Below are 57,671 nucleotides of genomic sequence, written 5' to 3' on the forward strand. Positions count from 1 at the left end.
CCGCACCCGCACCAGCCACTTCGCAGCACTTCGCCCCGCCGAGCTGACGCTCAACGGGGCGAAGTGATCAAGGGCCCGAATAAACCAACAGCGTCGTTCCTCGAACCGCCGGGCCCTCCGTGCGGGGCTGCCGTCGCAGCCCCGTGCCTGCCTGCTGTTACAGCGCGCCGAAGCCCACCTTGCGCGGGGCCGGCTCGCCGAGCTCGACGTAGGCGAGACGGTCGGCAGGGACGAGGACCTTGCGGCCGTGCTCGTCCACGAGGCTCAGCAGCGCCGTCTTGCCGGCGAGCGCCTCGGACACCACCCGCTCGACTTCCTCGGCGCTCTGACCGCTCTCCAGAACGATCTCGCGGGGCGCGTGCTGCACGCCGATCTTGACCTCCACGGCTATGTCCCTCCGACGGTCAGTGAAAGTGCGCGGCCTACCGCGCCGTACCCAGCACACATTAGCCCGGTGAGGGGACGTACACGCTCCGCGCAAGAACGCCAGGAGCGAACAGCGCGCGGGAACAAACGCCCGTCAGTGGTGCTGGTCCGTGCCGTGCAGCGGGAAGCCCGCGATGCCCCGCCACGCGAGCGAGGTCAGCAGCTGCACCGCCTGGTCGCGCGGGACGCTGCGGTCGCTGTGCAGCCAGGAGCGGGCCACCACCTGGGCGAGTCCGCCCAGACCGGAGGCGAGCAGCATCGACTCCGCGCGGGAGAGGCCGGTGTCCTCGGCGATGACGTCGCAGATCGCCTCGGCACACTCGTTGGTGACCTTGTCCACGCGCTCGCGCACCGCGGGCTCGTTGGTCAGGTCCGACTCGAACACCAGCCGGAAGGCGCCGCCGTCGTCCTCGACGTACGCGAAGTAGGCGTCCATGGTCGCGCGGACGCGCTGCTTGTTGTCGGTCGTCGAGGCGAGCGCGTTGCGCACGGCCTGGATCAGCGACTCGCAGTGCTGGTCCAGCAGGGCCAGGTAGAGATCGAGCTTGCCCGGGAAGTGCTGGTACAGCACGGGCTTGCTGACCCCCGCGCGCTCGGCGATGTCGTCCATCGCGGCCGCGTGGTAGCCCTGCGCCACGAAGACCTCCTGCGCGGCGCCCAGCAGCTGGTTCCGTCGGGCACGGCGCGGCAGGCGCGTCCCTCGCGGGCGTGCCGCCTCTGTCTGCTCGATGGCTGTCACGCCGCCTCCCAAAGTCGTCCACATGCGGTGTGCGCCGCGCCGCCATCGTACTTTTCGGTAACCCTGGTGTGCGCGGTGCGAGCGCAGAATTTCACGGACCGGACACCGGCGAAAGCCGCGCGGAAGGTTTCAAAGCGGGGCGAGCAGGGCAAAAGTCCGTCTCCCTCCTGCTCAGCGGTGCCCCGAAGCATCGCACATCACCAACAGTCGTCTCACGGACGGTCGTCTCACCGATAGTCGTCCTCGTCGTGAGAGACGATCCGGGCCTGTTCCACCAGGTCGGCGACGTTCGCGTGGGTCTGGTCGGCGTCCTTGAGCGGGTCGTCGCGCTCTGGAGCGATGTCGGCGTGCTGCTCCGCCGCGTCGGCGTCCGGGGCTTCCACGCCGAACTCCGGCGCTTCCTGGCTCTCCTCGTCCTCGAACGTCTCGGGATCGGTGGGGTCTACGGCCATGGTGGGCTCCCTTCCTACGAACGTCCCTGGGAAAACAGGGGCCACACGCGGGTGCCCTCTGTACGAGCCTAGGAGACACCCGATTCCGACGCTATGCGATCCGCGTCCGTGAGGTCACTCCGTGCGCACCTACGCGCGGGATGTGAAGGAGGGTGCGCGAGGGGCGGAAAAAGACGCTACGCGCGGGGTGCGTTCGGGTCCCCTGTTGAATGCTTCTGACAGAGGCCCCTCACAGGGTCTCCTGCCGAGTACCCCTGACCGCGAACATGCAAAGCCTGTGACCGCGAACACATGAACCACTGCGTGATCGTCTCGTAACATTGCCGCATGTCTTCGACCGAGCTGCCGTCCGCCAACCCGGCGGCCAACGTCCTGCCGAAGGTGGCGACCGTGAGGGTCGCCGAAGGTGAGCGACTCAGGTCGGTCGGGCTGCCGGGGATCACCCTGACGGTACGGTCCAGACCGCCGGCCCGCGAGGGCGTGCCGCCCGCGCTCTTCGTGCACGGACTCGGCGGCTCCTCGCAGAACTGGTCCGAGCTGATGCGGCAGTTGGAGGAGCACGTCGACGGAGAGGCCGTCGACCTGCCCGGCTTCGGCGACTCCCCGCCGCCGGACGACGGCGACTACTCCGTCACCGCGCACGCGCGTGCCGTCATCCGCTACCTCGACGCCTCCGGGCGCGGACCCGTGCACCTTTTCGGGAACTCCCTCGGTGGCGCGGTCACCACGCGCGTCGCCGCCGTGCGCCCCGATCTGGTCCGTACGCTCACGCTCGTGTCCCCCGCGCTCCCGGAGATCCGCGTCCAGAGCACCGCCGTACCGACGGCGCTGCTCGCGGTGCCCGGCGTGGCCGCGCTCTTCACCCGGCTCACCAAGGAGTGGACGGTGGAACAGCGCGTCCGCGGGGTCCTGGGGCTGTGCTACGGCGACCCCGCGCGGGTGACGCCGGAGGGGTTCCGACACGCCGTGGAGGAGATGGAACGGCGGCTGCAACTGCCTTACTTCTGGGACGCGATGGCGCGCTCCGCGCGGGGGATCGTGAACGCGTACACCCTCGGCGGCCAGCACGCGCTGTGGCGCCAGGCCGAGCGCGTCCTGGCCCCGACGCTCCTGGTCTACGGCGGGCGGGACCAACTCGTCGGCTACCGCATGGCCCGGCGGGCGGCCCGTGCCTTCCGCGACTCCCGGCTGCTGACCCTGCCCGAGGCGGGGCACGTGGCGATGATGGAGTACCCGGATGTGGTGGCGCGGGCGTTCCGGGAACTGCTCGCCGAGGGGCATGATGGGGCGACCTCGCGTCAGGGCGGGGCTGTCGACGGGGGCGTGACCTTGAAGGGCGGCAATGCCGTGCACGATGAGGGCGCCATGACCGAGACCACGGGGAGCTGAGGCCCGAGTGGGACGCCACAGTCGCCGTGGACCCGCGCCGAAACGCGCGGTGACCGCGGAACCCGCCGGGAGGCGGAGGGGCGCACAGCAGGGCTCCGGCTCCAGGCCGGCTCCGGGAGGGCCCGGGGGGCCGGGAGGGTCCGACGGGGTGTCGGCCCGGGACGCTCCCCGGTACGCGGAGGGGACCTCGGGGTACGGGGGTCCGGCCCATGGGGCTCCGGGATACGGGGCACCGGCCTATGGAGCACCGGCTCATGGGGGACCTCGGTATGCGGACGGGACTCCGGCTCAGGGAGTGCCTCGGTACCAGGACGGGACTCCGGCGCGTGGGGTCCCGCGCTACCCCGACGGGACTCCCGCCCACGGCGTCCCGCGCTACCCGGACGGCACTCCTGCTCATGGAGTGCCGCGCTACGCCGACGGCACCCCCGCGCACGGTTTTCCGCGGCTTCCCGACGGCACCCCGGCTCACGGCACCCCCCGTTTCCCCGACGGAACCCCCGCGCAGGGCTTTCCGCAGGTGCGGGGCGGGCATCCCGAGCAGCGTGAACCCGGTGGCGGCTGGGGGGAGTTGAGGACCGGTACGGCCGGTCCCGCCATACCGCGGCAGCGGCCCCCGGAGGCCCGGGGCGGGCCGAGGCCGGAGTACGTCGACGCCTTCGAGGACGCCGACGTCTTCACTCCCCGCACCTCCGCCGACCCGTACCGCTCCGTCACGGAGTGGTCCTCCGCCGCGGTCGGCGTGCCCAGCGAGACCGACTCCGACCACCTCCCGCCGACTGGCGCACCGGTGTCCGCCAAGGGCTCCAAGGGGCGCGCGTTCACCGGTATCGCGGCCGCCGCCGTCACCACCGTCCTCGCGGTCGTGGTCGCCGGTCAGGTCGCGGACCAGCGCCAGGACGCCGAGGCGCGTCCCCAGGCCGCCACCGACCAGGCGCGCGACTCCCGGGACGCCGCCTCGCGCGGGGACGGGCGCCCGACGCCCTCCCAGCCGGGTCAGGCGCCGCCGTCGTACGAGCAGCAGATGAGCAGGACGTTCCCGCTCAGCGCCGAACTCTCCGGATCGGGGAAGTTCGACGCCGTGAAGGGCGTCGACAAGGCACCCGGCAAGGGGCGGAAGTACACGTACCGCGTCGACATCGAGCAGGGGCTCGGCCTCGACGGCGAGCTGTTCGCGCAGGCCGTGCACAAGACGCTGAACGACGACCGGAGTTGGGCGCACGACGGTGCCCGCACCTTCGAGCGCATCCACACCGGCAAGCCGGATTTCGTGATCACCCTGGCCAGCCCGGGCACGACGGCCAAGTGGTGCGCCAAGTCGGGCCTGGACACGACCGTGGACAACGTGTCCTGCGACTCCGCCGCCACCGAGCGCGTGATGATCAACGCCTATCGGTGGGCGCAGGGTTCGGAGACCTACGGCGACAAGATCCACGCCTACCGCCAGATGCTGATCAACCACGAGATCGGCCACCGGCTCGGCTTCTCCCATGTGACCTGCGACAAGGACGGCGACCTCGCCCCGGTCATGCAGCAGCAGACCAAGTTCCTCAAGTACGACGGGATCAGCTGCCGCCCCAATCCATGGGCGTACCCGGGAGGTTGACGGCCCGCTCGACGGGAGTCGGCCGTGACCGAACGAAACGTAACTGCATGATCTCTTAGCGCGACGGAACGCTACCCGCACGGGAAAGTTACGACCGTTCACCCCTTTTGGTGGCGCGATGGACAACCGTCCGTCGCGCCACCGCCTTGTCCGCATACGTTCGTCCCGCTGCGAGCCGCCGGGTCAACGGCGGCTCCCCTTAAGGGAGATCGGGGGTGCACTCGTGCGCATCGGACTGCTTACGGAGGGTGGCTATCCGTATGTGAGCGGTGACGCCAGGCTCTGGTGCGACCGGCTCGTGCGCGGGCTCGGGCAGCACGAGTTCGACGTCTACGCGCTCAGCCGCAGCGAGCGCCAGGAGGACGAGGGCTGGGTCCCTCTGCCACCGCAGGTGCGCCGGGTGCGCACCGCGCCGCTCTGGAACGCGGAGGAAGACGGGGTGGTGTACGGCAGGCGTGCGCGCCGGCGCTTCGTCGAGCATTACGGCGCGCTGGCGGATGTGGTGTGCGCCGGGGGCGAAGGGGTGCGAGCCGGGGGTGCGCACTCCGGGGGAGTGTCGGCCGCTGAGGCGGACCGTTTCGGCAGTGCGCTGTACGGGCTCGCGGAGCTGGCGCGCGACGAGGGGGGCCTGGCCGGGGCGCTGCGCTCCGAGACCGCCGTACGCGCCCTGGAGCGCGCCTGCCGTGCGCCGGGCGCCCTCCGCACGGCGCGCACGGCGCGCGTCCCCGAACTGCTCACCGTCGCCGCGCATCTGGAACGCGCCCTGCGCCCCCTCTCCCTCGACTGGTACGAGGACGACGGCCTGGGCGCGGTCGACCTCTGCCACGCGGCCTCCGGCGGCCCCGCGGCCCTCCCCGGGCTCCTCGCCCGGCACTTCTTCGGCGTACCCCTGCTCGTGACGGAGTACGGCGTGCGGCTGCGCACGCACTACCTCGCCGCCCAGGACGCGCCGCCCGCGGTGCGCGCGCTGCTCGCCGCCTTCCACGGCCGCCTCGCCGCCGAGATCTACGCGCGCGCGGAGGTCATCACCCCGGGCAACGCGCACGCCCGCCGCTGGCAGGAGCACTGCGGCGCCGACCGCGCCAAGCTGCGCACCGTCTACCCCGGCATGGACGCCTCCCGCTTCTCGGAGGTCGGCGAGGGGCCCGACAGCGCGGACCCGGACACCCTGGTGTGGGTCGGCCGGGTGGAGCCCACCAAGGATCTCGTCTCCCTGCTGCACGCCTTCGCCGAGATCCGCAAGGAGGAGCCGAAGACCCGGCTGCGCATCGTCGGGGCCCCCGCGGGCGCCGAGGGCGAGGCGTACCTCGGCCACTGCAGGGCACTGGCCGCGCAGCTCTTCCCCGACGAGGCGGACGGTCTGCACGCGGTCGGCGACAACCCCGTCTCCTTCGAGGAGATCGGCGGCCCGGAGCTGCCGACGCCCGCCGACGCCTACGCCGCCGGAGCCGTGACCGTGCTGTCCAGCGTCGTCGAGGGCTTCCCGATCAGCCTGGTCGAGTCGATGCTCTGCGGCCGGGCCACGGTCTCCACGGACGTGGGCGCGGTCGTGGAGGTCATCGGCGGGACCGGGCTCGTGGTGCCCCCGCGCAATCCACGGGCGCTCGCGGAGGCGTGCGTGGCGCTGCTGCGCGACCCCGAGCGCCGTGAGCGCCTGGGCGCGGCCGCACGCGCGCGTGCCCTCGAACTGTTCACCGTCGAGCAGAACGTCGCGGCATTTCACGGCATTTACCTGGAGATCGTCGCACGCTGCCCGGTGCGCCGGGTGGTCCTGGACGAGACCGGCGAACCCCTGCCGTTCGCCGTACCCGCCGAGGCCCATGTCCCCGGCGGCTGGACCGGTCCGGCGGTGCGTCTGATGGCACGCGGTCGCCCCGGCTGGGCGGCGGGACCACCGGTCCGGGCGACCTCCCGGGTGGCCGTGGAGGGCGCGCGATGAGCGCCGCGCCCGACCCATCCAAGGGACTCGGCGAACTGGACCGCCCCGGGACGCCCGACAGCCCCGGCGGCTGGGACGAGCAGTCCCGGGAGTGGGCGGCGGGGCAGGGCGACGTACCTGAGCAGCCCGCCTCCGGGCCGGTCACGGACGTACTGGGGCCGGACCGGTCGACCGCGGCGCCCACACGCCCGCGCCGCACCACCGTGGACCCCGTGAAGGCGCTGATGCACCGGCATCGCGAGCTGTGCGAACGGGCCGTGGACCCCCTGGAGATCGCCGCGGGCCTGGAGGCGCACGGCGTCACCGACCGCACGGCGGCCCGCTTCCGGCACCGGGACGTGTTCTCGCTCGCCGAGGAGATGTACGCGCGCGTGCCTCGCGACGAGGACGCGCCGGCGCGCACCACCGCGCCGAGCGCCCCCCGGGCGCGGGCCGACTGGGCGCTGCTCGCCCTGCTCCCCGGGGCGCTCGCCGCGGCCACCGTGGCCGGAGTGCGGCTCACCGAAGGACAGCTCCGGCTGATCGTCGCCGCCGTAGGTGTCCTGGCCGTCGCCCTCGCCGTACGCGCGGCCCTGTCCCGCGGCCCGCTGCGCCCGGCCGACCGCACCGCGCGCCCCACCGGCGGCTGGACGTGGTGGCTGATCGCCTACGCCGCCCTGGGTGACGCCCTGCTCCGCGCGGCTCTGGCCGGCGGCCCGGACGCCCCGCCGACGCCGGCCCCGGCCGGAGTCCTGGCCCTCGCCCTCTCCGTCGCCCCCGCCCTCTGGTGCGCCCACCTCTTCACCGCCCGCGCCCGCCGCAGGCTCGCCGCCAGCCGGGGCCTGGAGGAGTACGCCACCTCCGTACAGCCCCTGCTGCTCGGCACGTTCACCCTGTACCTCGCCGCCCTCACCGGCCTGCTCGCCCTGTGCGGCGGCGCCCTCGACGAGCCCGTCGCATACGCGCAGACGCTCGCCCTCGGCGCCCTGCTGCTGCTCGCCCGCCTGCTCGCCGCGCACGGCTTCACGCACGCCCCCGCGCGTGTCCTCGCCGTCACGGCGGGCGCCGAGGCACTGGCACTCGCCGCGGTCTTCGCCGCCCGGCTGCCCGGCTGCGACGTCCTGGCCGTGCCCGTGGAAACACTCGTCACCGCGTGGGGCACGGGCGCCGTCCCGGCGCTCGCCTGCGGCGCGGGCGCCCTGACCCTGCTCATCCACTCCAGTCGAACCCTGACCCGAGCCTCGGCCCACGCCACGCCGGACGCGCCGTGCTGACGCGTCCCGCGCGCACGAGCGCGTGCCCCCACCGCGCGCCCCGTCCGCCGCAGGCACCCCGCACCATCCCTGCGAAGGAGAACCCCACATGATCACCTCCCGACCCGAACCCTCGGCCCCGGGAGCGGCGCGATGAGAGTCCTGCTGATCGGAGCCAACGGCTACCTCGGCCGCTACGTCGCCGACCGGTTGCTCGCCGACCCGGCCGTCCAGCTCACCGCCCTCGGACGCGGCGACGACGCCGACGTCCGCTTCGACCTCGCGTCCGGCAGCCCCGGCGCCCTCACCCGCTTCCTCGACGCGGTGCATCCGGGCGTCGTCATCAACTGCGCGGGCGCCACCCGCGGCGGCGCCCGCGAACTCACCCGGCACAACACCGTCGCCGTCGCCACCGTCTGCGAGGCACTGCGGCGCAGCGGCTGCGGGGCCCGGCTGGTGCAGATCGGCTGCGGCGCCGAGTACGGGCCCAGCCAGCCCGGCTCCTCCACGGCCGAGGACGCCGTGCCGCGGCCCGGCGGCCCGTACGGCGTGAGCAAGCTCGCCGCCACCGAACTCGTCCTCGGCTCCGGTCTGGACGCGGTGGTGCTGCGGGTCTTCTCCCCGGCCGGTCCGGGCACACCCGCGGGCTCCCCGCTCGGCCGGCTCGCCGAGGCCATGCGGCGCGCGATGCAGTCCGGCGACGGCGAGCTCAAGCTCGGCGGACTCGGCGCCCAGCGTGACTTCGTCGACGTCCGCGATGTCGCCCGCGCGGTGCACGCCGCCTCCCTGTCCGCCGCGCAGGGCGTCATCAACATCGGCTCCGGGCGCGCCGTCCGGCTCCGCGACGCCGCGGCCGTCCTCGCGCGGGTGGCCGGGTACGGCGGCGCCCTCCACGAACTCGACGGCCCGCCCGGCCCGCTGCGGGCGACCATCGGCCACCCGCGCTCCGAGTCCGACCACGCGACGCCCGTCGCGTTCCCGTACCCGGACGGCTGCGGCAGCTGGCAGCAGGCCGATGTGCGCACCGCGCGCGACCGGCTCGGCTGGCGTCCGCGGATCAACCTCGAAGAGTCCCTCGCCGACATCTGGATGGAGGCGGCATGCCGCATCTGACCAGTACAAAACCCAGTTCCTGGGTCACCGACCTGCACATCCGCCTCGGTGTCCCCGGCCTCGCCCACCCCCTCGTCGCGCCCGCCGAATGGGCCGAACTGGCCCGCCCCGGCACCCCCGTCCACTGGGCGGTGCTCGACGTCTCCGACGGACCCGGCAGCCGCCCCGACCCGCACTGCCTCCAGGTCGCCGCCCGGCTGCACACCGCCGGGGTGCGGATCCTCGGCCGCCTGGACACCGCGCACGGCGCTCGCTCCTTCGGAGAGGTGATCTCCGAGGCGCACCGGTACGTCGACTGGTACCGGGTCGACGGCTTCCTTCTGGACCACTGTCCCACGGAGCGGACGGCGCTCCCGGAGACCCGGCGCGCCCTCACCACGCTCCGCGCGCTGCGTGACGACGCCCACATCGTCCTCGGCCACGGCACGCACCCCTACCCCGGCTACGCCGAGTGCGCCGACCAACTGGTCACGTTCTCCGGGCCGTGGAGCGAGTACCGCTGGTCGCAGGTGGCGGAGTGGACGGCGGACTATCCCCCGGACCGCTTCTGCCACTTCGTCCACGGAGTGCCACGCGGCCACCTGGAGGAGGCGCTGCGCGTGGCCCGCTGGCAGGGCGCCGCCACCATCTGGTTCACCGACCGCACGGACCGCGGCGGGCGCGGCGACCCCTGGGAGGCCATGCCCGGCTACTGGGACGAAATCGTCTCGCGGATCGGAACAGGTGTCTCGGAATGAAAAAGGCCATGGCACTGTTACGGAGAGAACAACCGTAGTGATGAACCGACCAACGGAGCCCCCGTGTCGCTGCCACCCCTGGTCGAGCCAGCTCCTGAGCTCACCGTAGACGAGGTCCGCAGGTACTCCCGCCACCTGATCATTCCCGACGTGGGGATGGACGGGCAGAAGCGGCTCAAGAACGCCAAGGTGCTGTGTGTCGGCGCCGGCGGCCTGGGCTCGCCGGCGCTGATGTACCTGGCCGCCGCGGGCGTCGGCACCCTCGGCATCGTGGAGTTCGACGAGGTCGACGAGTCGAACCTGCAGCGCCAGATCATCCACAGCCAGTCGGACATCGGCCGCTCCAAGGCCGAGTCCGCCCGTGACTCCGTCAAGGGCATCAACCCGTACGTGAACGTGATCCTTCACGAGGAGCGGCTCGAAGCCGACAACGTGATGGACATCTTCAGCCAGTACGACCTGATCGTCGACGGCACGGACAACTTCGCCACGCGCTACCTGGTGAACGACGCCTGCGTGCTGCTGAACAAGCCGTACGTGTGGGGCTCGATCTACCGCTTCGACGGCCAGGCGTCGGTCTTCTGGTCCGAGCACGGCCCCTGCTACCGCTGCCTCTACCCGGAGCCCCCGCCGCCGGGCATGGTCCCCTCCTGCGCCGAGGGCGGCGTGCTGGGCGTGCTCTGCGCGTCCATCGGCTCCATCCAGGTCACCGAGGCCATCAAGGTCCTCACCGGCACCGGTGAGCCGCTGGTCGGCCGGCTGATGATCTACGACGCCCTGGAGATGCAGTACCGCCAGGTGAAGGTCCGCAAGGACCCCAACTGCGCGGTCTGCGGCGAGAACCCGACGGTCACCGAGCTCATCGACTACGAGGCGTTCTGCGGCGTCGTCTCCGAGGAGGCCCAGGAGGCCGCCGCCGGTTCGACGATCACTCCCAAGCAGCTCAAGGAGTGGATCGACGACGGCGAGAACATCGAGATCATCGATGTCCGCGAGGTCAACGAGTACGAGATCGTCAACATCCCGGGCGCCAAGCTGATCCCGAAGAACGAGTTCCTCATGGGCACCGCCCTGGAGAGCCTCCCGCAGGACAAGAAGATCGTCCTGCACTGCAAGACCGGCGTCCGCAGCGCCGAGGTCCTCGCGGTCCTGAAGTCCGCGGGCTTCGCCGACGCGGTCCACGTGGGCGGCGGCGTCATCGGCTGGGTCAACCAGATCGAACCGGAGAAGCCGGTCTACTGACCCGGCCTCCCGGCCCGACTGGCGGGGGTCCCAGGCACCTCGGGTGCCCGGGACCCCCGTTGCCGTCAGTCGCAGACCTTGCCGTACTTCGGGACCGTGCCCGAGAGCAGGTAGTCCTCGATCGTGGAGTCGACGCAGGAACTGCCGCTGCCGTAGGCGCCGTGGCCCTCGCCCTTCCAGGTGAGGAGTATGCCCACGCCCTTGCCCAGTTCGTCCGCCATCGCGCGGGCGCCCTCGTAGGGGGTGGCCGGGTCGCCGGTGTTGCCGACGACCAGGACGGGGGACGCGCCGGGTGCGCTCACCTCGGGGGTGTCGTGCTGGCCGGGGACCGGCCAGTCGTGGCACCAGCCGGCCGTGTCCCAGCCCAGGAACGGGCCGAACACCGGTGAGATCCGCTCGAACTCGGGCAGCAGTGCCTTGGTCTCCTCGACGGTCGGGCGCTGCTTGGCGTCCAGGCACGATATGACCCGCTGCGAGTGGCCGCCCGTGCCGTACCGCCCCGACTCGTCACGCTCGTTGTAGTCGTCGGCGAGGCTCAGCAGCTCCGAACCGTCCCCCGCCTCGGCCGCCTTCAGGGCGCTGGTCAGCATCGGCCAGCCGGACTCGCTGTACAGCGGCGTCACGATGCCGGTGATGGCGAGCGTCTGGGTCAGCTTGCGGTCGGAGGACGTGGGCAGTGGGTTCGCGTCGATGCGCTTGAGCAGGTCGGCGATCTCTTGCGTGCCCTTCTGCGGGTCCTGCCCGGTGGACTTCAGGTAGTTGTTGAGCGCCCGCTGGAAGCCCCTGGCCTGGTGCTTGGCGTGGTCCACCGAGTCCGCGGTCGGGTCGACGACCGCGTCCAGGACCAGCCGCCCCACCTTCTTGGGGAACAAGTGGGCGTACACACCGCCCAGTTCGGTGCCGTAGGAGATGCCGAAGTAGTGCATCTTCTCGTCGCCGAGGACCTGGCGCATCAGGTCCATGTCGCGGGCGGTGTCGGTGGTCGACACATGGGACATCAGCTTCCCGGCCGACTTCGCGCAGCCCTTGCCGAAGTCGGCGGCGTCCTCGAAGTAGGCCGTCTCCTCGGCCGGGGTGTCCGGAGTGGTGTCCACGGTCTCGGCGGCCGCGATCTCCTTGTCGCTGCGGCACCGCACGCCCTCGCTGGCGGCGACCCCGCGCGGGTCGAAGCTCACCAGGTCGTAGCGCTTGTGCAGTTCGGAGGCGAGGGAGGCGTAGTACGGCATGAACGACACGCCCGAGCCGCCGGGGCCGCCGAAGTTGAACAGCAGCGAGCCGATGCGGTCGTCACCGGTCGCCTCGGAGCGGATCAGCGCGATGTCGATCGTCTCGCCCGCCGGCTTCGACCAGTCCAGCGGCGCCTTCAGCGTCGCGCAGCGCCAGTCGTCCCCCGGCGCCTCGGAGCCGTCGGTGGCCTCGCACTCCTTCCAGTCCAGCTTCTGGGAGGTCAGGGAGGCGGGCAGTCGGGGGTCGGCGGCGGAGGAGTTGGTAGGGCTCTTGCCCCCACTCTTGTCGCCGCTCTTGCCGTCCTCGTCGCCTCCCGAGCTGCACCCCGTGACCAGCAGTGCGGTGGCGGCGGTCAGGGCCGCCCACCGTGCGAAACGTGCCATCTGTACTCCCCCCGTAGTCGGCCGTCCGCTCAGTGCTGCGGATGGCGGTCAGGCCATAGTAGGCATAGTCCACGCAACCCGTTCCGGCCTGTGGATAACCTCCTGACCTGCTGTTTTTCTCTGGTCTCGGATTCGCTCAGGAGCAGACCGTGCCGGCCGGGGGCACCTTGCCCTCCAGCAGGTAGCCGTTCACCGCGCTCTGCACGCACCGGTTCCCGCTGTCGTAGGCGCCGTGCCCCTGCCCCTTGTACGTAAGCTCGACCCCGACCCCCTCACCCAGCGCCCGCACCATCTTCCGGGCCCCCTCGTACGGGGTGGCCGGGTCGCCGGTGTTGCCCACGACGAGGATCGGCGCCGCCCCGGGCGCGCTCACATCCGGGTGGTCGGCGGCGCCGGGCACGGCCCAGTCGGTGCAGCTGAGCATGCCCCAGGCCAGGTAGTCCCCGAACAGCGGGGAGGCCGCCCGGAACTGCGGGAGCTTCGACTCGACGAACTCGGGGGTGTACCGCGGCTTGTCGTCGGCGCAGTTGATCGCCACGTTGGCGGCGGTGATGTTGCTGTACTCGCCGTTCTCGTTGCGGCCGTTCATGGAGTCGGACAGCAGCATCAGGATCCTGCCGTCGCCGTCGTACGCCTGCTCAAGGCCCTGGGTCAGGTACTCCCAGAAGTCCTGCGAGTAGAGGGCCTGCGCGATGCCGTTGGTCGCCGCGGTCTGGGTCAGGTCGCGCGGGAAGATGCCGGGCAGCGGTTTGCGGTCGAGGTCCGCCAGCAGCTTGGCGATACGGTCCTTCACGTCCTGCGCGGTGTCGCCGATCGGGCAGTCCTCGACCTTGGAGGTGCAGTCCTCGGCGAAGTTGTCGAGCGCCCGCTGGAATCCGCGCGCCTGGCCGAGCGACCCCTGCTCGGGGGTCTGCGTCGGGTCGACCACCGCGTCGAAGACGGCGCGCCCGACCCGCTTGGGGAACAGATGGGCGTACACGCCGCCCAGTTCGGTGCCGTAGGAGATGCCGAAGTAGTACAGCTTGTCGTCGCCGAGGACCTGGCGCATCAGGTCCATGTCGCGGGCCGCGTCGGTGGTGCGCACCTCGGGCAGGATCTTCCCGGAGTTCTTCTCGCAGGCCGCGTTGAACTCCTTGGTGTTGTCCAGCAGTTCGGTGCGCTCCTCGGCGTCGTCGGGGGTCGCGTCCTGCTGGAAGAAGGCGTCGAGCTGCTGGTCGTTCTCGCACTCCACGGGTGCGCTGCGGCCCACCCCGCGCGGGTCGAAGCTGACCAGGTCGTACCGGGTGCGCAGAGCCGCGTAGTCCTCGCCGAACGCGGGCAGCGTGGTGACGCCCGAGCCGCCCGGGCCGCCGAAGTTGAACAGCAGCGAGCCGATCCGCTCGCTCGCCCTTCCGCTGGACTCGGCGCGGATCAGCGCCAGGTCGATCGTGTCGCCCTCGGGGTCGTCCCAGTCGAGCGGCGCCTTCATGGTGGCGCACTGCCACTCGTCCCCGTCGGGCAACGGGGAGGGGGCATCGCCGCCGCCCTCGGCCGGGGAGGGGGCCGGGCAGTCCTCCCAGTTGAGCTTCTGGGCCGTCAGGTCCCCGTCCTCGGAATCGTCGCCGCCGCACCCCGCCAGCAGCGAGGACAGCAGCACGGTGGCGGTCAGGACGGCAGCGCGCAGACGGGCGGGGTTCGGCATGATCCCATCCTGCGGTCGGGCAGGACCGGACGCTCGGGGCACGGGCCGTACGAGGTACGCACCCGAGGTGCCCGCGCTACAGCGCGCCCTTGCGGGTGAGGTGGCTGAACGCCAGGTAGCCCGGCAGGACCGGCAGCCACAGGGTCAGCAGCCGGAACAGCAGGACCGCGGGGGCGGCGACCTCACTGGGCAGGCCGACGGCGATCAGGCCGACCGTCAGGGTCGCCTCGACCGCGCCCACACCGCCCGGGGTCGGGGCGGCGGAGCCGAGCGCGTTGCCCGCGAGGAAGACGACGGCGACGCTGGCGATGCTGATCGAGGTCTGCTCGTCGCCGAACGCGCGGATGGAGGCGTCCAGGCACATCACGAAGCAGGCCGTCAGCAGCAGCATGCCGCCGATGCCGGTGATCAGCTTCTGCGGCCGCTGGAGCACGTCGAGCATCCGCGGGACGACACCCGCGAAAAGCGACCGCACGCGCGTGACGACGAATTTGCGCAGGAACGGCACCGACGTCACCACGAGCACCAGCACCGCGACCGTGAGCAGACCCGCGATGACCGTCCGGGACGGCGACAGCGACGGTGTCTTCTCGGTACCGGTGAGATAGCCGAAGGCCAGCAGCATCAGGATGTGGCAGCCGAGCCCGAACAGCTGCGAGGCGCCCACACTGGCCACCGCCAGGCCCGGGCGCACCCCCGAGCGCTGCAGGAACCGCGTGTTGAGGGCCACGCCGCCGACCGCGGCCGGTGCGACGATCTTCACGAAGGATCCGGCGACCTGCGCCGCCACCGTCCGCAGGAACGGCACCCGCTCCGGCACGAACCCGAGCAGCGACAGCGCCGCCGCGAAATAGCTGGCCGCGGAGAACAGCACGGCCGCGGCGACCCAGCCCCACTCGGCGTTGGACACCAGCGGGCCGAACTCGATGTGGGTGAGCTGGGTGAGCAGGTAGTACGCGCCGAAGGCGCCGGCGATGAAGCTGATCAGCGTGCGCGGCCGGACACGTTCGAGGCGGGCCGGTTCGACCGGCGCCTGTGGCCTGATCCGCAGCACCTCGTGCCGGATCTGGGTGAGCAGGTCCTCCTCGCGGGCTTCCTCTATGGCCTCGTCGATGGCCCGCTTCTCGGCCCGTGCCTGCGCCCGCACGGTCTTCTTGTCGGCCTTCTCCAGCACGGGCACGTCGTCCCCGGAGGCCTCCGCGCGCGCCTGCTTGGCCTGCCGGGACGCCTCCAGGACCGCCTCGCGCTCGCGTTCCGCGCGCTCCCGGGCCAGTCTGCGCAGGGTCGCGCGCGTGCCGCGGGTCAGTGCGATGGGCTGGAGCATCGGCAGGCAGTCGGCCACGGTGTCGGGGCCGAGGACGCGGACCGCGGAGGCGACGGCGCGCTCGGCGCCCACGCGGAGGCCGAGCGTCGTGACGAGCTGGGCGATGTCCATGCGCAGCAGCAGGTCACCGGCCGCGATCTCGCCGCCGCGCAGATCGGTGAGGATCACGTTGCCGGAACGATCCACCAGAATCGCGTCGCCCGCGAGCCTGCGGTGCGCGATACGGCGGGACTGCAGCGCCCGCACCTGGTGCCAGGTGTTGCGCAGCAGTTCGTCGGTGATCTCCTCGTCCGGCAGGGAGTCCAGCGTGCGTCCGCCGGTGTGCTCGTAGACCAGCATCACCGCGTCGGGGCCTAGCTCGGAGGTCGCGATCAGCTTGGGCGCGTTGGCGCCGGCGGCGATGGCCGCGTAGGCGAGCAGCGCCTCCTGCTCCAGGGCCTGGCGCAGCGACTGGAGGCTGCGGCGGGTCGCGAAGCCGCGCAGGGTGAGGTTGCGCCAGACGCGGTAGAAGAAGCCCTGGGCCTGCTGTTCCCGGTCGACGACCGTGACGTCCAGCGGCGGGCCGTCCTCCAGGGTGACGAAGTATCTCCGGCCGCGGTCACCGCTGTCGGCCTGCTCCGGGGTCTCGTCGCGGGCCGCGCTCACCGGGCGGAACCCGACGGTCCGCAGGCCCGCCATCAGCGTCCGGCCGGTCGGGCGGACATTGGGGGAGCCGACCGCGTACAGCGTGCCGTACGCCACGGACCAGCCGATCAGCACTGTGAGGATGATCGAGAACGGAGTGGTGTACCCGGTGACCAGCATCGAGAAGGCGTCGAGCATCAGCACGATCCACAGCACCGCGCGCCAGCGCGGTCTGCGGGACATGCCGACCGCGGTCATGTACGCGATGACCGGGGCCAGATAGCCGTGCACCGGGTCGGTGAGAGCGTTGAGATCACCGGGAGAGGGCTGGGTCAGCGCCTCCTGGATGGAGTCGGGAGCGGCCTCGGCGACCCAGAGGTCGGTGGCGAGTGTCACACCGTGCGCGAGCACGGCGGCGAGTACACCGTCGGCGATGCGCAGTCCGTCGCGTTTGATCAGCCGTTCGATCGCGAAGGCGACCGGGACCAGCAGGATCGCGATGCTGGAGGCCAGTCCCGCGATCTTGATGAGCAGGTCCGGCGCCTGTCCGGTGCCCTTGTTGATGTCCTGTTCGAGGCCGGAGGTGGTGCCGTGCGCGAACGCGGCGACCGCGATGAGGACGGCCACGGCGAGCACGCCCACGAGCAGCCGCATGAGGTCGGAGGGACGGTGCACGCGCGCGGGGAGCAGCGGCTCGTCGCCCTCCACCGCGTCGGCGGGCGGCTCGCCGTAGGTGGGGGGCCGGTCGTCGTCCGTGGCCGCGCCCTTCCTGTCGTCGGGGCCGTCGGGGCGCGACGAAGCCTCAGAGGTGCTCTCCGCGTCCTCGGGGTGCACACCCTGCTGCTTCATCGTCTCTTCTTGATCTCGTATCAACGGTCACCGCCCGCATGATGGTGGCATGCCCCACCGACACGCGGGGGCGTCAGGGTGCAGATACGGGCCGCACAGTCTGCCGGATGCGCTGCTTCGGGGCGAGGGGCACGCACCGTGAGCGGCCCGTCACATTGTCGGTGGGGTGGTGCAGGATGGGACGGATGAGCGAGGAGATCCTTCCGGAGGACGCCCGCCCGGAGTACGCGGACGCGCTGCCCGAGTACGCCGAGCGGGTCCTTGAGGTCGCCGAACTGATCCCGCCCGGGCGCGTCATGACCTACGGGGATGTCGCGGAGTGGCTTCAGGAGGGCGGCCCGAGACAGGTCGGCCGGGTGATGGCCCTGTACGGCGGCGCCGTGCCCTGGTGGCGTGTCGTCCGCTCGGACGGGGTGCTCCTGCCCGGGCACGAGCTGCGGGCGCTCGGCCACTACCGCGCCGAGGGCACGCCCCTGCGGGAGGCCGGCCGGACCGCCGAGGGCCACCTGCCGCGCCTGGACATGAAACGGGCGCGCTGGGACGGCGGCGGACGGACGGAAGGTCACACCTGAAAGCTTCCGCCATTCGACGGGCCGCGGTGTGACCTGTGATCCGTACGGGGGAACAGGGGCACATGCGTGGCATGACGTACGTTCGTGAGTCGAGGGACTCATGTGGCGCGAGCGCGCCGAGGGATGAATCGGAAGCCCTGCTTCCGGTCGGTCCGGCGGCGTAGCGTCGGCTGCACGCGTCCCCCTCATCCCGCCGCCACCGCTCTCATCGCGCGGTGCCCGGCCGACCAGCACACCCACCAGGACCGGCGAACCACGTGAGCTCCTCTTCCTCCACCGGACGCCTGTCGCACCCCCAGGTGCGACAGGGGAGCCGTGGCGCTTACCGACTGGTGCGTACCCCGCCGGCCAGAGTGGACCCCCCTCTTCTGGACGCGGCACAGCGCTCGGTGGTTGAGCACGAGACCGGACCGTTGCTCGTTCTCGCAGGTCCGGGCACCGGCAAGACCACCACACTGGTGGAGTCCGTGGCCCGGCGGATCGCCGAGGGCACCGACCCCGCGCGCATCCTGGTGCTCACTTTCAGCCGCAAGGCGGCCGTCGAACTGCGCGACCGGATGGCGCTGCGCACCGGCGCGGCGCGCGCCCCGCAGGCGACCACCTTCCACTCGTTCTGCTACGCCCTGGTCCGCGCCCACCAGGACAGCGACCTGTTCGTGGAGCCGCTGCGGCTGCTGTCCGGCCCCGAGCAGGACGTGGCCGTCCGAGAACTTCTCGCGGGCCAGCCCGACCTGGAGCGGCTCGGCCTCGCCCATGTGCGCTGGCCCGACGAACTGCGCGCCTGTCTGACCACCCGGGGCTTCGCCGACGAGGTCCGCGCGGTCCTCGCCCGCAGCCGCGAACTGGGTCTCGGCCCCGACGCGCTGGACGCCTTCGCCCGCCGCATCGGCCGCCCCGACTGGCGGGCCGCCGCCGCCTTCCTCGCCGAGTACCTCGACGTCCTCGACCTCCAGGGCGTCCTCGACTACGCCGAACTCGTCCACCGCGCGGTGCTGCTGGCCCGGCGCCCCGAGGTCGGCCACCGCCTCGCCGGGCAGTACGACGCGGTGTTCGTCGACGAGTACCAGGACACCGACCCGGCCCAGGTCCGCCTGCTGCACGCGCTCGCGGGCGGCGGGCGCACCCTGGTCGCCTTCGGCGACCCCGACCAGTCGATCTACGCCTTCCGGGGCGCCGATGTGAACGGCATCCTCGACTTCCCGCGCGCCTTCCCGCGCGTGGACGGCCGCCCGGCGCCGGTCGCGGTGCTGCGCACCTCCCGCCGCTCCGGCGCCGCCCTGCTGGCGGCGACCCGGCTGCTGACCCAGCGGATGCCGCTCACCCGCCTGCCCGCCGACAAGGTCCGCGCCCACCGCGAACTCGCCCCGGTCCGGGACGGCGGCCGCGTAGAGGTGTACACGTACCCGACGCCCGGCACGGAGCTGGACAACATCGCCGACATCCTGCGCAGGGCGCACCTGGAGGACGGCGTCCCCTGGAGCGAGATGGCCGTCCTCGTACGTGCCGGATCCCGCACGATCCCGGCGGTCCGCCGCGCCCTCACCGCGGCGGGCGTCCCCCTGGACATCGACGGCGACGACGTGGCCCTGCGCCACGAACCGGCGGTGGCGCCCCTGCTGGCGGCGCTGCGGGCGGTGGCCGAGGCGGAGGCGGCGCCTGGTCCTGCCGACGAGGGGGAGGCGGCGCCCGCTCCCGTCGAGCAGGACGACACTCCCGACACCTCCCCCTGCTGGCTCGACACCGAGACCGCGCTGACCCTGCTCACCTCCCCCCTCGCCGGCATGGACGCCGCCGACCTGCGACGCCTCGGCCGCGCCCTGCGCGACGAGGAGCGGGCCGCCGGGGTCGCCCTGCCGCCGCCGTCGGACGAGCTCCTCGCGCGGGCGCTCGCCGAGCCCGAGCGCCTGGTCGCGCACGACCCCGTGTACGCGCGGGGCGCGCAGCGGCTCGGCGCGCTGCTGCGCAAGGCACGCGAGACCCTCGCGGGCGGCGGTACGGCCGAGGAGGCGCTGTGGGTCCTGTGGGAGGGCACCCCGTGGCCCGGCCGCCTGGAGCGGGCCGCCCGCCGCGGCGGCGCCGCCGGGCGCAACGCCGACCGCGACCTGGACGCCGTATGCGCCCTGTTCGCGACCGCGGCCCGCTCCGAGGAGCGCACCGGCGGCCGGGGCGCCCTGAACTTCCTGGCCCAGATCGAGGCCGAGGACATCGCCGCCGACACCCTCACCCGGCGCGCCCTGCGCCCCGACGCGGTCCGCCTGATGACCGCGCACCGCTCCAAGGGGCTGGAGTGGCGGCTCGTCGTCGTCGCGGGCGTCCAGGAGGGCCTGTGGCCCGACCTGCGCCGCCGTGGCTCCCTGCTGGAGGCCGACCGGATCGGCCGCGACGGACTCGCCGAACCGCTCACCCCCGGCGCGCTGCTCGCCGAGGAACGCCGCCTGTTCTACGTGGCCGCCACGCGCGCGCGGGAACGCCTCGTCGTCACCGCGGTGAAGGCACCCGCGGACGACGGCGACCAGCCCTCCCGCTTCCTGACCGAACTCGGCACCGAGCCCAAGGACGTCACCGGCCGCCCGCGCCGCCCCCTGTCGGTCGCCGCCCTGGTCGCCGAACTGCGCGCCACGACCGTCGACCCGCGCGTGTCCGACACCCTCAGGGAAGCCGCCGCCCAGCGCCTGGCCCGGCTCGCCGCGCTCACCGACGAGGACGGCCGCCCTCTCGTCCCCTCCGCACACCCCTACCGCTGGTGGGGCATGTTCGAGCCGACCGAGAGCAAGGTGCCGCTGCGCGACCGCGACCAGCCCGTCGTGCTCTCCGGCAGCGCTCTCGACCAGCTCGCCAACACCTGCGCCCTGCAGTGGTTCCTCGGGCGCGAGGTGAAGGCCGACGCGCCCGCGACCGTCGCCCAGGGCTTCGGCAACGTCGTGCACGTCCTCGCCGACGAGGTCGCCTCCGGACACACCCCGGCCGACCTCGCCGTCCTCATGGAGCGCCTGGACTCGGTGTGGAACGCGCTCGCCTTCGACGCGCCGTGGAAGTCGGAGCAGGAGAAGGAGCACGCGCGCGTGGCGCTCGAACGCTTCCTGAAGTGGCACGTCACGGACCGCACCGGCCGTACGCCCGTCGCCAGCGAGCACGACTTCGACGTCACCCTCGAAGCGGGCGACTACGAGGTCCGCATCCGCGGCCAGATGGACCGCGTCGAGGCCGACGGCGAGGGCCGCGCCTACGTCGTCGATTTCAAGACCGGCAAGCAGGCCCCCAGCTCCGCCGAGGTGGCCCGGCACCCGCAGCTCGCCGTCTACCAGCTAGCCGTCCGCGAGGGCGCCGTGGACGACGCCTTCGACGGACACCGCCCCGAGCCGGGCGGCGCCGAACTCGTCCACCTGCGCCAGGGCGCGGCCAAGCGGGACGGCGGCGAGACCCTGCCCAAGGTGCAGGCCCAGGAGCCGCTGGAGGGGGAGTGGATCGGCGACCTGCTGGCCACCGCCGCCGGGAAGGTCCTCGACGAGCGGTTCTCGCCGAAGACCGGCCAGCACTGCGGCCACTGCGCGTTCCGGGCGTCCTGCAGCGCCCGCCCCGAGGGGCGTCACGTCATCGAGTGACGGACCGCACGACCCGCGCTGACCTGGGATTTCTTCCGGTCGGCGGGTGATTGGTCAGGCAGTGTCAGTGGCCGCCGCTAGCCTCTCTCAGGTGCCGCCACGTATCACCGATCCCGATCAGCTCAAGGAGCTCCTCGGCATCCCGTTCACCCCGGAGCAGACGGAGTGCATCACCGCGCCGCCCGCCCCGCAGGTGATCGTGGCCGGAGCCGGGTCGGGCAAGACCACGGTGATGGCCGCGCGCGTGGTCTGGCTCGTCGGCACCGGCCAGGTCGCCCCCGAACAGGTCCTCGGGCTGACCTTCACCAACAAGGCCGCCGGCGAACTCGCCGAACGCGTCCGCAAGGCACTGATCAAGGCGGGCGTCACCGACCCCGACGTCATCGACCCGGACAACCCGCCCGGCGAGCCCGTCATCTCCACGTACCACGCCTTCGCCGGCCGCCTGCTGACCGACCACGGCCTGCGCATCGGCCTTGAGCCGTCCTCCCGGCTGCTCGCCGACGCCACCCGCTACCAGCTCGCCGCGCGCGTGCTGCGCGAGGCGCCGGGCCCCTATCCCGCGCTCACCCGCTCCTTCGCCGACCTGGTCAGCGACCTCCTCGCGCTCGACGCCGAGCTCTCCGAGCACCTCGTCCGCCCCGAGTCCCTGCGCGCCCACGACGCCGAACTCCTGCTCACCCTGGGCGGCGTCAAGCTCACCAACGCCGACCTGCGCAAGGTCCCCGAGACGCTCGCCGCCCGCCGCGAGCTGGCCGACCTGGTGGTCCGCTACCGGGCCGCCAAACGCGAGCGCGACCTGCTCGACTTCGGTGACCAGATCGCCCTGTCGGCGCAGCTCGCGCGGATCCCCGAGGTGGGCCGCGCCCTGCGCGAGGAGTTCCGCGTGGTCCTCCTCGACGAGTACCAGGACACCTCCGTCGCCCAGCGCGTCATGCTCGCCGGCCTGTTCGGCGACGGCACCGGACACCCCGTCACCGCCGTCGGCGACCCCTGCCAGGCGATCTACGGCTGGCGCGGCGCCTCCGTCGCCAACCTCGACGACTTCCCCGAGCACTTCGCGCGCGCCGACGGCCGCCCCGCCACCCGCCAGGCCCTCAGCGAGAACCGCCGCAGCGGCGGCCGCCTCCTGGACCTCGCCAACGGCCTCGCCGAGCCCCTGCGCGCCATGCACGCGGGCGTACAGGCGCTGCGCCCGGCCCCGGGCGCCGAACGCGACGGCACGGTCCGCTGCGCGCTGCTGCGCACCCACGCCGAGGAGATCGACTGGATCGCCGACTCCATTACCCACCTCGTCGCCACCGGCAAGGCACCCGGCGAGATCGCCGTCCTGTGCCGTACGGCCACCGACTTCGCCGAGATCCAGAGCGCGCTGGTGGCCCGCGACGTGCCCGTCGAGGTGGTCGGCCTGTCCGGGCTGCTGCACCTGCCGGAGATCGCCGACCTGGTCGCCGTCTGTGAAGTCCTCCAGGACCCCGGCGCCAACGCCTCCCTGGTCCGCCTGCTCACCGGCCCGCGCTGGCGCATCGGCCCCCGCGACCTCGCCCTCCTCGGACGCCGCGCCCGCCGACTCGTCGCCCACGCGCGCGTGGACGGCGACGACGACCCGGACCGGCGTCTCGCCGAAGCCGTCGAGGGGGTCGACCCCGCCGAGGTGATATCGCTCGCGGACGCCCTCGACACCTTCCTCGAAACCCCCCTCGACGGGGAGGACGACGGGCTGCCCTTCTCGCCGGACGCGCGCGTGCGCTTCGCCCGCCTCGCCGCCGAACTGCGCGACCTGCGCCGCTCGCTGGCCGACCCGCTGATGGACGTCCTGCACCGCGTCCTCGCCGTCACCGGCCTGGAGGTCGAACTGTCGGCGTCCCCGCACGCCCTGGCCGCCCGCCGCCGCGAGACCCTGTCGAACTTCCTGGACATCGCCGCCTCCTTCGCCGCCGGGGACGGCGAGGCGAGCCTGCTCGCCTTCCTGGGCTTCCTGCGCACCGCCGCCCAGTACGAGAAGGGCCTCGACAACGCCCTCCCGGGCGGCGAGAACACCGTCAAGGTGCTCACCGCGCACAAGTCCAAGGGCCTCGAATGGGATGTCGTCGCCGTCCCCGGCCTGGTCACCGGAACCTTCCCGAGCAGCCAGGGCCGCGAGAAGTGGACCTCCCAGGCACGGGTGCTGCCGCACGCCCTGCGCGGCGACGCCGACACCCTGCCCGACGTCCTGTCCTGGGACTCACGCGGGCTGAAGGACTTCCACGAGGCCATGAAGGAGCACCAGCACACCGAGGAACTCCGCCTCGGCTACGTCACCTTCACCCGCCCCCGCCGCCTGCTGCTCGGCTCCGGCCACTGGTGGGGCCCCAGCCAGAAGAAGCCGCGCGGCCCCTCCGACTTCCTCCAGGCCCTGTACGGCCACTGCGTCGCCGGACACGGCGAGATCGAGGTCTGGGCCGACGAGCCCGCCGAGGACGAGGAGAACCCCGCCCTCCACACCGCCGACGCCGACCAGGTGTGGCCGCTGCCCCTGGACGGGGCGGCACTGGCCCGGCGCAGGGCCGCCGCCGAGACGGTCCTGCGATACCTGGACGGCCTCGACACGCCCGCGGACCCCGAGCCCGCGACGGCGTACGACCCGACGACCCCGTACGCCCCGGCGACGACGCACGCCCCGGCGACCGCATACGACCCGGACTGGCCGCCGCCCCCGGAGGACGACGAGGACCACTTCGGGCCGCCGGAAGGGGAGTTCCCCGAGGAAGGGCCTCCCGAAGAGGACCCGTTCCCTGACGACGGGTCTCCCGAAGAGGATCCCTTCCCCGACGACTGGGACACCTGGACCCCCGACCGCCCCACCGTCCCGCACCAGGCACCGCCCCCGGACCACCCTTCCCTCACCCCCGAGGAGGCCCGCACCATCGCCTCCTGGGACCGCGACCTCGACGCCCTCACCGGAGAGCTGCTCCGCGCGCGGGAGAGCGTCACGGAGGTGCCCCTCCCCACGTCCCTGACCGCCTCCCAGGTACTGCGCCTGGCCGCCGACCCCGACGGCCTCGCCCAGGAGCTGGCCCGCCCCATGCCCCGCCCGCCGCAGCCCGCGGCGCGCCGCGGCACCCGCTTCCACGCCTGGGTCGAGGCCCGCTTCGAAGAACTGACCCTGCCCATGCTGGAGCCCCAGGAACTGCCCGGCGGCGACGCCGAGATCGCTGACGAAAGGGATCTGGAAGCGCTCAAGGAGGCGTTCGAGCGCACCGAGTACGCCCACCGCACGCCGTACCGCGTCGAGGCCCCCTTCCAGCTCCACCTCGCGGGCCGCGTCGTCCGGGGCCGCATCGACGCCGTCTACAAGGACGGCGAGGGTGAGGGGACGACGTACGAGATCGTCGACTGGAAGACCAACCGCGGCCGCACCGCCGACCCGCTCCAGCTGGCCGTATACCGGCTCGCCTGGGCGGAGCAGCAGGGGGTGCCGCTGGAGTCGGTGAGCGCCGTCTTCCTCTACGTACGAACCGGCGAGGTGGTCCGTCCGGAGGACCTTCCGGACCGGGCCGCGCTGGAGCGGCTGCTGGCCGGGGAGCCGTCGTGTGACGAACCGCCCACAAAGGATGTCGGTGCGGGCCGATAGGCTCGTGACCATGAGCCAGACCCCGGACAGCGCCGTCCGTACGTACATCGAGCAGCACCGTGCCGCCTTCCTCGACGATCTCACCGCATGGCTGCGCATCCCCTCCGTGTCGGCCCAGCCCGACCACGCCCCCGACGTACGACGCAGCGCCGACTGGCTCGCCGCCAAACTGACCGGGACCGGGTTCCCGACCGTCGAGGTCTGGCCGACCGAGGGCGCGCCCGCGGTCTTCGCCGAGTGGCCCTCCCGCGACCCGGAGGCCCCCACCGTCCTGGTCTACGGCCATCACGACGTGCAGCCCGCCGCCCGCGAGGACGGCTGGGACAGCGACCCCTTCGAGCCCGTCGTCCGCGGAAACCGCCTCTACGCGCGGGGCGCCGCCGACGACAAGGGCCAGGTGTTCTTCCACACACTCGGCGTGCGGGCCCACCTCGCCGCGACCGGACGCACCAGCCCGGCCGTCAACCTGAAGCTGCTGATCGAGGGTGAGGAGGAGTCCGGCTCGCCGCACTTCCGCGCCCTCGTCGAGGAGCGCGCGGACCGGCTCGCCGCCGACGCCGTGATCGTCTCCGACACCGGTATGTGGTCCGAGGACACCCCCACCCTGTGCACCGGCATGCGCGGCCTCACCGAGTGCGAGATCCGGCTGTACGGCCCCGACCAGGACATCCACTCCGGCTCCTTCGGTGGCGCCGTGCCCAACCCGGCCACCGTGGCGGGCCGCCTGGTCGCCGCCCTGCACGACGAGCACGGGCGCGTGGCGATCCCCGGCTTCTACGACGGCATCGTCGAGCTCACCGACCGCGAGCGGGAGCTGTTCGCCCGGCTGCCCTTCGACGAGGCGAGCTGGCTCACCACCGCCAAGTCGCACGCTACCCACGGCGAGGCCGGGTACACCACCCTGGAGCGGATCTGGGCGCGCCCCACCGCCGAGGTCAACGGCATCGGCGGCGGCTACCAGGGCCCGGGCAACAAGACGATCGTCCCCTCCGGCGCCATGGTGAAGCTCTCCTTCCGGATGGTCGCGGGCCAGGAGCCCGGCCACATCGAGAAGGCCGTGCGCGCCTGGGCGGCCGAGCAGGTGCCCGCCGGAATCCGCTGCGAGGTCGTCTTCGGCTCGGCCACGCGCCCGTGCCTGACCCCGCTGGACCACCCCGCCCTGCAGTCGGTGGCCCGCGCCATGGGCCGCGCCTTCGAGAAGCCGGTCGGCTACACCCGCGAGGGCGGTTCCGGCCCGGCCGCCGACCTCCAGGAGGTCCTCGGCGCCCCCGTGCTGTTCCTCGGCATCTCGGTCCCCTCCGACGGCTGGCACGCCCCGAACGAGAAGGTCGAGCTGGACCTGCTGATGAAGGGTGTCGAGACCACCGCGTACCTGTGGGGCGACCTCGCGGAGAACTGGCGCCATGCGCCCTGAGCACGCCGTTCGGTCCGAAGCGGCATCCCGCGCGGGGCACACTGGTAGGACCGCCCCGCACCGGACCACCGCGCCGGACCCGGTCCCCTCCCGTCCTACGTCCCGCTGAACCGCCCGCCGATATCAACCGTTCCACCGGGGGAGTTGGAAGCACCCGTGACCACCTGGACCGACCACACCGCCGACCGCCCCATCTCGCTCACCGCCCCGAGCGGCATCGACCGCGCCGCCCACCACCGCCTGGACGAGGCCTGGCTGGCGGCGGCGTGGAGCCACCCCACGACCCGCTGCTTCGTGGTCTCCGGCGGCCAGGTCCTGATCGACGAGACGGCGGACGGCAGTACCGAACTCGTCATGACCCCCTCCTTCGAGGCCCCCCTCACCGAGGCGCACCGCTACTTCCTCGGCATCGACGAGGACGGCGTCAGCTACTTCGCGCTCCAGAAGGACTCGCTGCCGGGACGGATCGACCAGTCCGCCCGCCCGGCCGGACTGCGCGAGGCGGGCCTGCTGCTGTCCCCGCGCGACTGCGGGCTGATGGTGCACGCGGTCGGCCTGGAGAACTGGCAGCGCACCCACCGCTTCTGCTCGCGCTGCGGGGAGCGCACCGTCATCGCAGCGGCTGGTCACATCCGCCGCTGCCCGGCCTGCGGCGGCGAGCACTACCCGCGCACCGACCCGGCCGTGATCATGGCTGTCACCGACGAGTCCGACCGCATCCTGCTGGGCCGCCAGGTCCACTGGCCCGAGGGCCGCTTCTCCACGCTGGCAGGCTTCGTCGAGCCCGGCGAGTCCATCGAGCAGACGGTGCGCCGCGAGGTGCACGAGGAGGTCGGCATCACGGTCGACCGGGTCGAGTACGTCGCCAGCCAGCCCTGGCCCTTCCCGTCCAGCCTGATGCTGGGGTTCATGGCCCGCGCCACCTCGACGGAGGTCGACGTCGACGGCGACGAGATCCACGAGGCCCGCTGGTTCTCCCGCGACGAACTGCGCGCCGCATTCGAGTCCGGCGAGGTGCTCCCGCCCTACGGCATCTCGATCGCGGCCCGCCTGATCGAGCTCTGGTACGGCAAGCCGCTGCCGACCCGGACCAGCTTCGTCTAGACGGCACGACAGAAGACGGCACGACAGACAACGGCACGACGGCACGACGGAAGGCGATACGGCGGAAGGCGGTCCCCCACGCAAGGGGAACCGCCTTCCGAAGCGCCGCGCAGACCGGGAATCAGACCCCGATCTTCTGCTTGACCTGAGCCAGCGAGGGGTTGGTCAGCGTCGAACCGTCCGCGAAGAGCACGGTCGGCACCGTCTGGTTTCCGCCATTGGCCTTCTCGACGAACGCCGCGGAAGCCGGGTCCTGCTCGATGTTGATCTCGGTGTACGCGATGCCCTCGCGGTCCAGCTGCTTCTTCAGCCGCTGGCAGTAGCCGCACCAGGTGGTGCTGTACATCGTCACAGTTCCCTGCATGTCTCGCGCGCTCCTTCGATGGCTCGGGGACCAGGTCGTCCAGAGGGGGAACGTACGCCACCCGGGCCACCATTCCCACCGGGGGTATGTCCGCCGACGTGACGTCCGCCGCATCGCCGGCAGGCGCCCCTCGTGACGCCTGTCGCATTAGTACGACTGCGAGGCCAACCCTGTGGACAACCGGCTCACCCGTCCCCGGCGACCTGGCAGCATGGCGGTGTGACAGCAGCAACGCACTCCCCGCTCTTCCCGCAGGCACCGGACTCGGCCGACGCGGTGCTCGACGGGCTCGACCCCGAGCAGCGCGAGGTCGCCACCGCGCTGCACGGCCCGGTGTGCGTGCTGGCCGGAGCCGGTACGGGCAAGACGCGGGCGATCACCCACCGCATCGCCTACGGCGTGCGCGCCGGGATCCTCCAGCCCTCCAGCGTGCTCGCCGTCACCTTCACCAACCGCGCCGCAGGAGAGATGCGCGGCCGACTGCGCCAGCTCGGCGCCGCCGGAGTTCAGGCCCGGACGTTCCACTCGGCGGCCCTGCGTCAGCTGCAGTACTTCTGGCCGAAAGCGATCGGTGGCGCCATGCCCCGGCTCGTCGACCGCAAGGTCCAGCTCGTCGCCGACGCGGCCGCCGCCTGCCGGATCCGCCTGGACCGCGGAGAGCTGCGGGACACCACCGGCGAGATCGAGTGGGCCAAGGTCACCCAGACCGTCCCCGCCGACTACGCCCCGGCCGCCGCCAAGGCCGGACGTGAGGCCCCCCGCGACCCCGCCGAGATCGCCCAGCTCTACGCCGCCTACGAGGACCTCAAGCGCGAGCGCGGCGTCATCGACTTCGAGGACGTACTGCTGCTCACCGTGGCGATCCTCCAGGACCGGCACGACATCGCCGAACAGGTCCGCTCCCAGTACCAGCACTTCGTGGTCGACGAGTACCAGGACGTCAGCCCCCTCCAGCAGCGCCTGCTGGAGCTGTGGCTCGGCGACCGCGACAACCTGTGCGTGGTGGGCGACGCCAGCCAGACCATCTACTCCTTCACCGGCGCCACCCCGGACCACCTGCTCGACTTCCGCATCCGCCACCCCGGAGCCACCGTCGTCAAGCTGGTCCGCGACTACCGCTCCACGCCCCAGGTCGTCCACCTCGCCAACGGCCTGCTCGCCCAGGCCAGGGGCCGCGCCGCCGACCACCGCCTGGAGCTGATCTCCCAGCGCGAGCCCGGCCCGGAGCCTGTCTACACCGAGTACACCGACGAGCCCGCCGAGGCCGAGGGCGCCGCCCGGCGCGTGCGCGAACTGCTCGACTCCGGCATCCCGGCGGCCGAGATCGCCGTCCTGTTCCGCACCAACTCCCAGTCCGAGACCTACGAGCAGGCCCTCGCGGACGCCGGAATCCCCTACCAGCTGCGCGGGGCGGAGCGCTTCTTCGACCGCCCCGAGGTGCGCAAGGCGGGGATCGCGCTGCGCGGAGCGGCCCGCTTCGGCGGCAACGACTCCCTCCTCGACGGCGCCGTCGACCTGCCCTCCCAGGTGCGTGCCGTGCTCTCCGGCGAGGGCTGGACCCCCGAGCCCCCGGCCGGCTCCGGCGCGGTCAGGGAGCGCTGGGAGTCCCTGGCCGCCCTGGTCAACCTCGCCCACGACTTCGCCGCCGCCAAGCCCGGCGCCACCCTCGGCGACCTCGTCGCCGAGCTCGACGAGCGGGCCAACGCCCAGCACGCCCCCACCGTGCAGGGCGTCACCCTCGCCTCCCTGCACTCGGCCAAGGGCCTGGAATGGGACGTGGTCTTCCTCGTCGGGGTGGCCGAGGGCATGATCCCGATCACCTACGCGAAGACCGACGAGCAGATCGAGGAGGAGCGCCGCCTCCTCTATGTCGGCGTCACCCGCGCCCGGGAGCACCTCCACGTCTCCTGGTCCCTGGCCCGCTCGCCCGGCGGTCGCCCCAACCGCCGCCCCAGCCGCTTCCTCGACGGACTGCGCCCCGGCTCCTCCATGGCCGCGGGCCGGACCGCCGCCGGGGGCGCGGGCGGTGTCGAGCGCGGCTTCACCAGCAGACCGGGCGTCGCCGCCCCACGCCGCACCCAGCGCACCGTCGCCCGCTGCCGGGTCTGCGGACGCACCCTCACCGACGCGGGCGAGATGAAGCTGATGCGCTGCGACGACTGCCCCTCCGACATGGACGAGGGCCTCTACGAGCGGCTGCGGGAGTGGCGCGCGGAGCAGGCGCGGCGCAGCGGGCAGCCGGCGTTCTGCGTCTTCACCGACCGGACCCTGATGGCGATCGCCGAGTCGAGCCCGGACGACGAGAGAGACCTGGCACGGATCCCGGGTGTCGGGATGCGCAAGCTCACGCGCTACGGCGCCGATGTTCTGGCCATCTGCGCAGGTCGGGAGCCCGGGGGAGAAGAAGACGAGGACTGATACGAACTCGTCGAAAAAATAGTTTGCGCATGCCCCGGCAATCCCCATAGGTTCTTAAGCACGGAAACGGAGCCTTCCTGAGGCCCCGATTCCGTGTTGTACTTGCATACCCGTCGGACTGGTTCGTCCAGTCCCCCGAGACGCCGAGAGGAGGCGAGTCCAGTGATCAGCATCAACACCAGCTCCAACGTCAGCAGCGTGAAAATGACCGATCGCTCGGTCGTCGCCTCCCTGTGCATGCTCGGCGCCTCGAACAAGGGCACCGGTCTGTCCGGCATTCGTGCCGAGCGTCCGGCTGCCTCCCTGTCCCTCGCGGGTCTTCCCATCCGCGAGCGGGCCGAGCGACCGACCAAGGCACTGGAAGCGGCAGTAGTGGCACAGGCGGATGCCTATGCCTTTACGGCGACCGGTGCCGGATTCCGGAAGCAGACGACGCAGCACCACCAGATGTGGGCCTTCCGTGGGCCAGAACCCTGGAGTGATCCAGCCTGATTCGATCAGGCCGGCGCCTTCAGGGCCGCGGAACCCCATCCGGGATCCGCGGCCCTTCTGTTTGTCCCGAACGGGGCGACGGAGCGAAGGAGCCTCGGGACAAGAAAAGAACCCGGTACCAGCCGCCACCCGGTCCCACCGGACCGGAACGACCAGACGAGGAAGACGAACCGTGCAACTCGAAGCGCACGCCCCGTCCGTACCGCCTTCCGAAACGATCCCCCCGCCCGGCCTCACGGAGGACTCCACCTTGACTCCGCTCACCGCGCTCACCGCGCTCGACGACGCCATCGAGAACCTCGGCGTACCCGTCCCGTGCCGCTCCTACGACCCGGAGGTCTTCTTCGCCGAGTCGCCCGCGGACGTCGAGTACGCCAAGTCCCTCTGCCGCACCTGCCCGCTGATCGAGGCCTGCCTCGCCGGCGCCAAGGAGCGGCGTGAGCCCTGGGGCGTCTGGGGTGGCGAGCTGTTCGTCCAGGGTGTTGTCGTCGCCCGGAAGCGGCCGCGTGGCCGCCCGCGCAAGAACCCGGTCACGGCATGAACACCGCAGGAACGATCGACCGCCCCCTCACGCACGACCCCAAGAAGCAGGCCCCGATGAAGCCGTCCACCACCGAGCCCGCAGGCGCGACGCCTGAAGACTTCACCACCACCGGCGTGATCGACTCGCGCCAGAACAGGACCCGTGAAATGCAACTCATCCCAGAAGCCCTGGCCCGTGCGCATATGCACGAGCGCCTGCACGACGCCGAGCGGGAACGCCGGGCTCTGCGCCTGGTGACCGCGCGGCGCATGCAGCGCCGCGCCGAGCGTGCCTCGCTGCGCGCCCGCCGCGCGATCGCCATGGCGGTCATGCAGTAATCGACCCGGCAGGCTGCACCGGCCTCCCATCAGGGAGGACATCAGCTCCCCGCGGGGGCCGGTCCGTGCGAACGGACCGGCCCCCGCGGTGCGTTGTGCGTGGGTGCGCCGAGGGCGGAGTTATCGTCACGGGGTGACGAGTCTTCCCGGAGGCGGTGACGGCGCCGGTTCCGTCCCCGAGCAGCCCCTGGCGTGCGCCGGCTGCGGCGCCAAGGCGGAGGGTCCGGAGCCCACCTGGACCTGCTCCGTGGAGAACGGCGAGCGCCGCTACTTCTGCGACACCTGCTCCCGGAAGAACCTCAGAGCCATTGAGGGGCGCCTGGACTCGTCCTGGTGGTGAACCGCGCGAAGGCGGCGGCCCGGACCGGGCCTCACGCCTCCGCGGCCGACTCCTCCTCGGTCTCCTCCTCCGGCACGAACCCCGGCAGCCACTCCTCCAGCTCCTCGCGCAGCCGGACCGTGGCCCCCAGCTGACACAGCACACCGATGGTGCTCAGCGTCACCCGGTGTATCAGCAGATAGGCGGGCGGCAGATTGAGCTGCTTGCCGAGCTGGTAGGCGGGGGAGCGGGGGTCGGCGACCCGGGCCGCCTGGCTGCGCATCCAGCCGCGGGTGAAGGTGAAGGCGTCCACCTGGGCCGGTTCGATGATCGGCAGCAGATAGTCCAGGACGGCGTCCGGGTCCAGCGCTATGGACTCCTTGACGAACCCTTCCCGGCACAGCAGTTCGTAGACGGACTCGGCGTCACCGTCGAGGGTCATGCGCAGCGATTCGCCGATCGGGGTGGGCAGTCCGCCGGGGAGGCGGTCGACCGTGCCGAAGTCCAGCACGCCCAGCTTCCACTCCGCCTCGTCGTCCGGACCGCCCGGCAGCAGACGGAAGTTGCCCGGGTGCGGGTCGGCGTGGAGCAGCCCGGTGCGGGCCGGACCGGAGAACAGGAACCGGGCCAGCAGCTGGCCTGCGCGGTCGCGCTGCTCCTCGGTGCCGCCGGTGATGATCTCCGAAAGCGGGATGCCGTCGATCCACTCGGTGACCAGGACCTGGTCGCACTGGTGGACCACATCGGGCACCACCACGTCCGGGTCGTCCGCGAACTCCTCCGCGTGCACCCGCTGGGCCTGGGCCTCCAGGTCGTAGTCCAGCTCCTCCGAGACCCGGTCCTTCAGTTCGGTGATCAGCGGCTTGATGTCCATGCCGGGGACGAGGGGACCCAACAGCCGGGCGAACCGGCTCAGTTGGCCGAGGTCGGAGAGCAGGGCCTCACCGGCGCCCGGGTACTGGACCTTGACCGCGACCGTCCGGCCGTCCTGCCACACCGCCCGGTGCACCTGTCCGATGGAGGCGGCCGCGGCGGGCTTGTCGTCGAACTCGACGAACAGCTCGCGCCAGTCCTCCCCGAGCCGCTCGGCCAGCACCGAGTGCACCGTGCTGGTCGGCATCGGCGGCGCCGCTTCCTGGAGCTTCGTCAGCGCCGCCCGGTAGGGGCCGGCCACCTCCTCGGGCAGTGCCGACTCGAAGACGGACAGGGCCTGCCCGAACTTCATCGCGCCGCCCTTGAGCTCACCGAGCACCTTGAACAGCTGCTCGGCGGTGCGCTGCTGCAGCTCCCGGCCGACGAGTTCCGCGGACTCGCCCACGATGCGCTTGCCCAGTCCCCAGGTCGCCCGTCCGGCGAAGCCGAGCGGGAGCGCGGCGAGCTTGGCGGTCCGGGTGACCGCCTTCCGGGGAAGATCAGACATGCGCCCTCCAGGTCCCAGCCGGTCGTGCGTCTGGCTCACGGCGTGACGTTCTCGACGGCCGTTGCTCCGCCATTGTCTCGTGCGCCTCTCCGTCCTTGGAGGGGTGTCCTTCCTTACCTCTGTCCGCGGCCCCGCAGGGGCATGCGGGATGCCCCCACACCGGCCGGGCGTGCCAGGTCAGACCGGGCAGCGACACCTCCCAGCGGGCGCCGGCGCTGGACGGCGACCGGCCGTCGAGGAACGCCAGCGCGTGTGCGGCCGCCAGTCCCGCGACCGTGGTGGCCAGCGCCAGGTCGCAGGCCGGCACCGGCCGCGCCCTGCCCCCGCCCGACCGCCACTGGGCGACCAGCCGGGGCCAGACCGGATCCCGGTCGGCGCGGTCCTCCTGCAGACAGCCCGCGCAACCCGTCTCGCCCGGCAGGACGAGCGGACCCACCACACCGGTTCCCTCGACCACTCCGGCGTAGAGATGGGGCGTGCCGGAGGCGAGGAGGTCCTCGGCGGCGGAGGGGACCGGGGCGTGCACCGACACGTCGTCGCGGGGGGCGAGGATCACCAGCGCGTGACCGGGGTTCGCCTCCTCGGGCGGTGCCTGGGGGCCGCGGCGGGGCGGGCGGGCCGGGGCCGCCCGGCGTACGGCCCGGCGGGCGGCCTCGTCGCGGCGCTCACCCACCGCCTCGGCGGGCAGTCCGCCCGGCGCCACGTCCCACGGCTCCACCCGGCCGCCGTCGCGCACCTCGACCTCGCCCACGCCCGCCCCGGCCAGCAGCGAGGCCAGTACGGCGCCCACCCGGCCCGCGCCGCGCACCTGGACGCGCAGCGAGCGGCGGGCGGCCAGCCGGTGCATGGCCTCGCCCGGTTCGGAGGAGGTCAGGGAGAGCGAGGCGAGGTCCGGGCGCAGCCGGTCCAGGACCTCCTTGCGGCCGCGCAGCTCGGCACCGGCCGCGCCGCCCCCGCGGGCGTCGTCGAGCAGCCCCGCGTGGGCCAGCCGCGCGATCAGCCCGTCGACATGGCCGTCGGGCAGACGCATCCGGCGCCCCTCAGCCCGCAGCAGCTCCGGCCCCCGGGTGCCGTTGAGCAGGTCGAGGAAGCTGCCCGTGGCCGTGTCCATCGGGCCGAGCGTCATCGCGTGCGCGGGAGTCATGCCGAACTGCACGGTATTGAGGTCACGCCAGCCGCGCCGCAGCGCGGGCTTCACCATCGGATGCATGACAGAGCCCCCGTAAGTCATGGTTCGTACCCATATGCTGGTTGTGTCGCCCGCCCCTTCGAGCGGTCGTGGTGGTCCACCGGCGAGAGCCAGCATGCCGGGCTGCGCGGTCCGGCGCCGAAAGTTGTCCACAGGCTGCGGAATTCTTCGTACAAATCCAACGCTTGGTGGCGTCTGGGCGCCGAACCGTACCGGAGTCGGGACTTCCCCCGTGTGCAGCGGGTAACGTCAGGGCGTGTCCGTCGACCCACTGCACCGCGCCGGAACGCCACAGCGACGCACGACGAGCCCGCCGCCGAACGTTTCGGGGACGAGCGCGATCGAGGTGCGCAGAAGTGCCCGTCGCCGCAGGACGGTGTCCGCGTACCGCGAGGGGGACCGCACCGTCGTCCTCATCCCCGCCCGGATGTCCGAGGCGGAGGAACAGCGCTGGGTGAACGTCATGCTGGACAAGCTGGCCGCCCAGGAGAGCAAGCGGGTCCTCGGCGACGCGGAGCTGGCGGAGCGCGCGGACCGCCTCTCGGCGCAGTACTTCGAGGGTCGCGCCCGGCCCAACTCGGTGCGCTGGGTCACCAACCAGAACACCCGCTGGGGCTCGTGCACCCCCGCCGAGGGCAGCATCCGCCTGTCGCACCGGCTCCAGGGCATGCCGGAGTACGTCGTCGACTACGTCCTGCTGCACGAGCTGGCGCATCTGCTGGTGCCCGGCCACGGGCCGAGGTTCTGGCAGCTCATGGACGCCTATCCGCGCACCGAGCGAGCCCGGGGCTATCTGGAGGGCGTGGTGGCCGCCGACCGGCTGCCGCACCTGCCCGGCGCGCGCGGAGAGTGACCGCGCCCCGACCTTCAGGTACCGAGGTGCGCCGGTTTCGTACCGGCTGTGTACCGACTTCGTCCGGTGTCGGAGTTTGCCGTTAGCCTGACGCGACGCACTCACTTCGGGATGGGGGACGGTCGTTACGCATGGCCAGGGAATTCCAACGCGGCCACAAGGCCAGGATCAGTGACCTCACCGCGGGCACGGATCTGTACGTAGGTGTGCAGATCTCCGGCCCGGGACTGACCTTCGACATCAGCTGTTTCGGTCTCGACGCCGACGAACGGCTCTCGGACGACCGGTACTTCATCTTCTTCAACCAGCCGAAGTCCCCGGAGGAGTCCATCCAGCTCCTGGGTGCCCAGGCCGGTGACACGGAGTCCTTCCGGGTCACCCTGGACCGGATCCCGCCGCAGATCCAGAAGCTGTCGTTCACCGCGACCCTCGACGGCGCCGGACAGATGTCGCAGATCGGCCCCGGGTACATCCGCATCGTGGCCGGTGGCGAGGAAGTCGCCCGGTACTCGTTCAGCGGTTCGGAGTTCACCACCGAACGCGCCGTCATGCTGGGCGACTTCTACCTGAAGGACGTCTGGCGGTTCGCCGCCGTCGGCCAGGGCTTCGACGGCGGGCTGGAAGCGCTGCTGAAGAACTTCGGCGGCGAGGTGCTGGAGGAGGAGACCCCCGCACCCGCCCCGGCTCCGCAGCAGCCGCAGACCGGCGCCTCTCCCGGCTTCGCGCCGCCCGCCCAGGCCACCGCGCCGCCCGCGTTCGGCACCCCGGCGCCCGCGCCCGCCCCGGCGCCCGCACCGGCCCCGGCTCCCGCCCCCCAGGGCTTCGCCCCGCCCCCCGGCGCCACACCGCCCCCGGCCCCCGCGCCGTCGGTGCACGCGCAGCCCACGATCATCGCGCCCATGACCCCGCCCGGCGGCACCCAGGTCCCGCCGCCCGCACCCGCGCCCGCCGCCCCCTACGGCCAGCCGCCTCAGCCGCAGCAGCCCTACGGCCAGCCCCCGGCGCCGCCGAGCGCTCCGATGCCGCCCGGCTACGGCCAGCCGCCGCAGGCCCCCCAGGGCTACGGCCACCCCGCCCCGCCGCCCGGCTACGGCCAGCAGCCGCCCTACGGCCAGGTCCCGGGCCAGGCCCCCGCCCCCTACGGCGCCCCGCAGGGTGCTCCGCAGGGCATGCCCCAGGGGCCCGGCGTGGCTGCCGCGCTGGAGCAGTACCGGGAGACGCCCACCGGGCAGCGCTGGACGCAGCAGAACAAGAAGATGGTCCGCGTCGACCTCGGCATCGGCGGCAACGCGGTGCTCGCCCGCCAGGGCAGCATGGTGCTTTACCAGGGCAAGGTCGACTTCAGCTACAAGGGCGCCGGTTTCGCCGGCCGTATCGTCGGCAACGCCACCGGCCAGGAGATGCAGCTGATGCGCTGCACCGGCCAGGGCCAGGTGTTCCTCGCCGAGGAAAACACGATGGTCCACCCGATCGAGCTGCAGGGCGACGGCATCTGTGTCTCCGCGGAGAACGTCCTCGCCTTCGACGAGGGCCTGCAGTACGAGGTCCGCCGGATCGAGGGCCACGGCATCCCCGGCGGCGCGCTGTTCACGATGCAGTTCACGGGCACCGGCACGATCGTGGTGAAGACGCACGGCACGCCCGTCGTCCTCCCGGTCACGCCGACGACGTTCGCCGACGCCAACGCCGTGGTCGCCTGGTCGTCCGCCGCCCAGGTGGTCGTCTCCAGCCAGGTGCGCATGCGCCGCAACGCCTACCCCGGGGACACCGGGGAGAGCGTCAACCTCCAGTTCCGGGCCGCTCCCGGCAACTTCATCGTCGTCCAGCCGTACGAGATCTGAGGGAGCCCGTCATGAACCAGCCACTCGCGGGCTTCGCCCCCGCACCCGCCGCCGCCCGCATGGAGAACCACGGCAACCACATGCTGAAGGTCGCCATGCAGACCGGGAACGACCTCCTCGCGCGCGTGGGGTCGATGGTCGCCTACGAAGGGTTCGTGCAGTACGAGCCCAACCCGCCCGCCGTGCGCCAGATCGCCAAGGACTGGCTCACCGGTGAGGGCGCGCCCCTGATGAAGTGCTCCGGCGACGGACTGCTCTACCTCGCCGACTACGGCGCCAACGTCGTCGTGATCAACCTCAACGGCGACGGCATCTCCGTCAACGCCACCAACCTGCTCGCCTTCGACGCGCACCTGACGTGGGGAGTCGAGCGCGTGAAGGGCCTGGCGAAGTTCGCCGGGCAGGGCCTGTGGAACACCAAAATCTCCGGGCAGGGCTGGGTCGCGCTGACCTCCCGGGGCAAGCCGATCGTCGTGGACTGCGGCGGCGGCGAGAACGAGACGTACGTCGACCCCGACGCGCTCGTCGCTTGGTCCCCGAACCTCAAGGTGAAGGGCAAGCGCAGCTTCAAGGCGCAGTCGCTCATCGGCCGGGGCAGCGGCGAGGCGTACCAGATGGCCTTCTCCGGCCAGGGCATCGTCGTCGTCCAGCCCAGTGAGGACAGCACCGACCGTCTCCGGATCCGGGGCTGAGGGGGAGCCAGAACGCCATGCAGAGTCCGCTTTTCGCCTACAACGACCAGCAGACCCAGGACCGCTGGAGCCTGCAGAACAAGCAGATGCTCCGCGTCCTCCTGGAGGGGCACGACGACATCCTCGCCCGCAAGGGCACGATGGTCGCCTACCAGGGCCTGGTCGAGTTCGACGCCGAGTTCCAGAGCAACCAGCAGTCACGCTCGCGTGCGCACACCGGTGAGGGCCTGGACCTGATGCGCTGCCACGGGCAGGGCACGGTCTACCTCGCCAACCTCAAGCAGCACATCCACCTGGTGGACGTGGACCAGGACGGACTCACCGTCGACAGCAGCTATGTGCTGGCCATGGACTCCTCGCTGCACCACGAGGTCATCGCCGTGGACAGCCTCTACGGCATCTCCGGCTCCGGGAAGTACCAGCTCAACATCACCGGCCGCGGCAAGGTCGCCCTGATGACCTCCGGTATGCCGCTGATGCTCCAGGTCACGCCGGACAAGTACGTCAACTGCGACGCCGACGCGATCGTCGCCTGGTCCACCGGTCTGCGCGTGCAGATGCAGGCCCAGACCCACTCCTCGGGGGTGTGGCGGCGCCGCGGCAACACCGGCGAGGGCTGGGAGCTGAGCTTCATGGGCACCGGGTACGCGCTGGTGCAGCCCAGCGAGCTGCTGCCGCCGCAGAACGCCCAGATCGGCTCGGGCCTCGCCGCGCAGTACGGCATGGGCCAGCAGGGCGCCCGGGGACAGAACCAGGGCAACGTCTGGAGCTGACGGACGAGCACAGGTAAGGGGCGACCACCAATGGGGGTCGCCCCTTACACGTTCGCCCCGTCTAGACGTTTACACGTTCACTCCGTCTACGCGTTCAGCCGCGCGCGGCTCGCTTCGAGTAGCCGTACGACGGACTCGTCCGCCGCGCCCGCCACCTCGTCGTAGCCGAACCAGCGGACGTCCAGGGACTCCTCGCTGACCGTGTGCTCCGCGTCCGGGGGCGCCAGGACGGCGTACTGCACGTCCAGGTGCCAGTTGCAGGGCGCCGGGATCGGATGCCGGTCGAGCCGTACCGGGCCGCCCGGCAGCAGCGTCAGGCCGGTGACGCCGGACTCCTCGGTGGCCTCGCGCAGGGCTGCCGCCGAGAGCGTCGCGTCGCCCGGCTCGCAGTGGCCGCCCATCTGCAGCCACATCCGCAGCTTGCGGTGCAGCGTCAGCAGGACCCGCTCGCGCGTGGGGTCGATCACCAGGGCGCTCGCCGTGATGTGCCCGTCCGTGCAGGCCTTCCACATGCCGTCCGTATGGGCCGCGAGGTGGTCGAGGTAGACCTGGCGCAGCTCAGGCTGGTCCTCGTACCCCTTGAGCACCAGGACCGCGTCGTCGTGCAGACTCAATCGCTGTCGTCGTCCTTCTTGCCGTCCGTGCCGTCCTCGCCGCCCTTGCTCAGGTCGGGCTTCCCGGCTGAGCCGCCGTCGGCCGCCTCGCCGAGCATCTTGTCCAGCTCGGAGAAGTCCATGTGCTCGCGGTGGACGAAGCCGTCCGGGTCGTCCAGGTCGGTGGCCGTCGGCAGCATGTCCGGGTGGGCCCACAGGGCGTCGCGGCCGTCGACACCGCGCGCGTCCGTGAGCGAGGCCCACAGGCGCGAGGCGTCGCGCAGCCGGCGCGGGCGCAGCTCCAGCCCGATCAGCGTGGCGAACGTCTGCTCGGCGGGTCCGCCCGAGGCGCGGCGGCGGCGCAGTGTCTCGCGCAGCGCGTCCGCGGACGTCAGCCGGGGCTTGGCCGCCGCGTGCACCACCGCGTCCACCCAGCCCTCGACCAGTGCCAGGGCCGTCTCCAGACGGGCCAGCGCGGCCTTCTGCTCGGGGGAGTCCTCCGGCTGGAACATGCCCTGCTGAAGGGCGTCCTGGAGCTGCTCGGGGTTCTGCGGGTCGAACTGCCCGACCACGTCCTCCAGCTTGGCGGTGTCGACCTTGATGCCGCGGGCGTAGCCGTCGACCGCGCCGAACAGGTGCGAGCGCAGCCACGGCACATGCGCGAACAGGCGCTGGTGGGCGGCCTCGCGCAGGGCGAGGTAGAGCCGCACCTCCTCCTTCGGCACGCCCAGGTCCTTGCCGAACGCCTCGATGTTCACCGGCAGCAGCGCGGCGCGTCCGGCCGGTCCGAGCGGCAGGCCGATGTCGGTGGAGCCGACGACCTCGCCCGCGAGCACGCCGACGGCCTGCCCGATCTGCGTGCCGAACATGGCGCCGCCCATCGAGCGCATCATGCCGATCAGCGGGCCCGCCATGGCCTGCATCTCTTCCGGCAGGACGTCACCCATGGCGGTGCCGACGCGCTCGGCGACCGGGTCCACGAGTTCCTTCCAGACCGGGAGTGTCGCCTCTACCCACTCCGCGCGGGACCAGGCCACCGCGGAGGCGGCGCCGGACGGCAGTGAGGTGGCGTCGTCGAGCCACAGGTCCGCGAGCCGCACGGCCTCCTCGACGGCGGTGCGCTCGGCGGGGCCGATGCTCGCGTCCTTGGTGCCGTCCGAGGTGCCCTGGGACACCGTCTGGCGGGCGATCTGCTTGGCCATGTCCCAGTTCACGGGGCCGCCCTCGTAGGAGAGCATCTGGCCGAGCTGCTGGAAGGCGGCGCCCAGGTCGGTGGGGTTCAGCGAACCGAACATGGCTGCGAACGGATTGTCCGCGCCGGGGCCGCCAAAGCCCCCGGCGCCGGGCAGCCCGCCGAAACCGAACGGATTGGCCGGGCCCTGACCACCGCCGCTCTGCTGGTCCTTCTTCTTGCCCTCGTCGCCGTCGTCCGGCTCCTCCGGCGGAAGGCCGAATCCGAATGGGGTGTCACTCACGGGATTCCTCGGCTGGTAAGGCCGCCGGTTGGTTCCGACGGCGCGACTGCCCGATAACACCACCCAGCGTAGACACCACGGGCGGTTGGGGCCTCGGTGCTTCGCCGACTCCCGGCCTGCGGCAGGATGGATGCCACCTGGTCCGTACGCGTCACTCGCGTCCGTACTGAAGACAACCGCTGGAGACGCCCGGTGAGTTCCCCTGATCCGCAGGTTCGCGCAGCGCGAAACCCGTCCCCCAGTCCCGCCGCGCGCGGGCCCGTCGTGGCGGTCACCGGTGCCGCGTCCGGCGTAGGTGCGCTGCTCACCGAGCGGCTGGCCGCGTCCGAGGAGATCAAGCAGGTCATCGCCATCGACGAGCGGCGGGGCGAGTGCGCGGGCGCGCAGTGGCACATCCTGGACGTCCGGGACCCGGCCATCGCGGAGAAGCTGCGGGGCGCCGACGTGGTGGTGCATCTCGCGCTCGACCTCGATCTGGAGACCGACGCGGCCGCCCGGACGGCTTACAACGTCCGGGGGACCCAGACCGTGCTGACGGCCGCCGCGGCCGCGGGCGTGCACCGCGTCGTGCTGTGCACCTCGTCGATGGTCTACGGCGCCCTGCCCGACAACGAACTGCCGCTGTCGGAGGACGCCGAGCTGCGGGCGACCGCCGAGGCGACCGGCGTGGGAGACCTGCTGGAGATCGAGCGCCTCGCCCGCCGCGCCCCGCGCGCTCATCCCGGCCTGAACGTGACCGTGGTCCGCCCCGCGCTGCTCGTGGGCGGCACCGACACCGCCCTGACCCGGTACTTCGAGTCGCCGCGGCTGCTGGTGGTGGCCGGTTCGCGGCCCGCCTGGCAGTTCTGCCACGTCGAGGACCTGTGCGGCGCCCTGGAATACGCCGTGCTGGAGAAGGTCGAGGGGGAGCTGGCTGTCGGCTGCGACGGATGGCTGGAGCAGGAGGAGGTCGAGGAGCTCAGCGGCATCCGGCGCATGGAGCTGCCCTCCGCGGTCGCGCTCGGCGCGGCGGCCCGGCTGCACCGGATCGGGCTGACCCCGTCGCCCGCCGGTGACCTCGCCTACACGATGTACCCCTGGGTGGTCAGCGGCAGCCGGCTGCACGACGCCGGGTGGCGTCCGAAGTGGACGAACGAGGAAGTGCTGGCCGAGCTGCTGGAGGAGGTGTCCGGGCGGCACACGGTGGCCGGACGGCGGCTGGGCCGCAAGGACGCGACGGCGGCGGGTGCCGCGGGCGCGACGGTGGCGCTGCTGGGCGCGGCGGCCGTGGTGCGCCGGGCACGCAAGGCGCGCCGACGCATCTGATCACCACGCGCGGGCTCCTGCCCGAGGTTCACACGCGCGGGCTCGTGCCCGAGATCCACACGGTCCACACGCGCGGGCTCGTGCCCGAGGCCCACACGGTCCACACGCGCGGGCTCGTGCCCGAGGCCCACACGGTCCACACGCGCGTGCTCCTGCCCCAGGTCCACGCGCGCGGGCTCCTGTACGAGGCTCCAAACACGCACGCGCGCGTGCAGGGCGATCCTGCTATTCCGGGCGTTCCCGCGCGTGGGGCACGATGGAGGCATGGCACCCATGAACGACCATCCCGGTGAGCAGGCCGCGCAGGACCCGATCAAGCTGATCGCCATCCGGGAGACCGCGCTCTCCCTGGACGAGGTCTTCCGGGCCGTCGGTGACGACGCCGCCGGGGGGACGGCGCTCTTCGTGGGGACCGTGCGCAATCACGACGGGGGCGCGGACGTCGACGCGCTGGGCTACTCCTGCCACCCCAGTGCCGAGGCCGAGATGCGGCGGATCGCCGAGAAGGTCGTCGCCGAGTACCCGGTACGGGCGCTGGCCGCCGTGCACCGGATCGGCGATCTGAGGGTGGGCGACCTGGCCGTCGTGGTCGCCGTCTCCTGCCCCCACCGCGGGGAGGCGTTCGAGGCGTGCCGGAAGCTGATCGACGACCTCAAGCACGAGGTGCCGATCTGGAAGCACCAGAAGTTCTCCGACGGCACCGAGGAATGGGTCGGCGCCTGTTGAGACCGGGCGCCCGTTGAGACCGGGCGCCCGTTGAGACCGGGCGCCCGTTGAGCCGCCCGGGTACCCCCACCCCCCTCCCGCTTGCGTAACCGGCCCGCCGCCCCGAGCGTTGACAGTGCGGATGGTTAATCTGCTGATCAGTCAGTCGCGTTCGCTCACGGGGTTGGGAGGACGGCATGGCGGCACTCGCCTGGTTGCTCATTCCGCTGCTCGCTGCGATCGGCGCCGGTCTGTGGGGCAGCTGGGCCGGCCGGACCCGACGGGTCCGCAGCGATGGTCCCGAGTTGGACGGGTACGCCCGGTTCCGTGCGGCGATGGAGAAGACCCGGCCCTGACGGGACGCTGACAGGGGCGTCCCGTACTGTCGAGGCATGCCACGCCGCACCGCGACGATGCTCGCCTCCACCCTGATGCTGATCGCGCTCCTGTGCGCGGGAGTGTTCATCCGCGTGCCGTACTCGGAGATGTCCCCGGGGCCGACCGTGAACACCCTCGGGGACCACGACGGCGAGCCGGTGCTGCAGATCTCGGGCCGCAAGACGTACGCCACCAGCGGCAACCTGAACATGACCACGGTCCGGGTGACCAGCGCCGACTACCGGATGAACCTGGTGGAGGCGGTCTACGGCTGGCTCGCGCACGACAACAAGGTCGTGCCGCACGAGACCCTCTACCCGGACGGCAAGACGGAAGAGGAGTCCACCCAGGAGAACGCCGAGGAGTTCAGCCAGTCCCAGGAGAGCGCGAAGGTCGCCGCCCTGAAGGCGCTGGACATCCCGGTGCGGTCCTGGGTGATCGTCTCCACGGTCGTCAAGGGCTCCCCGGCCGAGGGCAGGCTGCACGCCGGTGACGTGATCAAGTCGGTGGACGGCAAGGCCGTCAAGGAGCCCTCCGACGTCGCCGAACTGGTGACCAAGCACAAGCCCGGCGAGGACGTCGAGTTCACGATCGTGCCCGCCAAGGAGCAGGCCGCCGCCGAGCAGGCCCGGCGGGAGGCGACGAAGACGCAGAAGGTGACGATCACCACCGCGGCCTCCGACGACGGCGGCGAGAAGCGCGCCATCGTCGGGATCTCCGCCGGGACCGACCACACCTTCCCGTTCACCATCGACATCAAGCTCGCCGACGTGGGCGGGCCGAGCGCGGGCATGATGTTCGCGCTCGGCATCTACGACAAGCTCACCCCGGGCAGCCTCACCGGCGGCAAGTTCGTCGCCGGTACCGGCACCATCGACGACGAGGGCAAGGTCGGCCCCATCGGCGGCATCGAGATGAAGACCGTCGGAGCCCGCGACAAGGGCGCCGAGTACTTCCTCACCCCGGCCGAGAACTGCGCGTCCGCCGCGAAGGACACCCCCGAGGGCCTCACCCTCGTGAAGGTCTCCACCATGGATGACGCGCTCGCCGCCCTGGAGGACATCCGGGACGGCGACACCGCCGACCTGCCCAAGTGCAGCTGACCGGCTACTCCTCGAAGGTCGCCGCCAGCGCCTCGGCCAGCCCCGGTACCAGGTCCTTGCCCGTGAGGACCTCCGTCGGGGTGTCCTTCTCGCGCAGCCTGAGGGCCGCCTCGCGGGAGCCGTCGCGCAGGACGGCGACCGTCATCCGGACTTCCTGACGCTCGGGGTGCTTCGCCACCCACTTCGTCAGCGCGGCCTCGTCCAGGTCCTCGGGGACCTGGGCCTCCGCGGACGGCGGCAGCATCAGCCGCTCCACGGTCAGCGCGCAGCCGGTCACCGCGTCGGGCCAGGCGATGGTGCCGAGGAACTCGTCGAGCGGCTTGCCCGTTGGAATCTCGTCCTGCTCGATCGGGGTGAGGCCGGCGTTCTCCGGCTCCTCCTCCAGGCCGAGCTGGGCCGCGAGATTCGGTTCCTGGACCCGCAGCCGTGCGGTGTCGACGAGGGCGAAAAGGCGGGCGGGCTGGTCCCAGCCGAGGCCGGAGGCGTACTCGTCGATCTCAAGTACGGCCCGGGTGAGCGGGCTCGCCGCCATGGGGGTGTTGGACATGGTCACAATCCTGCCTCGTTCCCACCCGGAATCGGGAACCGAGTAAAGCGTGAGTAAGTTGCATAGGTGTGGGCCTACGATCACGAGGCCCCCCGGAGGGTCCGAGAAGACCAGGGCCTGAGGGATCGACAGCGATTTTCGAGGTGCGCACCTTGGCTTTCCAGATGCCGGACCGCGGCGGAGGCCCGACGGGGCCACGGATCAGAGTGGGCCGCCCGTCCCGGCGTGTCCGGACCCTGCTCATGACGTTGGGCGTCCTTGCCGTGCTCGGCATGGCGTTCACCATGTTCGCCGGCTTCTGGACGGACTGGCTCTGGTACCGGTCGGTGAACTACTCGTCGGTCTTCACCACGACCCTGTGGACGAAGATCGGCCTGTTCTTTGTGTTCGGCCTGCTCATGGCCCTCTCGGTCGGCTTCAACATCTGGCTGGCGCACCGGCTCCGGCCGCCGCTGAGCGCCATGTCGATGGAGCAGCAGAGCCTCGACCGCTACCGCATGGGCATCGCGCCGTACAAGAAGTGGCTGCTGTTCGCGATCACCGCGCTGGTCGGGCTGATCGCGGGTGCCTCCGCGTCGGGGCAGTGGCGGACCTGGCTGATGTGGGTCAACGGCGTGTCGTTCGGGCAGAAGGACCCCCAGTTCCACCTGGACGTCTCCTTCTACGCCTTCGATCTGCCCTGGTACCGATTCCTGCTGGGCTTCGGCTTCGCCGCCACGATCCTCTCCCTGATCGCCGCCGCGCTCACCCACTACCTGTACGGCGGCCTGCGCATCACCAGCCCCGGCGCGCGCGCCACCGCCGCCGCCACCGGGCACCTGTCGGTCCTGCTGGGCATCTTCGTGTCGCTGAAGGCGGTCGCCTACTGGCTCGACCGGTACGGCCTGGCCGTGAAGTCCAGCGACTTCAAGGCCACCGACAACTGGACCGGCCTCAGGTACGTCGACGCCAATGCCTACCTGCCGGCCAAGACGATCCTGTTCTGCATCGCCGTCATCTGCGCGCTGCTGTTCTTCGCCACGCTGTGGCGGCGCACCTGGCAGCTGCCCGTCATCGGCTTCGGCCTGATGGTGCTCTCGGCGATCCTCATCGGCGGTCTGTACCCGGCGATCGTCCAGAAGTTCCAGGTCCAGCCGAACGAGCAGGCCAAGGAAGCGCCGTACGTCGAGAAGAACCTCAAGGCGACGCGCGAGGCCTACGGCATCGACGACGCCCAGGTCACCGAGTACTCGGGCAAGAGCGCCACCGAGGACAAGGCCGCGCTGCGGGACGAGGTCGCCAAGACGGCGAGCATCCGCATCATGGACCCGAACCTGGTCTCGCCGACGTTCCAGCAGCTCCAGCAGATCCGTAACTACTACGGCTTCCCGACCAACCTGGACGTCGACCGCTACAGCAAGGACGGCAAGGACCAGGACACGGTCATCGGTCTGCGTGAGCTGAACCTCAACGGCATTCCGAAGAACAACTGGATCAACGACCACTTCCGCTACACCCACGGCTACGGCGTCGTCGCCGCCGAGGGCACCAGCGCCGACTCCCAGGGCCGCCCGGTCTTCACCGAGTCCGACCTGCCCTCCAAGGGCGACCTCGGCACGTACCAGCAGCGGATCTACTACGGCGAGAAGACCACCACGTACTCGATCGTCGGCGGTCCCCAGAAGGAGATCGACTACTCCGACGACACGGGTGAGAAGACCTACAGCTACAAGGGCGACAGCGGGGTCAACCTCTCCAGCCCGATAAACCGGGCGGCGTACGCGCTGGCCTTCAGCGAGCCGCAGATCCTGTACTCCGGTGCCATCGGCGAGGGTTCGCGGATCCTGTACAACCGCACGCCCAAGGAGCGCGTCGAGGCGGTCGCCCCGTGGCTGACCATCGACGGCGACGCCTACCCGGCGGTCGTGGACGGCCGGATCCAGTGGATCGTCGACGCCTACACGACCACCAACGGCTACCCGTACGCCTCGCGCACCACCCTCGGTGACACCACGGCGGACTCGCTGACGGCGACCAACAACTCCCGCGCGGTGGTGGCCCAGCAGAACCAGGTCAACTACATCCGCAACTCGGTGAAGGCGACCGTCGACGCGTACAGCGGTGAGGTCAAGCTCTTCCAGTGGGACACCGAGGACCCCGTCCTGAAGACCTGGATGAAGGCGTTCCCGAACACGGTCGAACCCAAGAGCGAGATCTCCCCGTCGCTCATGGCCCATCTGCGCTACCCGCAGGACCTGTTCAAGGTCCAGCGCGAGCTGCTCAGCCGCTACCACGTGGAGGACGCGACCACGTTCCTCAGCGGCAGCGAGGTGTGGCAGGTCCCGGACGACCCGACCAACAAGGTCGGCGACGCGGTGCCGCCGTACTACCTGAGCATGAAGATGCCGGACCAGAAGGAGCAGGCGTTCTCGCTGACGACGACGTTCACTCCCAACGGCCGTGACAACCTCAGCGCGTTCATGGCGGTCGACGCGGAAGCGGGCACCAGCGACTACGGCAAGATCAGAATTCTGAAACTGCCGACCAACACCACGGTCAACGGACCCAAACAGGTACAGAGCCAGTTCAACTCCGAACAGGACATCGCCGAGACGATCAGCCTGCTGAGCAGAGGCGACTCCAATGTGGAGTACGGCAACCTGCTCGCGGTGCCGCTGGACGGCGGACTGCTCTACGTCGAACCCGTCTATGTCCGCGGTGGCGGCCTCAAGTACCCGCTGCTGCGCAAGGTGTTGGTGACCTACGGCGGCAGTACGGCCTTCGAGGACACGCTCGAAGAAGCCCTCGACAAGGTCTTCGGGGCCGAGGGCACGCCGAGCGAGCCGCCGAAGGACGACGGCGAGGAGAAGCCGGACAAGCCCTCGCAGCCGCCGGCGACCGAGGACCCGACGGTCCAGGAGGCGCTGAACGACGCGCAGAAGGCCTTCGAGGACGGCCAGAAGGCGCTGAAGGACGGCGACTGGGAGGCGTACGGCAAGGCGCAGGAGGAGTTGGAGGCCGCGCTGCGGCGGGCCGAGGAGGCCCAGTCCGCGGCCGGCGGCGACGCCAGTCCCAAGCCGACGGACAGTCCCAAGCCGACCAGCAGCCCCGACAGCGGCTGATCGAGCCCGCCCCGCGCCGTGATACGGTTGCCGAACAACGGCGCGGGGTGGAGCAGCTCGGTAGCTCGCTGGGCTCATAACCCAGAGGTCGCAGGTTCAAATCCTGTCCCCGCTACTGATGACGAAGGCCCGGATCCTGAAAGGGATCCGGGCCTTCGTGATGTGCGAACGCATGTGCCGGGGGGAGGTACCGCCGTGCCGCTGTGGGGAGTTGGGGGATCTGTGTTTGACTTGTCTCTCTGTGGGCATGTCGACAAAACGCTGAAGTGACCTCACTGGCTGCGGTATACCAGGTGTACCCAGGTTGCAGGTGGTGCGACGATGGACGTTATGGGGGACAAGGCAACTCTGTTGGAGACAGAGAGTTTTGTGCAGTCTTCCGACCGGGACGAAGCCGGTGAGGCTGCGGAGGAGCTGCGCCTGCGGCTCGCCGCCGACGCCGGTGACGTCGAGGCGATGAGCGTCCTCGGCGCCATGCTGCTGCGCCGCGGTGATCTCGACGGAGCCGAGCCCCAGTTGAGGGCCGCCACCGCGGAGGGCGACCGGGCCGCCGCCAACAACCTGGGAGTTCTTCTCCACCAGCGCGGGTACGCCGAGGAGGCGGCCGGCTGGTGGCGGATCGCCGCGGTCGCCGGATCGGCCGCCGCCGCGCACGCGCTGGGCCGCCATCACCGCGAGCGCGGTGACGAGCCCGCCGCCGAGTACTGGCTGCGCCAGTCCGCCGAGCAGGGACATGTGCTGGGCGCGTACGCGCTCGCCGACCTGCTGGAGCACCGTGGGGACGCGGGCGCGCGGCGCTGGATGCGGGCCGCCGCCGAGCGGGGGCACCGCGAGGCCGCGTACCGGCTCGCGCGAGCGCTGGACCGGCGGGGCGCGGGGGAGAGTGCCGGTGACAACGGTGTCGCCTCCGAGGACGCCCTGGAGGAGGCCGAGCAGTGGTACCGGCAGGCCGCAGCGCGCGGGCACCGGCGGGCGGCCCTGCACCTCGGCGCGATCCTGGAGCGGCGCGGTGAGCTGAAGGAGGCCGGGCGCTGGTACCTGACCTCCGCCAAGGACGGCGAGGCCCGTGCCGCCTGTGCCCTCGGCTTCCTGCTGCGGGACGCCGGGGACGTGGAGAACGCCGCCGTGTGGTGGCTCAGAGCCGCGCAGGAGGGGGACGGCAACGCCGCCAACGCGCTCGGCGCGCTGCACGCCGAGCGGGGCGAGACCCAGACCGCCGAGCGCTGGTACCGGGCCGCGATGGACGCCGGGGACGTGAACGGCGCGTACAACCTCGGGCTGCTCTGCGCCGAGCAGGGGCGGACCGCGCAGGCCGAGCAGTGGTACCGGCGCGCCGCGTACGCGGGGCACCGGGAGGCGGCGAACGCGCTGGCGATCCTGCTGCTCCAGGGCGGGGACACGGCCGGGGCCGAGCCGTGGTTCTCCAAGGCGGCGGAGGCCGGAAGCGTGGACGCCGCGTTCAACCTGGGGATCCTCTTCGCCGGACGCGGGGAGGACCAGGTCGCGCTGCGCTGGTACGAGCGGGCCGCGGCGGCCGGGCACACCGAGGCCGCGCTCCAGGTCGGGATCGCGCTGCTCCGGGACGGGGACGAGGCCGGTGCCGAGCGCCACCTCAGGTGCGCGGCGGGCGGCGGCAGCGCGGAGGGCGCGTACCGGCTGGCGACCCTGCTGGACGCCCGGCGCCCGCCGGCGCCCGCGCACGAACTCGGCGAGATCGTGCACGAGAAGACCGAGTGCGAGGAGTGGTACGAGCGGGCGGCCGGACAGGGCCACCGGCGCGCCCAGGTCCGGGTCGGCATGCTGGCCGCCGCCCGGGGCGACGTCGTGGAGGCGGCCCGCTGGTACCGGGAGGCCGCGGAGGCCGGTTCCCGCAACGGCGCCTTCAACCTGGGCCTGCTCCTGGCCCGCGAGGGCAGTGAGCCGGAGGCGGCGGTCTGGTGGACGCGGGCCGCGGACGCCGGCCACGGCCGGGCGGCGCTGCGCCTCGCCCTCGTCTACGCCCGCCGTGGCGAGCTCACGGAGGGCCAGCGCTGGGCGGACCGGGCGGTGACCCTGGGCCCGCAGGAGGTCACCGAGCGGGCGGCCCGCCTGCGGGACGCGCTGCGGCAGGAACTGTCGGCGTAGATCCGCGGTTGTCTCCGCCCCTCCGCGAAAGCGATTTGCTTCTGTCGCTGTCCTTGACGTAACGTTGCGTTCGTCGACGCGGGGTGGAGCAGCTCGGTAGCTCGCTGGGCTCATAACCCAGAGGTCGCAGGTTCAAATCCTGTCCCCGCTACTGAAGGCCGAGGGCCGGAATCCGAAAGGGTTCCGGCCCTCGGTGTTTCTGTGTTTGCGGTGAAGCACTCGGTTTGCGGTGCTGCACGCGCACAGAAAAGCCCCCCGGTGAGCCGGGGGGCTTACGTGTGTACGGCTCAGGCGGCCGACGCGCAGTTCGGGCACAGGCCGCGGTACGTCACCTCGACGTCCGACACCGTGAAGCCGAAGCGCTCCGAGGCGGGGAGGTCGGCGAGCGGGTTGCCGGTGGGGTGGACGTCGCGGATCGCGCCGCACTGGGCGCAGACCAGGTGGTGGTGCGGGCGGTGCGCGTTCGGGTCGTACCGCTTGGCGCGCTTGTCGGTCGTGACCTCCAGCACCTCGCCGAGGGTGACCAGCTCGCCCAGGGTGTTGTACACGGTCGCCCGGGAGATCTCCGGCAGCTTGGCGACAGCCCTCGCGTGGACCTCGTCGGCCGTCAGATGGACGTGCTCGCCGTCGAGGACCTCGGCCACCACGCGTCGCTGCGCGGTCATCCGCCATCCACGTCCGCGCAGTCGTTCCAGAAGGTCGCTCATGCGCAACAGCCTAACAGCAAGGGGGACCAGGTCCCGAACGGGTGTGACTTTGGAAGCTTGTTTGACTTAGACAATGTCCATTGTAGGATCGGGAACGGCTTTGGCCAAGGGACAGGTTTGGCCCGAGTGGCAAGTACAGCAAGGAACGGCGCAGGAGGCAGACGTGACGCAGGGACCGCTCACAACGGAGGCCGGGGCACCGGTCGCCGACAACCAGAACAGCGAGACCGCGGGCGTCGGCGGCCCTGTCCTCGTACAGGACCAGCTCCTGCTGGAGAAGCTCGCCCACTTCAACCGCGAGCGCATCCCCGAGCGGGTCGTGCACGCCCGCGGCGCCGGCGCGTACGGCACCTTCACGGTGACCGCCGACGTCACGAAGTACACCCGGGCCGCCTTCCTCTCCGAGGTCGGCAAGCAGACCGAGACCTTCCTGCGCTTCTCCACCGTCGCGGGCAACCTCGGTGCCGCCGACGCGGTGCGCGACCCCCGCGGCTGGGCGCTGAAGTTCTACACCGAGGAGGGCAACTACGACCTCGTCGGCAACAACACCCCGGTGTTCTTCATCAAGGACGCCATCAAGTTCCCCGACTTCATCCACACCCAGAAGCGCGACCCGTACACCGGCTCCACCGAGCCGGACAACGTCTGGGACTTCTGGAGCCTGAGCCCGGAGTCCACGCACCAGGTGACCTGGCTCTTCGGCGACCGCGGCATCCCGGCCTCGTACCGCCACATGAACGGCTACGGCTCGCACACCTACCAGTGGAACAACGAGGCCGGCGAGGTCTTCTGGGTCAAGTACCACTTCAAGACCGACCAGGGCATCAAGAACCTCACCCAGGCCGAGGCCGACAGGCTGGCCGGTGCGGACCCCGACTCCCACCAGCGGGATCTGCGCGAGGCCATCGAGCGCGGCGACTTCCCGACCTGGACCGTGCAGGTGCAGATCATGCCGGCGGCGGACGCGGCGACGTACCGCTTCAACCCGTTCGACCTCACCAAGGTGTGGCCGCACGAGGACTACCCGCCCATCGAGATCGGCAAGCTGGAGCTGAACCGCAACCCGCGGAACATCTTCGCCGAGGTCGAGCAGTCGATCTTCTCCCCGGCGCACTTCGTGCCCGGCATCGGCCCGTCCCCGGACAAGATGCTCCAGGGCCGCCTGTTCGCCTACGGCGACGCCCACCGCTACCGCGTCGGCATCAACGCCGACCACCTGCCGGTGAACCGCCCGCACGCCACCGAGGCGCGTACCAACTCCCGCGACGGCTACCTCTACGACGGCCGCCACGGCGGGGCGAAGAACTACGAGCCGAACAGCTTCGGCGGCCCGGCGCAGACCGGCCGTCCGCTGTGGCAGCCCTTCGACGGCTTCTCCGGCGGCACGGGCAACCATCCGGCCCCGGTGCACGCCGAGGACAACGACTTCGTGCAGGCCGGAAACCTCTACCGGCTGATGTCGGAGGACGAGAAGGAGCGTCTGATCGGCAACCTCGCGGGCTCGATCTCCCAGGTGTCGCGCGAGGACATCGTCGAGCGGGCGATCGGCAACTTCCGCAACGCGGACGAGGACTTCGGCAAGCGGCTGGAGGCCGCGGTCCAGGCCCTGCGCGGCTGATAACCAGTACTGGATCGCTTGCCGAGGCGGGCCGGACCCCGGAGGGAAGGGGGTCCGGCCCGTGTCCGTGCCCGGCCCGGCCCATGCGGGCGGGACGGGCGCGGGATCAGGCCGGGACCTGCTGCCGCAGCGGGGCCCAGCAGCGGATGATGTCGCGGACCGAGACGATGCCGACCGGCTCGCCGTGGTCGAGGACGATCAGATGACGGAAGCCGCCGTGCGCCATCGCGAGGGCCGCCTCCTCCAGGGTCCAGGTCGGGGCGGCGAACACCACGTCGGTGGTCGTGTGGGCGTGGGCGTACTCCGCGTCCGGGTTCTGGCCCAGGCCGACGGAGTTGAGGACGTCGCGTTCGGTGAGGATGCCGATACCGCCGGCATCCGGGTCCAGGACCACGGCCGCGCCCACCCGGCGGGCGGACATCAATGCGGCGGCCTGGCGAAGGGTGTGGGTGGGGCCGATGGTGAGGACCACGGTGCTCATGGCGTCACGGACGAGCATGGATGCAGCCACCTCCTGAGGGGGGAACCCCGCCTTGTTCATGTTTTCACAAGTTCACAAGGGGCGGGACTCTCAGAGTGGCAGGCAAAGAGAGGGTCAACAAGAGGGCGCGCGAAGCTCAGTAGCGCTCGTTGAGGTACCCGAGGAGCTCGTCGTGCAGCAGACCGTTCGAGGCGGCCGCGTTGCCGCTGTGCGGGCCGGGACGCCCGTCGAGCCCCGTGAACGTGCCGCCCGCCTCCGTGACCACGATGGCGTTCGCCGCCATGTCCCACAGAGACAGCTCCGGCTCGGCGCAGATGTCCACGGCACCCTCGGCGACCAGCATGTACGGCCAGAAGTCGCCGTACGCGCGCGTGCGCCACACCTCCCGGGTCAGGTCCAGGAAGCCGTTCAGCCGCCCCTGCTCCTCCCAGCCGCTGAGCGAGGAGTACGCGAAGGACGCGTCGCTCAGCTTCGAGACCCCGGAGACCTTCAGCCGGGTCGCGGAGGACAGGCTGCGGCCGGTGTAGGCGCCGTGGCCCTTCGCGGCCCACCAGCGGCGGCCCAGCGCCGGGGCGGAGACGACCCCGACGACCGGCTGGAAGCCGCCCTCGCCCGCCTCCATCAGGGAGATCAGCGTGGCCCACACCGGGACGCCGCGCACATAGTTCTTGGTGCCGTCGATCGGGTCGACCACCCAGCGGCGCGGGCCGGTGCCCTCGATGCCGTACTCCTCGCCGAGGATCGCGTCGCGCGGCCGGGCGCGCTGGAGCTGGCCCCGGATGAGCTCCTCGGCCGCCTTGTCCGCCTCGCTCACCGGAGTCATGTCCGGCTTGGTCTCGACCTTCAGGTCGAGCGCCTTGAATCGGTCCATGGTCGCCGCGTCGGCGGCGTCCGCGAGGACGTGGGCGAGACGCAGATCGTCGAGGTAATCGGCCATGTCGAGCACCGTATCCGGCGCGGGTCGCACGGGGCTACCGGGGCCGGAGTGTGGACATCGCGGTGTGATCCCCCGCGGCCGACACGCGCCCCCGCCGCTCCGCGCGCCGTTCCGCACCCCTTGACAGTGCGGCCGGGCGCGTCAAATCTGGGCGCAGAGCCGGGTGCCTGGGAGGCGCGATGCCCGCAGCACGTGAATCTCTGCTGGATGCCGCATACACGGCGCTCGCGCGCCGGCCCTGGTCGGCGGTGCGGATGGTGGACGTGGCCGCCGCGGCCGGAGTCTCGCGGCAGACCCTCTACAACGAGTTCGGCAGCAAGGAAGGACTCGCGCGGGCGCTGGTGCGCCGTGAGGCCGACGCCTATCTCGCCGGGGTGGAGCGGGCGCTCAACACCCACTCCGACGCCCGCGACCGGCTCGCCGCCACCGCCGAGTGGACCACGACCGCCGCCCGCGACAACGCCCTGGTGCGCGCCATGCTCACCGGCTGCTGGAGCGAGCGCCTGCCCTCGCCCACCCTGTCCGCCGTCCCGTCCTCCTCCGCCGTACCGGCCCAGCGCCGAGCCGACGGCCCGCTGCCCTCACCCGGCGACTTCGTGACGATGGTCCGCGACCGCGCGGTCGCCGCGCTGTCCGTGCCCGGAGCCGCCAAGAACGACAACGGCGAGCTGGCCCGTTCCTGCGAACTGGTCGTCCGTATCGCCCTGTCCTGCGTCTCCGCCCCGCCCGCCGACGGCGGCGTCGGCGACCTCGTACGCGGCGCCCTGCACCGTCAGTTACCGGGCCACGGTCTCAGTGCGCCGAGCCCGACAGCTGAAGGCCGATGACGCCCACGATCACCAGGCTGATCGAGACGATCTTCAGCGTCGAGACGATGTCCCCGAGGAAGATCATCCCGTAGATCGCCGTCCCCGCAGCTCCGATGCCGGTCCACACCGCGTACGCCGGCCCCACGTCGAGTTTCCGCAGCGACAGCGTCAGCAGACCGAAGCTGCCGAGCGCGAACACGCAGAAGGCGATCGTCGGCCACAGGCGGGTGAAGCCGTGCGAGAGTTTCAGACAGACGGCGAAGCCTGTTTCGAGCAACCCGGCCACAATGACCAGCAGCCACGCCATGTGCTGTCCTCCCGTATGTCCGGCTGGGTGCGAGTATGCCTTTACCTGCCCCGCGGAATGACAAACAACGCGTAGGTCAGTCGCCTTCCGTGCGTTCACGCGTGGCCAGAAGCCGTCGCAGGGAGTACAGCCGGGCCGGATCGGCGTGGCCCTCGGCCACCCACGCGTCGAGCGCGCAGTCCGGTTCGTCGTGGCTGCACGCGCGCGGGCAGCCCTCGGTTCCCGGTTCCAGGTCCGGGAAGGCGTGGATGACCCGGGACGGGTCGATGTGCGCGAGGCCGAACGACCGCACGCCCGGCGTGTCGACCACCCAGCCGTCCGCCGCGTCCAGTGGCAGCGCCAGCGCCGAGGTCGTGGTGTGCCGGCCCCGGCCCGTCACCGCGTTCACATGACCGGTCAGCCGCCGCCGGTCCTTCGGCACCAGGGCGTTCACCAGCGTGGTCTTGCCGACCCCGGAGTGCCCCACGAACGCCGTGACCCGGCCGTCCAGTTGCTCGCGCACCCGGTCCGCCGCGTCGCCGTTCTCCAGCTCCGCGCGGCTGGTCACCACGTACGGGATGTCCAGGTCGCCGTAGAGCTCCAGGAGCTTGGCCGGCGGGGCGAGGTCGGACTTGGTCAGCACCAGCAGCGGCTCCAGACCGCCGTCGTACGCCGCCACCAGGCAGCGGTCGATCAGCCGCGGCCGGGGCTCGGGGTCGGCCAGCGCGGTGACGATGGCGAGCTGGTCGGCGTTGGCGACGACCACCCGCTCGTAGGGGTCGTCGTCGTCCGCGGTGCGGCGCAGCACCGAGCTGCGCTCCGCGATGCGGACGATCCGCGCGAGGGTGTCCTTCTTGCCGGACAGATCGCCGACCAGGGCCACCCGGTCGCCCACCACGGCCGCCTTGCGGCCCAGCTCGCGGGCCTTCATCGCCATCACCACCCGGTCCTCGACCAGGCAGGTCAGCCGGCCCCGGTCCACGGTGAGGACCATGCCCTCGGCCGCGTCCTCGTGCTTGGGGCGGATGTTGGTGCGCGGCCGGTTGCCCTTGCGGTTCGGGCGGCTGCGGATGTCGTCCTCGTCGGTGTGCTTGCCGTAACGGCGCATGATCCCGAATCCGCCCGTCAGTTCCCGAGCATCCCGGCCCACAGTTCGGGGAAGTCCGGCAGCGTCTTGGCCGTCGTCGCCACGTTCTCGATCTGCACGCCCTCGACCGCCAGGCCGATCACCGCGCCCGCGGTGGCCATGCGGTGGTCCTCGTAGGTGTGGAAGATCCCGCCGTGCAGCCGGCGCGGGCGGATGTGCAGACCGTCGGCGGTCTCGGTGACGTCGCCGCCGAGTTCGTTGATCTCCTTGGTCAGCGCGGCCAGCCGGTCCGTCTCGTGCAGCCGCAGATGCGCCACCCCGCGCAGCGTCGAGGGGGAGTCGGCGAGCGCGGCGACCGCCGCGATGCCCGGGGTCAGCTCGCCCACGTCGCTCAGGTCCACGTCGATGCCGTGCACGGCGCCCGTGCCGGTGAACTCCAGCCCGTACTCGGTCAGTTCGCAGGAACCGCCCATCTCGGTGAAGATCTCGCGCAGCCGGTCGCCGGGCTGCGTGGTGCGCTTCGGCCAGTCCGGGATCAGCACCTTGCCGCCGGTGACCAGCGCCGCCGCCAGGAACGGCTGGGCGTTGGACAGGTCCGGCTCGATCGTCAGGTCGCGGCCCAGCAGGGCGCCCGGGGTGACCCGCCAGACGTTCGGCTCGCCGCCCGACTCGGGGGTGTCCACCTGGGCGCCGACCGCGCGCAGCATGTCCACCGTCATCCGGATGTGCGGCATCGAGGGCAGCGTGGAGCCGGTGTGCCGGACCTCCACGCCCTGGTTGAAGCGCGGCCCCGACAGCAGCAGCGCGGAGACGAACTGCGACGAGGAGGAGGCGTCGATCTCCACCGGGCCGCCGTCCAGGGCGCCCCCGCCGTGCACGGTCAGCGGCAGCGCGCCGCGCCCGTCGTCGTCGATCCGGGCCCCGAGCACCCGCAGCGCGTCGATCACGCCGTTCAGGGGACGCTCGTACGACCTCGGGTCGCCGTCGAAGCGGATCGGACCGTCGGCCAGGGCGGCGACCGGAGGCAGGAAGCGCATCACGGTGCCCGCGTTGCCGACGTCCACCGTGGCGGGGCCCCGCAGGCCCGTCGGCAGGACACGCCAGGCCTCTCCGGAGCCGTCGGGGCCGACGCCCTCCTCGATCTCCACGCCCATGGCGCGCAGCGCGTCGGCCATCAGCAGGGTGTCGCGGGAGCGCAGGGGGCGGCGCAGCCAGCCGGGCTCGCTGGCGAGCGCGGCGAGCACGAGGGCTCGGTTCGTGACCGACTTGGACCCGGGCACGTGGACGGTCGCGTCGACGGCACCGCTCGCGTAGGGGGCGGGCCAGAGGGCGTTCTGTGCGTGGTTCGGGGCCATGCGCCCACTCTATAAGCCGGGCCCGGTCGCGGCGCCGCGCCGTTGTGGCTGGTCACCTATCCAGCAGCCAGCGTCCGCCGCCTATCAGGGAGCACAGCGACACCGCGTGGAAGAGGAACAACCACAGGCCCGCGGGGACATGCGTGAGCCTCGACAACTGGTCCGCGTCGGAGTCCCCGGCGCCGCCGCGGGCCCGCTTCGCCTGTAGCTCGAAAGCGGGACGCACACCACCGAGCAGCAGGAACCACACCACCGCGTACGCGAAGGCCGCCTGCACCTGGGGTCCCGTCAACCAGGACACCAGGACGAAGGTGCCGCCGGTCAGGACCACCGTCACCGCGCCGTAGGCGTTGCGGATCATCACCAGCATCGCCAGCAGCAGGGCCGTCGCCAGCCACAGCAGCAGGGTGATGCGGCCCGCGCCGAGCAGGGACGCCCCGCCCAGGCCCAGCAGCGGGGGCGCCGTGTAGCCCGCCGCCGCGGTGAGGATCATGCCGATGCCGTCCGGCTTGCCGCGGCTGACGGTCAGCCCGCTGGTGTCGGAGTGCAGCCGGATACCGGTGAGCTGTC

General features: G+C 71.9%; 48 protein-coding genes and 2 tRNA genes (1 of these 50 running past the window's edge). 31 read left to right on the forward strand and 19 right to left on the reverse strand.

Features of this window, described 5'->3' with window-relative positions; translation table 11 throughout:
* Positions 1-157: 157 nt before the first annotated feature.
* The 3 genes from ACZ7L7_RS33975 to ACZ7L7_RS33985 form a co-directional block, all read right to left on the reverse strand.
* Positions 158-385: a DUF3107 domain-containing protein gene (locus tag ACZ7L7_RS33975; RefSeq protein WP_093724501.1), complete on the reverse strand. Its 228-nt coding sequence runs from the start codon at positions 383-385 to the stop codon at positions 158-160.
* A gap of 135 nt (positions 386-520) precedes the next feature.
* Positions 521-1,165: a TetR/AcrR family transcriptional regulator gene (locus ACZ7L7_RS33980; RefSeq protein WP_285510244.1), complete on the reverse strand. Its 645-nt coding sequence runs from the start codon at positions 1,163-1,165 to the stop codon at positions 521-523.
* Positions 1,166-1,392: 227 nt separating this feature from the next.
* Positions 1,393-1,617, reverse strand: a complete 225-nt coding sequence (locus ACZ7L7_RS33985) for a hypothetical protein (RefSeq protein ID WP_285510243.1) — start codon at positions 1,615-1,617, stop codon at positions 1,393-1,395.
* A 327-nt stretch (positions 1,618-1,944) separates the two neighbouring features.
* On the opposite strand from ACZ7L7_RS33985, the gene ACZ7L7_RS33990 reads away from it, so the two are divergent.
* From ACZ7L7_RS33990 to moeZ, 7 genes are all read left to right on the forward strand, one after another.
* Positions 1,945-3,006, forward strand: coding sequence for an alpha/beta fold hydrolase (locus tag ACZ7L7_RS33990; protein WP_285510242.1), 1,062 nt, complete (start codon positions 1,945-1,947; stop codon positions 3,004-3,006).
* 7 nt (positions 3,007-3,013) lie between these two features.
* On the forward strand, positions 3,014-4,612 hold the full coding sequence (locus ACZ7L7_RS33995; protein ID WP_453601298.1) for a DUF3152 domain-containing protein: 1,599 nt from the start codon (positions 3,014-3,016) through the stop codon (positions 4,610-4,612).
* 223 nt (positions 4,613-4,835) lie between these two features.
* The gene (locus ACZ7L7_RS34000; RefSeq protein WP_472077860.1) at positions 4,836-6,551 is read left to right on the forward strand and encodes a DUF3492 domain-containing protein; all 1,716 of its coding nucleotides are present in this window, start codon (positions 4,836-4,838) and stop codon (positions 6,549-6,551) included.
* Positions 6,548-7,804 carry a hypothetical protein gene (locus ACZ7L7_RS34005; protein WP_285510239.1) on the forward strand — a complete coding sequence of 419 codons (1,257 nt, stop codon included), beginning with the start codon at positions 6,548-6,550 and terminating at the stop codon, positions 7,802-7,804. Before ACZ7L7_RS34000 ends, ACZ7L7_RS34005 begins: the two co-directional genes overlap by 4 nt.
* A gap of 132 nt (positions 7,805-7,936) precedes the next feature.
* A complete protein-coding gene (locus ACZ7L7_RS34010) occupies positions 7,937-8,896 on the forward strand; it encodes an NAD-dependent epimerase/dehydratase family protein (protein ID WP_093724493.1) in 960 nt (319 codons plus the stop codon).
* The gene (locus ACZ7L7_RS34015) at positions 8,884-9,633 is read left to right on the forward strand and encodes a spherulation-specific family 4 protein (RefSeq protein ID WP_453601303.1); all 750 of its coding nucleotides are present in this window, start codon (positions 8,884-8,886) and stop codon (positions 9,631-9,633) included. The genes ACZ7L7_RS34010 and ACZ7L7_RS34015 overlap by 13 nt, the downstream gene beginning before the upstream one ends.
* A gap of 63 nt (positions 9,634-9,696) precedes the next feature.
* Positions 9,697-10,875: an adenylyltransferase/sulfurtransferase MoeZ gene (gene moeZ / locus ACZ7L7_RS34020; RefSeq protein ID WP_285510237.1), complete on the forward strand. Its 1,179-nt coding sequence runs from the start codon at positions 9,697-9,699 to the stop codon at positions 10,873-10,875.
* A gap of 65 nt (positions 10,876-10,940) precedes the next feature.
* On the opposite strand, the gene ACZ7L7_RS34025 is transcribed toward moeZ, so the two are convergent.
* From ACZ7L7_RS34025 to ACZ7L7_RS34035, 3 genes are all read right to left on the reverse strand, one after another.
* A complete protein-coding gene (locus ACZ7L7_RS34025; protein ID WP_453601307.1) occupies positions 10,941-12,485 on the reverse strand; it encodes an alpha/beta hydrolase in 1,545 nt (514 codons plus the stop codon).
* A gap of 136 nt (positions 12,486-12,621) precedes the next feature.
* Positions 12,622-14,166, reverse strand: coding sequence for an alpha/beta fold hydrolase (locus tag ACZ7L7_RS34030; RefSeq protein WP_472077861.1), 1,545 nt, complete (start codon positions 14,164-14,166; stop codon positions 12,622-12,624).
* A gap of 76 nt (positions 14,167-14,242) precedes the next feature.
* On the reverse strand, positions 14,243-16,963 hold the full coding sequence (locus ACZ7L7_RS34035) for a lysylphosphatidylglycerol synthase transmembrane domain-containing protein (RefSeq protein WP_471427731.1): 2,721 nt from the start codon (positions 16,961-16,963) through the stop codon (positions 14,243-14,245).
* A 185-nt stretch (positions 16,964-17,148) separates the two neighbouring features.
* Between ACZ7L7_RS34035 and ACZ7L7_RS34040 the strand changes: the two genes are divergently transcribed.
* The 5 genes from ACZ7L7_RS34040 (at position 17,149) to nudC (ending at position 27,268) form a co-directional block, all read left to right on the forward strand.
* The gene (locus ACZ7L7_RS34040) at positions 17,149-17,535 is read left to right on the forward strand and encodes an MGMT family protein (RefSeq protein ID WP_285510233.1); all 387 of its coding nucleotides are present in this window, start codon (positions 17,149-17,151) and stop codon (positions 17,533-17,535) included.
* 257 nt (positions 17,536-17,792) lie between these two features.
* A complete protein-coding gene (locus ACZ7L7_RS34045; protein WP_285510232.1) occupies positions 17,793-21,137 on the forward strand; it encodes an ATP-dependent helicase in 3,345 nt (1,114 codons plus the stop codon).
* 91 nt (positions 21,138-21,228) lie between these two features.
* Positions 21,229-24,750 carry an ATP-dependent DNA helicase gene (locus tag ACZ7L7_RS34050; protein ID WP_285510231.1) on the forward strand — a complete coding sequence of 1,174 codons (3,522 nt, stop codon included), beginning with the start codon at positions 21,229-21,231 and terminating at the stop codon, positions 24,748-24,750.
* 10 nt (positions 24,751-24,760) lie between these two features.
* Positions 24,761-26,164 carry a dipeptidase gene (locus ACZ7L7_RS34055; protein ID WP_472077862.1) on the forward strand — a complete coding sequence of 468 codons (1,404 nt, stop codon included), beginning with the start codon at positions 24,761-24,763 and terminating at the stop codon, positions 26,162-26,164.
* Positions 26,165-26,320: 156 nt separating this feature from the next.
* A complete protein-coding gene (gene nudC, locus ACZ7L7_RS34060) occupies positions 26,321-27,268 on the forward strand; it encodes an NAD(+) diphosphatase (protein WP_285510229.1) in 948 nt (315 codons plus the stop codon).
* Between the two features lie 121 nt (positions 27,269-27,389).
* Here nudC and ACZ7L7_RS34065 read toward each other — a convergent pair whose 3' ends face one another.
* Entirely contained in the window at positions 27,390-27,632 is a 243-nt protein-coding gene (locus ACZ7L7_RS34065; RefSeq protein ID WP_031479355.1) for a mycoredoxin, read from the reverse strand.
* A gap of 219 nt (positions 27,633-27,851) precedes the next feature.
* On the opposite strand from ACZ7L7_RS34065, the gene ACZ7L7_RS34070 reads away from it, so the two are divergent.
* The 5 genes from ACZ7L7_RS34070 (at position 27,852) to ACZ7L7_RS34090 (ending at position 31,743) form a co-directional block, all read left to right on the forward strand.
* On the forward strand, positions 27,852-30,050 hold the full coding sequence (locus tag ACZ7L7_RS34070; protein ID WP_285510228.1) for an ATP-dependent DNA helicase UvrD2: 2,199 nt from the start codon (positions 27,852-27,854) through the stop codon (positions 30,048-30,050).
* A 162-nt stretch (positions 30,051-30,212) separates the two neighbouring features.
* The gene (locus ACZ7L7_RS34075; protein ID WP_285510227.1) at positions 30,213-30,542 is read left to right on the forward strand and encodes a hypothetical protein; all 330 of its coding nucleotides are present in this window, start codon (positions 30,213-30,215) and stop codon (positions 30,540-30,542) included.
* 172 nt (positions 30,543-30,714) lie between these two features.
* Positions 30,715-31,083, forward strand: a complete 369-nt coding sequence (locus ACZ7L7_RS34080) for a WhiB family transcriptional regulator (protein ID WP_019072119.1) — start codon at positions 30,715-30,717, stop codon at positions 31,081-31,083.
* Positions 31,080-31,403 (forward strand): hypothetical protein, encoded by a 324-nt coding sequence (locus ACZ7L7_RS34085; protein ID WP_093725526.1) that lies wholly within the window; start codon positions 31,080-31,082, stop codon positions 31,401-31,403. Before ACZ7L7_RS34080 ends, ACZ7L7_RS34085 begins: the two co-directional genes overlap by 4 nt.
* Positions 31,404-31,536: 133 nt before the next feature.
* Positions 31,537-31,743, forward strand: coding sequence for a hypothetical protein (locus tag ACZ7L7_RS34090; RefSeq protein WP_285510225.1), 207 nt, complete (start codon positions 31,537-31,539; stop codon positions 31,741-31,743).
* A 31-nt stretch (positions 31,744-31,774) separates the two neighbouring features.
* Here the strand turns inward: ACZ7L7_RS34090 and ACZ7L7_RS34095 are convergent, their stop codons facing one another.
* Complete coding sequence (locus ACZ7L7_RS34095) at positions 31,775-33,142, reverse strand: ABC1 kinase family protein (RefSeq protein ID WP_285510224.1); 1,368 nt, start codon at positions 33,140-33,142, stop codon at positions 31,775-31,777.
* Positions 33,135-34,352, reverse strand: a complete 1,218-nt coding sequence (locus ACZ7L7_RS34100) for a TOMM precursor leader peptide-binding protein (protein ID WP_453601322.1) — start codon at positions 34,350-34,352, stop codon at positions 33,135-33,137. Before ACZ7L7_RS34100 ends, ACZ7L7_RS34095 begins: the two co-directional genes overlap by 8 nt.
* A 235-nt stretch (positions 34,353-34,587) precedes the next feature.
* Between ACZ7L7_RS34100 and ACZ7L7_RS34105 the strand changes: the two genes are divergently transcribed.
* From ACZ7L7_RS34105 to ACZ7L7_RS34120, 4 genes are all read left to right on the forward strand, one after another.
* Positions 34,588-35,184: a M48 metallopeptidase family protein gene (locus tag ACZ7L7_RS34105; protein ID WP_093725532.1), complete on the forward strand. Its 597-nt coding sequence runs from the start codon at positions 34,588-34,590 to the stop codon at positions 35,182-35,184.
* Positions 35,185-35,315: 131 nt separating this feature from the next.
* A complete protein-coding gene (locus tag ACZ7L7_RS34110) occupies positions 35,316-37,025 on the forward strand; it encodes a TerD family protein (RefSeq protein WP_285510222.1) in 1,710 nt (569 codons plus the stop codon).
* A gap of 11 nt (positions 37,026-37,036) precedes the next feature.
* Positions 37,037-37,717 carry an AIM24 family protein gene (locus tag ACZ7L7_RS34115; protein ID WP_285510221.1) on the forward strand — a complete coding sequence of 227 codons (681 nt, stop codon included), beginning with the start codon at positions 37,037-37,039 and terminating at the stop codon, positions 37,715-37,717.
* Positions 37,718-37,734: 17 nt separating this feature from the next.
* The gene (locus ACZ7L7_RS34120) at positions 37,735-38,490 is read left to right on the forward strand and encodes an AIM24 family protein (protein WP_285510220.1); all 756 of its coding nucleotides are present in this window, start codon (positions 37,735-37,737) and stop codon (positions 38,488-38,490) included.
* Between the two features lie 86 nt (positions 38,491-38,576).
* Here the strand turns inward: ACZ7L7_RS34120 and ACZ7L7_RS34125 are convergent, their stop codons facing one another.
* Positions 38,577-39,104, reverse strand: coding sequence for an NUDIX hydrolase (locus tag ACZ7L7_RS34125; RefSeq protein ID WP_471591930.1), 528 nt, complete (start codon positions 39,102-39,104; stop codon positions 38,577-38,579).
* A complete protein-coding gene (locus tag ACZ7L7_RS34130; protein ID WP_472077863.1) occupies positions 39,101-40,558 on the reverse strand; it encodes a zinc-dependent metalloprotease in 1,458 nt (485 codons plus the stop codon). The genes ACZ7L7_RS34125 and ACZ7L7_RS34130 overlap by 4 nt, the downstream gene beginning before the upstream one ends.
* Before the next feature lie 192 nt (positions 40,559-40,750).
* Here ACZ7L7_RS34130 and ACZ7L7_RS34135 point away from each other — a divergent pair, with 192 nt between their 5' ends.
* The 4 genes from ACZ7L7_RS34135 to ACZ7L7_RS34150 all read left to right on the forward strand — a co-directional run bounded on the left by ACZ7L7_RS34135 (position 40,751) and on the right by ACZ7L7_RS34150 (position 44,049).
* Entirely contained in the window at positions 40,751-41,863 is a 1,113-nt protein-coding gene (locus tag ACZ7L7_RS34135; RefSeq protein ID WP_453601333.1) for an SDR family oxidoreductase, read from the forward strand.
* Between the two features lie 264 nt (positions 41,864-42,127).
* A complete protein-coding gene (locus ACZ7L7_RS34140; RefSeq protein ID WP_285510216.1) occupies positions 42,128-42,589 on the forward strand; it encodes a molybdenum cofactor biosynthesis protein MoaE in 462 nt (153 codons plus the stop codon).
* Between the two features lie 176 nt (positions 42,590-42,765).
* Complete coding sequence (locus tag ACZ7L7_RS34145; protein WP_285510215.1) at positions 42,766-42,924, forward strand: hypothetical protein; 159 nt, start codon at positions 42,766-42,768, stop codon at positions 42,922-42,924.
* Positions 42,925-42,960: 36 nt separating this feature from the next.
* Positions 42,961-44,049, forward strand: coding sequence for a YlbL family protein (locus ACZ7L7_RS34150; protein ID WP_453601336.1), 1,089 nt, complete (start codon positions 42,961-42,963; stop codon positions 44,047-44,049).
* 4 nt (positions 44,050-44,053) lie between these two features.
* On the opposite strand, the gene ACZ7L7_RS34155 is transcribed toward ACZ7L7_RS34150, so the two are convergent.
* Positions 44,054-44,596: a PPA1309 family protein gene (locus ACZ7L7_RS34155; protein WP_285510213.1), complete on the reverse strand. Its 543-nt coding sequence runs from the start codon at positions 44,594-44,596 to the stop codon at positions 44,054-44,056.
* A 143-nt stretch (positions 44,597-44,739) separates the two neighbouring features.
* Between ACZ7L7_RS34155 and ACZ7L7_RS34160 the strand changes: the two genes are divergently transcribed.
* The 4 genes from ACZ7L7_RS34160 (at position 44,740) to ACZ7L7_RS34175 (ending at position 49,972) form a co-directional block, all read left to right on the forward strand.
* Positions 44,740-47,697, forward strand: coding sequence for a UPF0182 family membrane protein (locus ACZ7L7_RS34160; RefSeq protein WP_285510212.1), 2,958 nt, complete (start codon positions 44,740-44,742; stop codon positions 47,695-47,697).
* A 41-nt stretch (positions 47,698-47,738) separates the two neighbouring features.
* Positions 47,739-47,812 (forward strand) — tRNA-Met (locus tag ACZ7L7_RS34165).
* Between the two features lie 206 nt (positions 47,813-48,018).
* On the forward strand, positions 48,019-49,821 hold the full coding sequence (locus ACZ7L7_RS34170; protein ID WP_285510211.1) for a tetratricopeptide repeat protein: 1,803 nt from the start codon (positions 48,019-48,021) through the stop codon (positions 49,819-49,821).
* Positions 49,822-49,898: 77 nt separating this feature from the next.
* A tRNA-Met gene (locus ACZ7L7_RS34175) sits at positions 49,899-49,972 on the forward strand.
* A 136-nt stretch (positions 49,973-50,108) separates the two neighbouring features.
* Here the strand turns inward: ACZ7L7_RS34175 and ACZ7L7_RS34180 are convergent.
* A complete protein-coding gene (locus ACZ7L7_RS34180; protein WP_285510210.1) occupies positions 50,109-50,528 on the reverse strand; it encodes a Fur family transcriptional regulator in 420 nt (139 codons plus the stop codon).
* Between the two features lie 163 nt (positions 50,529-50,691).
* Between ACZ7L7_RS34180 and ACZ7L7_RS34185 the strand changes: the two genes are divergently transcribed.
* The gene (locus ACZ7L7_RS34185; RefSeq protein WP_285435393.1) at positions 50,692-52,146 is read left to right on the forward strand and encodes a catalase; all 1,455 of its coding nucleotides are present in this window, start codon (positions 50,692-50,694) and stop codon (positions 52,144-52,146) included.
* A 106-nt stretch (positions 52,147-52,252) separates the two neighbouring features.
* On the opposite strand, the gene ACZ7L7_RS34190 is transcribed toward ACZ7L7_RS34185, so the two are convergent.
* Positions 52,253-52,645, reverse strand: a complete 393-nt coding sequence (locus ACZ7L7_RS34190) for a CBS domain-containing protein (protein WP_093721169.1) — start codon at positions 52,643-52,645, stop codon at positions 52,253-52,255.
* A gap of 118 nt (positions 52,646-52,763) precedes the next feature.
* Positions 52,764-53,564, reverse strand: a complete 801-nt coding sequence (gene hisN, locus ACZ7L7_RS34195; protein ID WP_093721168.1) for a histidinol-phosphatase — start codon at positions 53,562-53,564, stop codon at positions 52,764-52,766.
* Positions 53,565-53,743: 179 nt separating this feature from the next.
* Here hisN and ACZ7L7_RS34200 point away from each other — a divergent pair, with 179 nt between their 5' ends.
* Positions 53,744-54,391: a TetR/AcrR family transcriptional regulator gene (locus tag ACZ7L7_RS34200; protein ID WP_472077864.1), complete on the forward strand. Its 648-nt coding sequence runs from the start codon at positions 53,744-53,746 to the stop codon at positions 54,389-54,391.
* Here ACZ7L7_RS34200 and ACZ7L7_RS34205 read toward each other — a convergent pair.
* From ACZ7L7_RS34205 to ACZ7L7_RS34220, 4 genes are all read right to left on the reverse strand, one after another.
* Positions 54,357-54,680, reverse strand: coding sequence for a DMT family transporter (locus ACZ7L7_RS34205; protein WP_093721166.1), 324 nt, complete (start codon positions 54,678-54,680; stop codon positions 54,357-54,359). The two genes, ACZ7L7_RS34200 and ACZ7L7_RS34205, sit on opposite strands and share 35 nt — an antisense overlap.
* Before the next feature lie 76 nt (positions 54,681-54,756).
* Complete coding sequence (gene rsgA / locus ACZ7L7_RS34210; RefSeq protein WP_093721185.1) at positions 54,757-55,767, reverse strand: ribosome small subunit-dependent GTPase A; 1,011 nt, start codon at positions 55,765-55,767, stop codon at positions 54,757-54,759.
* A 17-nt stretch (positions 55,768-55,784) separates the two neighbouring features.
* Positions 55,785-57,101: a 3-phosphoshikimate 1-carboxyvinyltransferase gene (gene aroA, locus ACZ7L7_RS34215; RefSeq protein ID WP_261719424.1), complete on the reverse strand. Its 1,317-nt coding sequence runs from the start codon at positions 57,099-57,101 to the stop codon at positions 55,785-55,787.
* Between the two features lie 52 nt (positions 57,102-57,153).
* A protein-coding gene (locus tag ACZ7L7_RS34220; RefSeq protein ID WP_472077865.1) for a M50 family metallopeptidase crosses the window boundary here: on the reverse strand, positions 57,154-57,671 show its 3' portion. It continues 196 nt past the right edge of the window; 518 of the gene's 714 nt are visible here — the last part of the coding sequence; its start codon lies beyond the right edge, outside the window — the gene reads right to left on this strand; the stop codon is at positions 57,154-57,156.

Source organism: Streptomyces sp. NPDC110618 (assembly GCF_055657065.1).

Coding starts and splice junctions, on each gene's coding strand:
- ACZ7L7_RS33985 (WP_285510243.1), bottom strand. CDS start 1,617: ATGGCCGTAGACCCCACCGATCCCGAGACGTTCGAGGACGAGGAGAGC.
- ACZ7L7_RS33990 (WP_285510242.1), top strand. CDS start 1,945: ATGTCTTCGACCGAGCTGCCGTCCGCCAACCCGGCGGCCAACGTCCTG.
- ACZ7L7_RS34005 (WP_285510239.1), top strand. CDS start 6,548: ATGAGCGCCGCGCCCGACCCATCCAAGGGACTCGGCGAACTGGACCGC.
- ACZ7L7_RS34010 (WP_093724493.1), top strand. CDS start 7,937: ATGAGAGTCCTGCTGATCGGAGCCAACGGCTACCTCGGCCGCTACGTC.
- ACZ7L7_RS34015 (WP_453601303.1), top strand. CDS start 8,884: ATGCCGCATCTGACCAGTACAAAACCCAGTTCCTGGGTCACCGACCTG.
- ACZ7L7_RS34025 (WP_453601307.1), bottom strand. CDS start 12,485: ATGGCACGTTTCGCACGGTGGGCGGCCCTGACCGCCGCCACCGCACTG.
- ACZ7L7_RS34030 (WP_472077861.1), bottom strand. CDS start 14,166: ATGCCGAACCCCGCCCGTCTGCGCGCTGCCGTCCTGACCGCCACCGTG.
- ACZ7L7_RS34035 (WP_471427731.1), bottom strand. CDS start 16,963: ATGAAGCAGCAGGGTGTGCACCCCGAGGACGCGGAGAGCACCTCTGAG.
- ACZ7L7_RS34040 (WP_285510233.1), top strand. CDS start 17,149: ATGAGCGAGGAGATCCTTCCGGAGGACGCCCGCCCGGAGTACGCGGAC.
- ACZ7L7_RS34055 (WP_472077862.1), top strand. CDS start 24,761: ATGAGCCAGACCCCGGACAGCGCCGTCCGTACGTACATCGAGCAGCAC.
- ACZ7L7_RS34065 (WP_031479355.1), bottom strand. CDS start 27,632: ATGCAGGGAACTGTGACGATGTACAGCACCACCTGGTGCGGCTACTGC.
- ACZ7L7_RS34085 (WP_093725526.1), top strand. CDS start 31,080: ATGAACACCGCAGGAACGATCGACCGCCCCCTCACGCACGACCCCAAG.
- ACZ7L7_RS34095 (WP_285510224.1), bottom strand. CDS start 33,142: ATGTCTGATCTTCCCCGGAAGGCGGTCACCCGGACCGCCAAGCTCGCC.
- ACZ7L7_RS34100 (WP_453601322.1), bottom strand. CDS start 34,352: ATGCATCCGATGGTGAAGCCCGCGCTGCGGCGCGGCTGGCGTGACCTC.
- ACZ7L7_RS34110 (WP_285510222.1), top strand. CDS start 35,316: ATGGCCAGGGAATTCCAACGCGGCCACAAGGCCAGGATCAGTGACCTC.
- ACZ7L7_RS34115 (WP_285510221.1), top strand. CDS start 37,037: ATGAACCAGCCACTCGCGGGCTTCGCCCCCGCACCCGCCGCCGCCCGC.
- ACZ7L7_RS34120 (WP_285510220.1), top strand. CDS start 37,735: ATGCAGAGTCCGCTTTTCGCCTACAACGACCAGCAGACCCAGGACCGC.
- ACZ7L7_RS34140 (WP_285510216.1), top strand. CDS start 42,128: ATGGCACCCATGAACGACCATCCCGGTGAGCAGGCCGCGCAGGACCCG.
- ACZ7L7_RS34145 (WP_285510215.1), top strand. CDS start 42,766: ATGGCGGCACTCGCCTGGTTGCTCATTCCGCTGCTCGCTGCGATCGGC.
- ACZ7L7_RS34150 (WP_453601336.1), top strand. CDS start 42,961: ATGCCACGCCGCACCGCGACGATGCTCGCCTCCACCCTGATGCTGATC.
- ACZ7L7_RS34155 (WP_285510213.1), bottom strand. CDS start 44,596: ATGTCCAACACCCCCATGGCGGCGAGCCCGCTCACCCGGGCCGTACTT.
- ACZ7L7_RS34170 (WP_285510211.1), top strand. CDS start 48,019: ATGGACGTTATGGGGGACAAGGCAACTCTGTTGGAGACAGAGAGTTTT.
- ACZ7L7_RS34180 (WP_285510210.1), bottom strand. CDS start 50,528: ATGAGCGACCTTCTGGAACGACTGCGCGGACGTGGATGGCGGATGACC.
- ACZ7L7_RS34190 (WP_093721169.1), bottom strand. CDS start 52,645: ATGCTCGTCCGTGACGCCATGAGCACCGTGGTCCTCACCATCGGCCCC.
- hisN (WP_093721168.1), bottom strand. CDS start 53,564: ATGGCCGATTACCTCGACGATCTGCGTCTCGCCCACGTCCTCGCGGAC.
- ACZ7L7_RS34200 (WP_472077864.1), top strand. CDS start 53,744: ATGCCCGCAGCACGTGAATCTCTGCTGGATGCCGCATACACGGCGCTC.
- ACZ7L7_RS34205 (WP_093721166.1), bottom strand. CDS start 54,680: ATGGCGTGGCTGCTGGTCATTGTGGCCGGGTTGCTCGAAACAGGCTTC.
- rsgA (WP_093721185.1), bottom strand. CDS start 55,767: ATGCGCCGTTACGGCAAGCACACCGACGAGGACGACATCCGCAGCCGC.
- aroA (WP_261719424.1), bottom strand. CDS start 57,101: ATGGCCCCGAACCACGCACAGAACGCCCTCTGGCCCGCCCCCTACGCG.